This is a genomic window from Sphingomonas jinjuensis (assembly GCF_014197105.1).
In the GTDB taxonomy this organism is placed as follows: domain Bacteria; phylum Pseudomonadota; class Alphaproteobacteria; order Sphingomonadales; family Sphingomonadaceae; genus Sphingomonas; species Sphingomonas jinjuensis.
The window spans coordinates 170,163-227,337 of record NZ_JACIEV010000003.1; the positions used below are offsets into that span (position 1 = coordinate 170,163).

Annotated in this window: 47 protein-coding genes (1 of these 47 running past the window's edge); 23 read left to right on the forward strand and 24 right to left on the reverse strand. The window is 68.5% G+C overall.

All coding sequences use genetic code 11. The annotated features are described in order from the left end of the window. Positions 1-2: 2 nt before the first annotated feature. From GGQ80_RS06550 to GGQ80_RS06580, 7 genes are all read right to left on the reverse strand, one after another. Entirely contained in the window at positions 3-719 is a 717-nt protein-coding gene (locus GGQ80_RS06550; RefSeq protein ID WP_183983099.1) for a lysophospholipid acyltransferase family protein, read from the reverse strand. A 145-nt stretch (positions 720-864) separates the two neighbouring features. Next, positions 865-1,287 (reverse strand): Fur family transcriptional regulator, encoded by a 423-nt coding sequence (locus GGQ80_RS06555; protein WP_183983100.1) that lies wholly within the window; start codon positions 1,285-1,287, stop codon positions 865-867. A gap of 91 nt (positions 1,288-1,378) precedes the next feature. Further along, on the reverse strand, positions 1,379-1,855 hold the full coding sequence (locus GGQ80_RS06560; protein ID WP_183983101.1) for a GNAT family N-acetyltransferase: 477 nt from the start codon (positions 1,853-1,855) through the stop codon (positions 1,379-1,381). Then, entirely contained in the window at positions 1,855-2,490 is a 636-nt protein-coding gene (gene tsaB, locus GGQ80_RS06565; protein ID WP_183983102.1) for a tRNA (adenosine(37)-N6)-threonylcarbamoyltransferase complex dimerization subunit type 1 TsaB, read from the reverse strand. Before tsaB ends, GGQ80_RS06560 begins: the two co-directional genes overlap by 1 nt. Positions 2,491-2,547: 57 nt before the next feature. After that, positions 2,548-3,138, reverse strand: coding sequence for a malonic semialdehyde reductase (locus GGQ80_RS06570; RefSeq protein WP_183983103.1), 591 nt, complete (start codon positions 3,136-3,138; stop codon positions 2,548-2,550). An 81-nt stretch (positions 3,139-3,219) separates the two neighbouring features. Continuing rightward, positions 3,220-3,795: a NifU family protein gene (locus GGQ80_RS06575; protein WP_183983364.1), complete on the reverse strand. Its 576-nt coding sequence runs from the start codon at positions 3,793-3,795 to the stop codon at positions 3,220-3,222. Positions 3,796-3,978: 183 nt separating this feature from the next. Next, positions 3,979-4,842, reverse strand: coding sequence for an aspartyl/asparaginyl beta-hydroxylase domain-containing protein (locus GGQ80_RS06580; RefSeq protein WP_183983104.1), 864 nt, complete (start codon positions 4,840-4,842; stop codon positions 3,979-3,981). 192 nt (positions 4,843-5,034) lie between these two features. Between GGQ80_RS06580 and GGQ80_RS06585 the strand changes: the two genes are divergently transcribed. Next, on the forward strand, positions 5,035-7,938 hold the full coding sequence (locus tag GGQ80_RS06585; protein ID WP_183983105.1) for a M16 family metallopeptidase: 2,904 nt from the start codon (positions 5,035-5,037) through the stop codon (positions 7,936-7,938). Between the two features lie 219 nt (positions 7,939-8,157). On the opposite strand, the gene GGQ80_RS06590 is transcribed toward GGQ80_RS06585, so the two are convergent. From GGQ80_RS06590 to GGQ80_RS06600, 3 genes are read right to left on the reverse strand one after another with little or no spacing between them, the layout of a single operon-like run. Continuing rightward, complete coding sequence (locus tag GGQ80_RS06590) at positions 8,158-9,948, reverse strand: AMP-dependent synthetase/ligase (RefSeq protein ID WP_183983106.1); 1,791 nt, start codon at positions 9,946-9,948, stop codon at positions 8,158-8,160. 42 nt (positions 9,949-9,990) lie between these two features. Beyond that, positions 9,991-11,736 carry a gamma-glutamyltransferase gene (gene ggt / locus GGQ80_RS06595; protein WP_183983107.1) on the reverse strand — a complete coding sequence of 582 codons (1,746 nt, stop codon included), beginning with the start codon at positions 11,734-11,736 and terminating at the stop codon, positions 9,991-9,993. 46 nt (positions 11,737-11,782) lie between these two features. Further along, positions 11,783-12,820: a quinone-dependent dihydroorotate dehydrogenase gene (locus GGQ80_RS06600; RefSeq protein WP_183983108.1), complete on the reverse strand. Its 1,038-nt coding sequence runs from the start codon at positions 12,818-12,820 to the stop codon at positions 11,783-11,785. 228 nt (positions 12,821-13,048) lie between these two features. Between GGQ80_RS06600 and GGQ80_RS06605 the strand changes: the two genes are divergently transcribed. The 10 genes from GGQ80_RS06605 (at position 13,049) to GGQ80_RS06650 (ending at position 23,796) form a co-directional block, all read left to right on the forward strand. Beyond that, positions 13,049-13,900 (forward strand): helix-turn-helix transcriptional regulator, encoded by an 852-nt coding sequence (locus GGQ80_RS06605; protein WP_183983109.1) that lies wholly within the window; start codon positions 13,049-13,051, stop codon positions 13,898-13,900. Positions 13,901-13,987: 87 nt separating this feature from the next. Then, positions 13,988-14,464 (forward strand): SUF system Fe-S cluster assembly regulator, encoded by a 477-nt coding sequence (locus tag GGQ80_RS06610; protein WP_183983110.1) that lies wholly within the window; start codon positions 13,988-13,990, stop codon positions 14,462-14,464. Positions 14,465-14,466: 2 nt separating this feature from the next. Continuing rightward, positions 14,467-15,930: a Fe-S cluster assembly protein SufB gene (sufB, locus tag GGQ80_RS06615; protein ID WP_183983111.1), complete on the forward strand. Its 1,464-nt coding sequence runs from the start codon at positions 14,467-14,469 to the stop codon at positions 15,928-15,930. Positions 15,931-16,050: 120 nt separating this feature from the next. After that, entirely contained in the window at positions 16,051-16,794 is a 744-nt protein-coding gene (sufC, locus tag GGQ80_RS06620; RefSeq protein ID WP_183983366.1) for a Fe-S cluster assembly ATPase SufC, read from the forward strand. After that, positions 16,791-17,864 carry a SufD family Fe-S cluster assembly protein gene (locus GGQ80_RS06625; RefSeq protein WP_183983112.1) on the forward strand — a complete coding sequence of 358 codons (1,074 nt, stop codon included), beginning with the start codon at positions 16,791-16,793 and terminating at the stop codon, positions 17,862-17,864. The genes sufC and GGQ80_RS06625 overlap by 4 nt, the downstream gene beginning before the upstream one ends. Positions 17,865-17,979: 115 nt before the next feature. After that, entirely contained in the window at positions 17,980-19,194 is a 1,215-nt protein-coding gene (locus GGQ80_RS06630; protein ID WP_183983113.1) for a cysteine desulfurase, read from the forward strand. Continuing rightward, on the forward strand, positions 19,191-19,646 hold the full coding sequence (locus GGQ80_RS06635) for an SUF system Fe-S cluster assembly protein (protein WP_183983114.1): 456 nt from the start codon (positions 19,191-19,193) through the stop codon (positions 19,644-19,646). The genes GGQ80_RS06630 and GGQ80_RS06635 overlap by 4 nt, the downstream gene beginning before the upstream one ends. 117 nt (positions 19,647-19,763) lie before the next feature. Next, entirely contained in the window at positions 19,764-20,120 is a 357-nt protein-coding gene (locus GGQ80_RS06640) for a HesB/IscA family protein (protein WP_183983115.1), read from the forward strand. A 263-nt stretch (positions 20,121-20,383) separates the two neighbouring features. Next, entirely contained in the window at positions 20,384-22,405 is a 2,022-nt protein-coding gene (locus tag GGQ80_RS06645; protein WP_183983116.1) for a M13 family metallopeptidase, read from the forward strand. Further along, positions 22,405-23,796 (forward strand): amino acid permease, encoded by a 1,392-nt coding sequence (locus tag GGQ80_RS06650; protein ID WP_183983117.1) that lies wholly within the window; start codon positions 22,405-22,407, stop codon positions 23,794-23,796. The genes GGQ80_RS06645 and GGQ80_RS06650 overlap by 1 nt, the downstream gene beginning before the upstream one ends. Positions 23,797-23,920: 124 nt before the next feature. Here GGQ80_RS06650 and GGQ80_RS06655 read toward each other — a convergent pair whose 3' ends face one another. Genes GGQ80_RS06655 through acnA form a run of 3 tightly spaced genes read right to left on the reverse strand, consistent with a single transcriptional unit; the run spans position 23,921 to position 27,541 of the window. Further along, positions 23,921-24,337 (reverse strand): DUF2147 domain-containing protein, encoded by a 417-nt coding sequence (locus tag GGQ80_RS06655; RefSeq protein ID WP_183983118.1) that lies wholly within the window; start codon positions 24,335-24,337, stop codon positions 23,921-23,923. Between the two features lie 4 nt (positions 24,338-24,341). Beyond that, positions 24,342-24,857: an HIT family protein gene (locus GGQ80_RS06660; protein WP_183983119.1), complete on the reverse strand. Its 516-nt coding sequence runs from the start codon at positions 24,855-24,857 to the stop codon at positions 24,342-24,344. Next, complete coding sequence (gene acnA, locus GGQ80_RS06665; RefSeq protein ID WP_183983120.1) at positions 24,857-27,541, reverse strand: aconitate hydratase AcnA; 2,685 nt, start codon at positions 27,539-27,541, stop codon at positions 24,857-24,859. The genes GGQ80_RS06660 and acnA overlap by 1 nt, the downstream gene beginning before the upstream one ends. Positions 27,542-27,701: 160 nt before the next feature. Between acnA and GGQ80_RS18605 the strand changes: the two genes are divergently transcribed. After that, on the forward strand, positions 27,702-27,824 hold the full coding sequence (locus GGQ80_RS18605; protein ID WP_281375350.1) for a hypothetical protein: 123 nt from the start codon (positions 27,702-27,704) through the stop codon (positions 27,822-27,824). 629 nt (positions 27,825-28,453) lie between these two features. After that, positions 28,454-28,897, forward strand: a complete 444-nt coding sequence (locus GGQ80_RS06670; protein ID WP_183983121.1) for a hypothetical protein — start codon at positions 28,454-28,456, stop codon at positions 28,895-28,897. A gap of 4 nt (positions 28,898-28,901) precedes the next feature. On the opposite strand, the gene GGQ80_RS06675 is transcribed toward GGQ80_RS06670, so the two are convergent. After that, positions 28,902-29,084 (reverse strand): hypothetical protein, encoded by a 183-nt coding sequence (locus GGQ80_RS06675; RefSeq protein WP_183983122.1) that lies wholly within the window; start codon positions 29,082-29,084, stop codon positions 28,902-28,904. Positions 29,085-29,213: 129 nt separating this feature from the next. Here GGQ80_RS06675 and GGQ80_RS06680 point away from each other — a divergent pair, with 129 nt between their 5' ends. Continuing rightward, positions 29,214-32,408 carry a bifunctional cytochrome P450/NADPH--P450 reductase gene (locus GGQ80_RS06680; protein WP_183983123.1) on the forward strand — a complete coding sequence of 1,065 codons (3,195 nt, stop codon included), beginning with the start codon at positions 29,214-29,216 and terminating at the stop codon, positions 32,406-32,408. A gap of 71 nt (positions 32,409-32,479) precedes the next feature. Then, the gene (locus GGQ80_RS06685; protein ID WP_246346921.1) at positions 32,480-32,920 is read left to right on the forward strand and encodes a phasin family protein; all 441 of its coding nucleotides are present in this window, start codon (positions 32,480-32,482) and stop codon (positions 32,918-32,920) included. A gap of 139 nt (positions 32,921-33,059) precedes the next feature. Here GGQ80_RS06685 and treA read toward each other — a convergent pair whose 3' ends face one another. The 8 genes from treA to GGQ80_RS06725 form a co-directional block, all read right to left on the reverse strand. Next, on the reverse strand, positions 33,060-34,589 hold the full coding sequence (gene treA / locus GGQ80_RS06690) for an alpha,alpha-trehalase TreA (protein WP_183983124.1): 1,530 nt from the start codon (positions 34,587-34,589) through the stop codon (positions 33,060-33,062). Next, positions 34,586-36,496 carry a glycogen debranching protein GlgX gene (gene glgX / locus GGQ80_RS06695; protein WP_343050905.1) on the reverse strand — a complete coding sequence of 637 codons (1,911 nt, stop codon included), beginning with the start codon at positions 36,494-36,496 and terminating at the stop codon, positions 34,586-34,588. The genes treA and glgX overlap by 4 nt, the downstream gene beginning before the upstream one ends. Beyond that, the gene (locus GGQ80_RS06700; RefSeq protein ID WP_183983125.1) at positions 36,493-38,109 is read right to left on the reverse strand and encodes an alpha-D-glucose phosphate-specific phosphoglucomutase; all 1,617 of its coding nucleotides are present in this window, start codon (positions 38,107-38,109) and stop codon (positions 36,493-36,495) included. The genes glgX and GGQ80_RS06700 overlap by 4 nt, the downstream gene beginning before the upstream one ends. Beyond that, positions 38,106-39,542: a glycogen synthase GlgA gene (gene glgA / locus GGQ80_RS06705; RefSeq protein ID WP_183983126.1), complete on the reverse strand. Its 1,437-nt coding sequence runs from the start codon at positions 39,540-39,542 to the stop codon at positions 38,106-38,108. Before glgA ends, GGQ80_RS06700 begins: the two co-directional genes overlap by 4 nt. A 148-nt stretch (positions 39,543-39,690) precedes the next feature. Next, positions 39,691-40,947: a glucose-1-phosphate adenylyltransferase gene (glgC, locus tag GGQ80_RS06710; protein ID WP_183983127.1), complete on the reverse strand. Its 1,257-nt coding sequence runs from the start codon at positions 40,945-40,947 to the stop codon at positions 39,691-39,693. Positions 40,948-41,066: 119 nt separating this feature from the next. Then, positions 41,067-43,220: a 1,4-alpha-glucan branching protein GlgB gene (gene glgB / locus GGQ80_RS06715; protein WP_183983128.1), complete on the reverse strand. Its 2,154-nt coding sequence runs from the start codon at positions 43,218-43,220 to the stop codon at positions 41,067-41,069. Beyond that, on the reverse strand, positions 43,217-45,649 hold the full coding sequence (locus tag GGQ80_RS06720; protein WP_343050907.1) for a glycogen/starch/alpha-glucan phosphorylase: 2,433 nt from the start codon (positions 45,647-45,649) through the stop codon (positions 43,217-43,219). The genes glgB and GGQ80_RS06720 overlap by 4 nt, the downstream gene beginning before the upstream one ends. 86 nt (positions 45,650-45,735) lie before the next feature. Further along, the gene (locus GGQ80_RS06725) at positions 45,736-47,043 is read right to left on the reverse strand and encodes an Nramp family divalent metal transporter (protein WP_183983130.1); all 1,308 of its coding nucleotides are present in this window, start codon (positions 47,041-47,043) and stop codon (positions 45,736-45,738) included. Between the two features lie 155 nt (positions 47,044-47,198). Here GGQ80_RS06725 and map point away from each other — a divergent pair, with 155 nt between their 5' ends. Beyond that, positions 47,199-47,963 carry a type I methionyl aminopeptidase gene (gene map / locus GGQ80_RS06730; RefSeq protein ID WP_183983131.1) on the forward strand — a complete coding sequence of 255 codons (765 nt, stop codon included), beginning with the start codon at positions 47,199-47,201 and terminating at the stop codon, positions 47,961-47,963. Positions 47,964-48,148: 185 nt separating this feature from the next. Here the strand turns inward: map and GGQ80_RS06735 are convergent, their stop codons facing one another. Continuing rightward, positions 48,149-48,778 (reverse strand): DNA-3-methyladenine glycosylase family protein, encoded by a 630-nt coding sequence (locus GGQ80_RS06735; protein WP_183983132.1) that lies wholly within the window; start codon positions 48,776-48,778, stop codon positions 48,149-48,151. Positions 48,779-48,835: 57 nt separating this feature from the next. On the opposite strand from GGQ80_RS06735, the gene GGQ80_RS06740 reads away from it, so the two are divergent. The 3 genes from GGQ80_RS06740 (at position 48,836) to GGQ80_RS06750 (ending at position 51,932) form a co-directional block, all read left to right on the forward strand. Next, complete coding sequence (locus tag GGQ80_RS06740) at positions 48,836-49,153, forward strand: 2Fe-2S iron-sulfur cluster-binding protein (RefSeq protein WP_183983133.1); 318 nt, start codon at positions 48,836-48,838, stop codon at positions 49,151-49,153. Between the two features lie 7 nt (positions 49,154-49,160). Then, the gene (locus tag GGQ80_RS06745) at positions 49,161-50,681 is read left to right on the forward strand and encodes a fumarate hydratase (RefSeq protein ID WP_183983134.1); all 1,521 of its coding nucleotides are present in this window, start codon (positions 49,161-49,163) and stop codon (positions 50,679-50,681) included. Positions 50,682-50,798: 117 nt separating this feature from the next. Continuing rightward, on the forward strand, positions 50,799-51,932 hold the full coding sequence (locus GGQ80_RS06750) for a hypothetical protein (protein WP_183983135.1): 1,134 nt from the start codon (positions 50,799-50,801) through the stop codon (positions 51,930-51,932). Between the two features lie 9 nt (positions 51,933-51,941). Here the strand turns inward: GGQ80_RS06750 and GGQ80_RS06755 are convergent, their stop codons facing one another. Beyond that, positions 51,942-54,203 (reverse strand): coiled-coil domain-containing protein, encoded by a 2,262-nt coding sequence (locus GGQ80_RS06755; protein ID WP_183983136.1) that lies wholly within the window; start codon positions 54,201-54,203, stop codon positions 51,942-51,944. A gap of 125 nt (positions 54,204-54,328) precedes the next feature. Here GGQ80_RS06755 and GGQ80_RS06760 point away from each other — a divergent pair, with 125 nt between their 5' ends. The 4 genes from GGQ80_RS06760 to GGQ80_RS06775 form a co-directional block, all read left to right on the forward strand. Beyond that, positions 54,329-54,619, forward strand: coding sequence for an Hpt domain-containing protein (locus tag GGQ80_RS06760; protein ID WP_183983137.1), 291 nt, complete (start codon positions 54,329-54,331; stop codon positions 54,617-54,619). Positions 54,620-54,703: 84 nt separating this feature from the next. Continuing rightward, positions 54,704-55,885 (forward strand): hypothetical protein, encoded by a 1,182-nt coding sequence (locus GGQ80_RS06765; protein WP_183983138.1) that lies wholly within the window; start codon positions 54,704-54,706, stop codon positions 55,883-55,885. Positions 55,886-55,903: 18 nt separating this feature from the next. Beyond that, a complete protein-coding gene (locus GGQ80_RS06770; protein WP_246346922.1) occupies positions 55,904-57,022 on the forward strand; it encodes a DUF2336 domain-containing protein in 1,119 nt (372 codons plus the stop codon). Next, on the forward strand, positions 57,019-57,175 hold the start of the coding sequence (locus GGQ80_RS06775; RefSeq protein WP_183983140.1) for a sensor histidine kinase. 1,226 nt of this gene lie beyond the right edge of the window; 157 of the gene's 1,383 nt are visible here — the first part of the coding sequence; the start codon lies at positions 57,019-57,021; its stop codon lies off the right edge, out of view. The genes GGQ80_RS06770 and GGQ80_RS06775 overlap by 4 nt, the downstream gene beginning before the upstream one ends.

The window sequence follows — 57,175 nt, forward strand, 5'->3', positions numbered from 1 at the left end:
GGCTAATCTTCGCGACGAGCTTCGATCCGCGCCCGCGCCTCCGCCGCGATCGCCTTTCGGTCACCCTCGGGCGCGAACGGTTCGCGGAAGTCCAGCGTCGCGGTGAAGGTGCCGCGGCGGGCCAAGACGCGTAACGCGTGGCTTTGGCCGGGCTCGTCGCCGACCCAGGCGATCTCGTCGGTGGCGTCGCCATAGTCGATGCGGACGGGCTGAACCTTGATGCCGGGTGGGGGCGGGGAGAGGGCGGCGAGGAGCGTCGGCTTGAAGGGGAGGATGGTGTGGCCGTCTCCCGTCGTGCCTTCGGGGAAGATGGTGACGGCCCAGCCCTGGGCGAGCGCTGCGCGGAGGCGATCGATCTGGTCGGCGACGCCGAGGCGGTCGGCGCGGGCGACGAAGAGGGTGCGGTTCAGCGTGCAGAGCCAGCCGATGACGGGGACGCTTGCCAGTTCCTGCTTGGCGACGAAGACGGCGCCGGTGCGGCCGGCGAGCAGCAGGATGTCGATCCAGCTCAGATGGTTGGCAAGGAAAACGACGTCGCGGCGGAGCGGGATACCGAGCGTGCGGGTCCGCGCGCCGACGACGCGGCCGACATAGCCCAGGAACAGCCGAGGCCAGGGGGAGGGCAGGCAGAAGAGTCGCCATATCCCATGGATGATGAGGGCAATCGCCAGGCCGAGGATGATGGCGGTGAGGCGACCGATAATGCGGAGGCGGTTCATCGGCGGCCAGTCCGTCGCGCGAGATGCTGAAACGAGTTCAGCATGACGGATAATGGAACCGCAAAGCCGCGTCGTCGGTCGCTCGCTTCGCGCCGCCGGCGGGGCTTGATGCGTCTCGACGCCAGCAAAGCTGGCGACGTTCGCATCAATCCTTCCGCGCGAGGCTGACGCCGTACAATTCCATGCGATGGTCGACGAGGCGGAAGCCAAGCTTTTCGGCGATCTGCTTTTGCAGCTGCTCCAGCTCGGGGTCGACGAACTCGATGACCTTGCCGGTTTCGACGTCGATCAGGTGGTCGTGGTGCGCCTCGGGCGAGGGCTCGTAGCGGGCGCGGCCGTCGCCGAAATCGTGGCGGTCGAGGATGCCCGCCTCTTCGAACAGCCGAACGGTGCGATAGACGGTCGCAATCGAGATACCCGAGTCGATCGCCGAGGCACGCTCATAGACCTTTTCGACGTCGGGATGATCCTCGGCCTCTGACAACACGCGGGCGATCACCCGGCGCTGTTCGGTGATGCGCAGGCCCTTTTCCTGGCACAGGGCTTCGAGGTCGATCTTGCGAGGCATGGGCGGGATATAGGCCAGGGGGCTTGTTGCGAAAAGCGCTACCGACTCGCAATAGGACGAAAGCCGGGGCGATCCGCGCGAATGCGTTGCGTCACAGGGCTTTGAGGTCGCGCCGATAGCTGTGGGCGTCGTGAAGCTGGCCGGAGCGGCCACGGTAATAGCCGCGACGCTCGCCGACCTGAGTGAAGCCGTGGGCGGTGTAGAGGCGGATGGCTTCGTTGCCGGCGCGGACCTCGAGATGGATCGCGGCGACCCCGGCATCCTCCGCCGCGGCGACGACGCCGCGCATGAGGGCGGTGCCGATCCCCGAGCGGCGATAGCCGGGCGCGACGGCGAGAAGGAGCAGCTCGGCCTCGTCGAGGACGGTGCGGACGAGGGCAAAGCCGGCGGGCTGGTCGTCGACCTCGGCGATGGTCAGGCGGACGCCGGGCATGGAGAGGACGCCAAGGCATTGGCCGCGTGTCCATGCCTCGCCATAGCGCGGATCGAAAGCGGCAGTCATCAACTGGTCGACGGTGGCGATGTCGCGGGGGGTGCCCGGGCGCACGACGATCGAGCGGGTCGCCATCAGCGCTGGCCCGGCAGCTTGGCGTCGGGCGCACGGCCATAGAACGGGACCGGTGGCAGATCGCGATAGGCCAGGGGGAGCATCGGCGCCCGCGCGGCGCGCGGCAGCAGCGCCGGCCCCTGCCGGTCGGCGGGCAGGTCGCGAAGCGCCGCCACGCCGTTGCCGACGACGCCCAGCGTGCCCAGCCGCGCCATGGCGGCGTCGGGTGTCAGCGATACGACGTCGTCGAGCGCGGCGAAGTCGGGCTGGTTGGTGAAGCGCTGCACGAAGACCTCGCCATGCCCGCCCTCCAGCACGACCGCGAACGGCGATGCGTCGGGGGCATCGAGAAACCGGTCGATCGCGACGAGCGCGAGCGAGGAATAGCCGCGGACGCCGGCACCCCAACCCAGTGCGAGGCCCCGCGCGGCGGCGATGCCGACGCGGATGCCGGTGAAGCTGCCCGGGCCGACATCGACGAGGATGCGGGTCGCGCGGCCGCCATCGGGCAGGCCGGCGATCATCGGCACCAGCTTTTCGGCATGGCCGCGGCCGACGACATCGTGCGCGTCGCCGATCAGCGTGCCGTCGGCCGCGAAGAGCGCGACCGAGCAGGCGGCGGTGGCGGTGTCGATGACGAGGGTGCGGTCGCTCACGATCCTCTCAATGCCGCACCGGGCGGCGCGCGCAAGCCGGTTTCAGACGGGCCGGTTTCAGAGGATCGTGTTGAACTGATCGAACGGCGGGCGCGGGAGGCGCGGCTGAATGCTCGACGGATCGCCGTGGCCGACCGTCATGATCATGATCGAATGATAATCGGGCTGGTCGGCGAAGAAGGCGGCGTCGACGCCCTTGGCGTCGAACCCGGCCATCGGCCCGGTGTCGAAACCGAGGCTGCGCGCCGCCAGGATCAGATAGGCGGCCTGGAGATTGGCGTTCTGCTGCGCCGAGCGCTCGCGGCCGACGGGCTCGGCGAACCAGGGGCGCGCATCGACGTGCGGGAAGAAGGTCGGCAGGTGCTCGTGGAAATTCTTGTCATAGGCGATGATGACGGTCGCCGGCGCCTTGCGCACCTTCGCCGCGTTCGAGTCGCTGGCCAGCGCGGCGAGCTTCTCCTTCGCCTCGGGCGTGGTACACCAGATGAAGCGGCCCGGATGCTGGTTGGTCGCGGTCGGCCCCATCTTGGCCAGTTCGTAGATCGCGCGGATGTCCGCCTCGGTCACCGGGGCATCGGTGTAGCCGTTGAAGGTGCGCGCGGTACGGAAGAGCTGGTCGAGGGCGGTGTCGGGGAGGGCGTCAGGCATGGGGCATCCAGTCGCAAGAGTTGCGTCAGTGTCCCTCGACTTCGCTCGGGACGAACGGTGTGCGGAGGAAGAGGGCGCCGGTCAGACGGCGCGGACTTCGGTGACCTCGGGGACGTAGTAGCGCAGCAGCTGCTCGATACCGCTCTTGAGCGTCGCGCTCGACGACGGGCAGCCGGCGCAGGCGCCCTGCATCTTGAGGTACACCTTGCCCTTGTCGAAACCGCGATAGACGATGTCGCCGCCGTCGTTGGCGACCGCGGGGCGGACGCGGGTTTCGATCAGCTCCTTGATCTGGGCGACGATCTCGGCATCGGCGGGGTCGTCGGTGGTGACGCCCTCGTCCTCGGCGGGTACGCTGAAGCCGGCGCGGGCGGGCTTGAACAGCGGCATGCCGGCGCTGAAGTGATCGAGCAGGATCGCGAGCACGTCGGGCTTCAGGCTGGACCAGGCGACGCCCGGCGCCGCGGTGACCGACACGAAGTCGCGACCGAAGAACACGCCGGTGACGTCGCCGAGCGCATAGATCGCTTCGGCCAGCGGGCTCGCTTCGGCTTCCTCGGGCGTCGCGAAATCGCGGGTGCCGTTGTCCATGACGGTGCGACCCGGCAGGAACTTCAGCGTGGCCGGGTTCGGGGTGGTTTCGGTCTCGATCAGCATGACCGGCATGTGGCCCGGCGTAGGGCGGGGATCAAGCGGGTCGGGGGAAAGGGATTGTTTCCGGATTGGTAGGGAGGCGTTCCGATCCTCCCCCGCCAGGGAGAGGCACTAAGCGAGTGAGTTGCTTAACGCCCCTCCGTCAGCTTCGCTGCCACCTCCCCCTGGCGGGGGAGGATGGGCACGTCACACGTCCAACTGCTTCACCGCCTGGTTCCAGCTGTCGATGTTGTTGCGCGCCTCCTGGACGAAGGCGGAGCGCTTGACGAAGCCCATAAAGAAGTCGGCGAACCATTTGCCCGGCTGGCGCAGCGGGCGTTCGAACTGGATCAGCAGGACGACGCGCGTGCCCTGCGTGTCGTTCCATACCTCGTGCCGATAGGTGTCGTCGAACACCAGCGTCTCGCCCTCCGCCCAGCGGACGACGCGATCATGGACGCGCATGCGCACGTCGCCGTCGCGCGGCACGATCAGGCCGAGGTGGCAGGTGATCAGCCCCTTGGTGACGCCACGGTGATCGGGAATGTGGGTGCCGGGCGCCAGGATCGAGAAGAAGGCGCTGTTGAGGCCGGGAATGCGCTCGACCAGCGCCGCGGTCTGCGGGCAGCGATCGGCGTTGTCGTCGATGCGATAGCCATAGCCCCACAGGAAGAACGAGCGCCACTTGTTGACCTCCGCGATCGAGCGGTGGTCGGGCGAGATGGTGGCGAGGCTTGGGCTCGCCTCGCCGCGCAGCGCCACGGCGACCGCCTCGTCGCGGATCGTTTCCCAATGGTCGCGCAGCATCGCGGTCCAGGGAAAGTCGCGGACGTCGAGGACCGGGTCGTTCGATACCAGCGACGACGATCCGATCAGCTTGTCGAACAGACCGCGAAGCGCCTTGCCGATGGTGATGATCAGCGGGCGACCGCGCTCCGCCTCCATCGCCGCGCCGGGCTGTGGCGCGCCGGAAATGACGTTGAGGTCGGGCACAAGGACGACATCGGGATCGGTAGCGCCCGAATTCTGCCGCAATGCGGTAAGGGACTGTTGGGTAGCTGGCGCCATCATCTTGCTTCTCGTCGGTCTTTCGTTCGGTCGCTGCACTCCTGCAGCGCACAACGCGGCAGCGGACAAAGCGCCCCGTCGCCCCGGGCGCTAGCCAGACTATGGGTCGAAAAAATGGCGATGTGCGGCAGCGGCGCGGCCTGAAATTCCCGCGCATCGCTGGCGGTTGGGCGGCAGCGGCGCTACAGGGCCGGCATGGCGTTTTTCTCCCGCGCGCTCGCGCCCGTATTCGTCCTTGCCCTTGCGACCCCGCTGATCGGCCAGTCCACCGCGCCCCGGCGGGCAACGGCGGCGAAGCCGGCACGGCCCCAGGTGGCGGCGTCGGTCCAGCCGGGGATCAAGGTCGATACCACGCCCTGGCTGTACAAGGGCAGCGACCTGCCGCCCGATCCGGCCTGGTCGTTCGGCACGCTGCCCAACGGCCTGCGCTATGCGGTGCGGCGCAACGGCGTGCCGCCGGGGCAGGTATCGATCCGCGTGCGCATCGACAGCGGCTCGCTGGTCGAGACCGACGACCAGCGCGGCTATGCCCATTTCATGGAGCATCTGACGTTCCGCAGCTCGGAATATGTGCCGGACGGCCAGGCGAAGCTGGTGTGGCAGCGGCTGGGCGCGACCTTCGGATCCGATTCGAACGCGTCGACCACGCCGACGCAGACGTTGTACAAGCTCGACCTGCCGAGCGCGACAGCGGGCAGCGTCGACGAAAGCTTGAAGATCCTGTCGGGAATGATGGCGGCGCCGACCACCACCGATGCGGCGGTCGCGGCCGAGCGGCCGATCGTCCTGGCCGAGCGCCGCGAGCAGCCCGGCCCGCAGGTGCGGCTGTCGGACGAATTGAACAAGCTGTTCTTCGCCGGCCAGCCGCTGGCGGAACGCTCGCCGATCGGGACGCTGAAGTCGCTGGAGGCGGCGACGGGCGCGAGCATGACCGCGTTCCACGACAAATGGTATCGGCCGAGCCGCGCGGTCGTCATCATCTCGGGCGATCTCGATCCCGCGACGCTGTCGCAGCTGGTGGTGAAGAACTTCGCCGGCTGGCAGGGCAAGGGCGCCGATCCCGCCGAACCCGACTTCGGCAAGCCCGATCCGAGCAAGCCGAGCGCGGCGACGATGGTCGAACCGGGCCTGCCGCCGCTGGTCATGCTCGGCGTGATCCGGCCCTGGGAGTATAATGACGACACCCGCGCCTTCAATCAGAAGCGGATGGTCGACACGCTGGCCGGCCGGATCATCAGCCGGCGGCTGGAACGGCGCGCCCGGGCCGGGGGTAGCTTCGTGTCGGCGAGCGTCGATATCGACGACGTATCGCGATCGGCGAACATGACGCGGGTCACGATCCTGCCGGTCGGCGACCAGTGGGAAGCGGCGCTGAAGGACGTACGCGCGGTGATCCAGGATGCCGAGACGACGCCGCCGAGCCAGGCGGAGGTGGATCGCGAATATGCCGATTACGACGCCGCGCTGCGCAATTCGGTCGACACCGCGCGCGTCGAGGCGAGCGCCAAGCAGGCCGACGACATGGCCGGCGCGCTCGACATCCGCGAGACGGTGACCGCGCCGCAGAACCAGTATGAGATCCTGACCGACGCCAAGGCGAAGGGCATGTTCACGCCGGCGACGGTGCTGGCCTCGACCAAGAAAATCTTCGAGGGCGTGGCGACGCGCGCGATCGTCAACACGCGGACGATCGAGAAGAACACGGCGGCGCGGCTGGAGGCGGCGCTGAAGGCCGATGTCAGCGGACTGGCGGTGAAGCGCACCGCGCAGGCGTCGGTCGACATATCGAAGCTGCCGGCGTTCGGGCCGGCGGGCAAGGTGGTGTCGCGGGTGACGCTGCCCGACCTGCCGGTCGAGATCGTCACCTTCGCCAACGGCGTCCGGCTAATGCTGTTCGTCAATCCCGACGATACCGGCCGCGTCTATGTCCGCGCGCGCTTCGGCGGCGGCTACAACGACCTGCCGGCCAACAAGGCGAGTCCGGCCTGGGCGGCCGACCTTGCACTGATGGAAGGCGGGATCGGCGACCTGAGCCAGGACGACATCGATCAGCTGACCGCCGGGCGGCAGTTGAAGCTCGATTTCGGGATCGACGAGGACGCGTTCTCGATCGCGGCGTTGACGGGGCCGAAGGACTATGCCGACCAGCTGCGCCTGACCGCGGCGAAGATGGCGTTCCCGCGATGGGATGCCGCGCCGGTGCTGCGCGCGAAGTCGGCGGCGCTGACCGCCATTCCCGGCTATGAAGCATCTGCCGACGGGGTGCTGTCGCGTGACTTGGAAGGGCTGCTCCACGATGGCGACCCGCGCTGGGCGACGCCGACGGCGAAGACGATCAATCAGTTGACCCCCAAGAAGTTCAAGGACTTCTGGGCGCCGAGGCTGGCGTCGGGGCCGATCGAGGTCGACGTGTTCGGCGACGTCAAGGCCGACGAGGCGATCGCCGCGGTGGCTGCCACGTTCGGCGCGATGCCGCCGCGCGACGCCGCCAGTCCGACGCCGCCGCCGGTCCGCTTTCCGGCGCATGACGCCAAGCCGGTAATGCGCACGCACAAGGGCGAGGTGAACCAGGCGTCGGCGGTGATCGCCTGGCCGACGGGGGCCGGCCTCGCCGACATCGCCGAGGCGCGGCGGCTCGACGTGCTGTCGCAGATCTTCAGCGACCGGCTGTTCGAGAAGATGCGCCAGGCGGCGGGTGCCAGCTACAGCCCGGGCGTGTCGAGCAGCTGGCCCAAGGGAATGCCCGGCGGCGGGCGGCTGATGGCGATCAGCCAGGTGGCGCCGGAGAATGTCGACCTGTTCTTCCGCATGGCACGCGAAATCGCGGCAGACCTCGTCGCCAAGCCGGTCAGCGACGACGAGCTGGCGCGGGTGAAGGGGCCGCTGGCGCAGATGTATCAGCGTGCCTCGACCAGCAGCCTGTTCTGGCTGCGCGAGCTGTCGGGCGGTGCGTTCAATCCGGCACGGCTGGAAGCGACGCGGCGGATCGGGCGCGACTTCGGTGCGGTGACGCCGGCGGTGCTGCAGCAGACGGCGGCCAAGTATCTGGTGCCGGGCATGGACTGGACGATGGCGGTGGTGCCGGCGAAGGCGAAGTAGGGGCCTCGTCCGTCGTCATCCTGAACTTGTTTCAGGATCTTAAGCCGCGGGGGGCGTCGCGGTGAGATGCTGAAACGAGTTCAGCATGACGGGGAGTTGAGGGGAGTTCTCGCCCCTCCCCTTCAGGGGAGGGGTTGGGGTGGGGGAGGCACGCGATGGTCTCCGTGAGACACGCCCCACCCCCTAACCCTCCCCTGAAGGGGAGGGGCTTTGTCCGAATCAAGACTTGTACAGCGCGTCGAGCTTGTCGCCGTAGGCCTGCTTCAGCATATGGCGGCGGATCTTCAGACTGGGGGTCAGCTGCTCGTTCTCGATCGTGAAGGGCGCGTCGGCGATCACATAGCGACGGACGCGCTCGATCACCGACAGGTCCTTGTTCACCCGCTCGATCGCCGCGGACAGCGCGGCGCGATAGTCGGCATTCTCGGCGAGGTTCCTGAAATCGCAGCGATTGCCGTGCTTTGCGCACCATTCCTGCGTCCATTCGGGATCGGGAACGATCAGCGCGACCATATAGGGGCGGCGGTCGCCCGCGATCATCGCCTGGACGATCTCGGGCTGTAGCGTCAGCATCCCCTCGATCTTCTGGGGCGCGACATTGTCGCCCTTGTCGTTGATGATGAGGTCCTTCTTGCGATCGGTGATCTTGATCCGCCCCGCCGCGTCGATCTCGCCGATATCGCCGGTGTGGAGCCAGCCGTCCTTCAGCACGCGCTCGGTTTCAGCCTCGTTGCGCCAATAGCCGTGCATGACGAGTTCGCCGCGGACCAGGATCTCGCCGTCGGGCGCGATCCGCACCTCGGTGTTCTTGAGTGGCGGGCCGACACTGTCCATCCGCACGCCGACCTTGGGCCGGTTGCACGAGATGACCGGCGCCGCCTCGGTCTGGCCATAGCCCTGGAGGAAGGTGAGGCCGATGCTCTGGAAGAAGATGCCGATCTCGGGATTGAGCGGCGCGCCGCCCGAAACCATCGCCTTCAGCCGCCCGCCGAACTTGCGGTTGATCTTGGGCTTGAAGAGCAGGTCGACCGCGAGCTTCGTCGGGCGGTCGATCAGCCGCAGCGTTCGGCTGCTCTCGCGCGTGCCGACCGCGACGGCGCGGGTCAGCAGCTTCTGGCCGAGCCCGCCCTGCTTCTCGATCGCCTTGGTGATGCGGGTGCGCAGCACCTCGAACAGGCGGGGCACGACGAACATGATCGTCGGGCGCACCTCCTCGATGTTGCTCGCCAGCTTGTCGAGCGCCTCGGCGTAATAGATCTGGCCGCCCATCGCGATCGGAAAATGCTGGCCCCCGGTGTGTTCATAGGCATGGCTGAGGGGGAGGAACGACAGGAAGATTTCGTCGTCCCAGCCGAAATCCTCGGCGATGACGGTGCAGCAGCCGTCGCAGTTGTGCAGGATCGCGCCATGATGCTGCATCACCCCGCGCGGCGCGCCACCGGTGCCGCTGGTGTAGATGATGCAGGCGAGGTCCTGGCGCGCGAAGGTGGCGGCGTCGGCAACGACCTGCGGATCGGCCTGGTGGCTGGCGATCAGGTCGCGCCAGCCGTGGAAGGCGATGGCGTTCGACGGCGCGCGCATGTCGTCGATGCCGATGACGTGTTGCGGCTGGTTGGATCGCAGGACCGCTGGCATCAGCGTCTTGGCGAGCTTCGCGGTCGACACGATGATCGCGCAGGCGCCCGAATTCTCGATGATATGCTGGTGATCGCGTTCGGTATTGGTGGTGTAGGTCGGCACCGTGACGCAGCCAGCGGCCATGATCGCCAGATCGCTGATGCACCATTCGGGGCGGTTCTCGGCTACCAGCATCACGCGGTCGCCCGGCTTCAGCCCCAGTGCCCTTAGTCCGGTGGCGAGGCTCGCCACCTGGCGTGCCGCCTCGGCCCAGCTGGTCGACGTCCAGGCGCCGTCCCGCTTCGCCCACAGGAAGGGGGCGTCGCCCTTTTCGCGCGCGCGGGTGAAGAACATCGCGACGAGATTGGGGAAATGTTCGAGGGTACGGGGCATAACTCTCCTTGGATGGTGCGCTCTCGTGACGGAGCGCATCCGCTATTCGGGCAGGCGATCCTTGGTCAGGCCGACGCGGCGGATCGCGGCGACGCTGCCGTCTTCGGCCATCGCGACGCCTTCGCTGCGCGGATCGGCGGCACCGACCCAGCGACCGCCGACACGCTCGACGGCGTTGGCCTTGAGACCGAGTTGCTTCGATTCTACCCGCTCGCCGAGCGCGCGCAGCGCGGGCAGCATCGCATCGAGCTGCGTGCCCGTCTCGGCATAGGCGACCGGGCCGGGGGCGAAGACGAGGCCGAGGCCGATCGCGTCCTGCGCCGACAGCTTCCAGTCGACGACGCCGACGATCGCCTTCGCCACCTGAGCGATGATCGTCGGGCCACCCGCGGCGCCCACGACGAGGCGGACGCGGCCGGCGGGGTCGTAGACGATGGTCGGCGCCATCGACGAGCGCGGGCGCTTGCCCCCCTCGACCCGGTTGGCGACGAGATAGCCCTGCTTGTCGGGGACGATGTCGAAGTCGGTGAGCTGATTGTTGAGGATGATGCCGTCCATCGAAAGGCCCGAGCCGAAGACGCCTTCGACCGTGGTCGTCACCGACACGGCGTTGCCGCGCGCGTCGGCAACCGCGACGTCGGTCGTCCCGGCGGTCTCGCGCGCGGTGACGGGGATGCGCGGCGGGGCGCCGGCGGGGGTGCCGGCGGTGATGGTGCCAAGCGACCTGTCGGGCGAGATCAGTTCCGAGCGGCGGGCCAGGTACGCGGGATCGAGCAGCCCGGCGACCGGCACGCGGACGAAGTCGGGATCGCCGATGTAGAGGTCGCGATCGGCGAAGGCGAGACGCGTGCTCTCGGCGAACAGGTGCCACGACACCGGCGATGCGGCGCCGAGCCTGGCCATGTCGAAGCGCTCGAGCTGCTTCAGGATCATCAGCACGGTGATGCCGCCCGACGAGGGCGGGCCCATCGAGCAGATGCGATGAGCGCGGTAGGTGGCGCAGACCGGGTCGCGCGACTTGGCGTCGTAGCTGGCGAGATCGCCGGTCGTCATCTTCGACGGGTTGCGCGCCGCGGTATCGACGGTGGAGACGAGCTTCTGTGCCTGGGGGCCGACGTAGAAGCTGTCGGGACCCTGGATGGCGAGTCGCTGAAGCAGCGCCGCCTGCGCGGGGTTGCGGATCGTGCTGCCTACGGGAAGCGGCTGGCCGTTCGGGCCCGCGTAGAGGGCGCGGGTTGCGGGCGTGATGTCGCCGCCGAACCGCGCGAGGCTGTCGACGAAGCGTGGGGTGAGCTTCCAGCCGTCGGTCGCCAGGCGGATCGCGGGTTGGAACAACCGTGCCCAGGGCAGCTTGCCGCCCTGGCGATGCGCGAGCGCCATGCCGCGGATCGCGCCGGGGACGCCGACGCTTCGCCCGCCGGGGACGGCATCGGCATGGCTGAGCGGCTGGCCGTCGGCGGTGTAAAACCAGCGCGGATCGGCGGCGGCCGGCGCGGTTTCGCGCGCATCGACGGTCCACAGCTTGCCGCCCTGAGGCTGGCTGACCCAGAAGCTGCCGCCGCCGAGGCCCGAGCTTTGCGGTTCGACGACGCCCAGCGCGAGCATGGTGGCGATCGCGGCATCGGTGGCGCTGCCGCCCGCGCGCAGGATCTCGACGCCGGCGGCGGCAGCGCGCGGGTCGGCGGCGCTGACCATGCCGGCGGCCCTGGCCGGCGCGGGTCGACGCGCCTCGGCCGGAGCGGCGGTGATGGCGAGCGTGGTGAGGGCGAGGATGAGCGACGTCTTCATTGCCGCCGACGCTACCCGAGTTGCCCCCGATGGCAAGGCCGTAGCGTCAGGCGTCGGTGCCGATCACCGCGGCGAGATCGGTAATGCCGTCGCGGGCGAGCAGGGCGTCGAGGTCGGCGAGGATGCGACGGACGAGGCCAGGGCCCTCATAGACCAGCGCACTGTAGAGCTGGACGAGGCTGGCCCCCGCGCGCAGGCGGGCATAGGCCTCTGCCGCATCGCCGACGCCGCCTCCCGCGATCAGGGCGATGCCGCTGCCGGTCGCCTGGCGGAAGTCGCGCAGCCGCTGTGCCGCCAGCGGAGCGAGCGGGGCGCCCGATAGACCGCCGCCCTCGTCGGCCTGAGGCGACCGCAGGCCCGGGCGGGTGACGGTGGTGTTGCCGACGATCAACGCATCGATGCCATGCGTCAGCGCGGCGCGGGCGATCGAGTCGATCTGCGCCGGCTCCTGATCGGGTGCGACCTTCAGGAACAATGGCGTCGTCCCCCGCGCGGCGGCGGTGGCGGCAAGCAGGTCGTCGAGCGCGGCGCCATGTTGCAGGTCGCGAAGGCCGGGGGTGTTGGGCGAGCTGATGTTGATCGTCACATAGTCGGCGACCGGGGCGGCGGCGGCGACGCCATGGGTATAGTCGGCGATGCGATCGGCCGCGTCCTTGTTGGCGCCGACGTTGATGCCGACGAGCCCGCGACGCCTGGCGGCGGCGACGCGGGGCAGGGCGGCGTCGAGCCCGCCGTTGTTGAACCCCATGCGGTTAACCACCGCGCGATCCGCGACGAGGCGGAAGAGGCGCGGGCGGGGGTTTCCGGCTTGGGGCAGCGGGGTCAGCGTGCCGATCTCGACGTGCCCGAAGCCGAGCGCATGGAAGCCGTCGATCGCTCGGCCGTCCTTGTCGGCGCCGGCGGCGAGGCCGAGCGGGTTGGCGAAGTCGAGACCGGCGACGCGGGTGCGCAGGCGCGGCGACTCGACCCGGTCCGGCGCGAGCGGCAACCCGGCGCGCGCCCAGCCGGCGAGCATCGACAAGGTAAGACCATGTGCCCTTTCGGCATCGATGGTGAACAGGAGAGGACGCAAAGCAAAGGTCATGGTGGCGGCGCACTCGCACGCCGTTGCGCCGGGGTCAAAAAAACCTCCCGCTTCGGGACGGCGATGGCGGATTCGTCCAATACTTCAAGACTGCCCCATGCTTTGAGGATGTTGCGACCCAAGGAGCGAGCTTTCGGGCACGCTTCTCACTGAAAGGCCCGGCTGCTTGCGGCCGGGCCTCTTTTCTGTGTCGTTTCAGGATGCTAAGCCTGTCCGTGGGGGGATTACATGGCGGGTGTCGTTCTCGACTATCAGATACCGGCGTCGCGACTCGCTCCTTATATTTCGACCTTCTATCGGCTGCAGACCGACACCGGTCTGAACGAAGTCGAACGCGCCGACCGCGCGCAGTTGCGCCTGCGCCTATCCGCCGGAAGCGCCCATTATGTCTTTGCCGACGGCTCTCGGCAGGAGGCGACACCGCTTCATCTATTGGGGCCGACGAGCGGTGCTTTTACCGTATCGGCGGAAGGGCCGTTGCTGGTCTTCGGCATGGGGCTGATGCCAGCGGGATGGGAGGCGCTGATCGACGACGACGCTTCGTTGCTGCTCAACCGGGTCGCGGATGCCGGGGCGGTGCTGGGCGAGTCGCTGACGAACGCCGTCGCCCGGCTGCGATTCGACCAGGATATCGCGGCGATGGCTTCGATCATCGAGCCGGTGCTCGACGCGCTGCTGCGACCGACGCAGCACGGCACGCGCAGCTTCGTCGAGGCGGTCGACGCCTGGCTGGCCGATGCGCCGTCGCCGTCGCTCGACGCGCTGGCGGCCGCGACGGGGCTGTCGCGGCGGCAGGTCGAGCGGCGCTGCAACCAGTTGTACGGTGCGCCTCCCAAGCTGTTGGCGCGCAAATATCGTGCCCTGCGAGCGGCGGTCGCGCTGTCGAAGCAGCGCGGCGGCGAGATGCCCGTCATCGAGGGCTTTTACGACCAGAGCCACATGATCCGCGAGATCAAGCAGTTCACCGGCATGACCCCGCGTCAGGTGCGCACCGGTGGCGGCGGCTGGCTGACGCAGCTGTCGATCCAGCATCGAAGCGCGCTGGAGGGCACCGTCCCCCCGATCGTCAGTCGGACCTGATCGCCGGCGCCGACCGGTTGACGTCGGCGCCTCGAACGCCCATCTGCCAATCGGATCGATACGATCCGATTTGAGAATCGTTCGCAGATGCGCCTGTCTTCGCTTGCCGACTATGCCGTCGTGATGATGACCGCGGCTGCCCGCCATTGCGGCGGCGTGGCGCGGCTTAACGCGACGGTGCTCGCCGAAGAGACGGGCGTGCCGCTGCCGACTGCGCAGAAGCTGGTCAGCCGGCTGTCGAGTGCCGGGCTGATCGAAAGCACGCGCGGCACCGGCGGCGGCTTCCGGCTGGCGCGTCCACCGGCATCGATCTCGCTCGCCGACATCGTCGAGGCGGTGGAGGGGCCGATCGCGCTGACGGCGTGCGTCGAACATGGCGCGCAGGATTGCGGGATCGACCATCAATGCTCGGTCAAGCCGCATTGGGGCGTGGTCAACGCCGCAGTGCGGGGGGCGTTGGCGGGCATCTCGCTAGCCTCGCTGACGACGCAGCCCGCGTCTCGATCCGCTACCCTTTCTTCGTCTCGTAACCGGACCCCGGCCTTCGCCGGGGTGGAAAGTTGATCATGGCCACCAAGAACGCCGAGGCCCATGCGGCCGTCGCCAAGAAGTACGAGTGGGGCTTCGCCACCGATATCGAGCAGGACTTCGCGCCCAAGGGGCTGAGCGAGGACACGGTTCGCTATATCAGCGCCAAGAAGAACGAGCCCGAATGGATGCTCGACTGGCGGCTTAAGGCGTTCCGGCTGTGGCAGACGATGGAGGCGCCGGATTGGGCCAAGCTCAACATTCCGTCTATCGACTATCAGGACGCCTATTATTACGCCGAGCCCAAGGCGAAGGCGACGATCGCGAGCCTCGACGAACTCGATCCCGAGATCCTGCGCACCTACCAGAAGCTGGGCATCCCGATCGAGGAGCAGAAGGTGCTGGCGGGCGTCGAGGGCGCGCGCAAGGTGGCCGTGGATGCGGTGTTCGACAGCGTCTCGGTCGCGACGACGTTCCGGGCCGAGCTGGAGGCGGCGGGGGTGATCTTCCGCTCGATCAGCGAGGCGATCCGCGAATATCCCGATCTGGTCCGCAAGTGGCTGGGCAAGGTGGTGCCGCAGCACGACAACTACTTCGCGACGCTCAACTGTGCGGTCTTCAGCGACGGGACGTTCGTGTACATTCCCGAGGGCGTTCGCTGCCCGATGGAGCTGTCGACCTATTTCCGCATCAATGCCGAGAATACCGGGCAGTTCGAGCGGACGCTGATCGTCGCCGACAAGGGCGCCTATGTCAGCTATCTGGAGGGCTGCACCGCGCCGATGCGCGACGAGAACCAGCTTCACGCCGCGGTGGTGGAGTTGGTCGCGCTGGACGATGCGGAGATCAAATATTCGACCGTCCAGAACTGGTATCCCGGCGACGAGAATGGCGTCGGCGGCATCTACAACTTCGTGACCAAGCGGGCGCTTTGCCAGGGCAAGCGGTCGAAGGTGTCGTGGACCCAGGTCGAGACGGGCAGCGCGGTGACGTGGAAATATCCTTCGTGCGTGCTGAACGGTGAGGATTCGGTCGGCGAGTTCTATTCGGTCGCGGTGACCAACAACCGCCAGCAGGCGGATACCGGCACCAAGATGATCCACAACGGCAAGGGATCGCGATCGACGATCGTGTCGAAGGGGATCAGCGCCGGGCGCTCGGACAACACCTATCGGGGCCTCGTGAAGGTCGCGCCGGGTGCGGAAGGGGTGCGCAACTTCACCCAGTGCGACTCGCTGCTGCTGAGCGACCAGTGCGGCGCGCATACCGTGCCGTATATCGAGGTGCGCAATCCCAGCGCGCAGATCGAGCATGAGGCGACGACGTCGAAGATCAGCGAGGACCAGCTGTTCTACGCCATGTCGCGCGGGCTCGATCAGGAAGCGGCGGTGGCGCTGATCGTCAACGGCTTCGCGCGCGAGGTGCTGCAGCAGCTGCCGATGGAGTTCGCGGTCGAGGCGCAGAAGCTGCTGGGGATCAGCCTTGAAGGCTCGGTCGGCTGATGAACGAAGCCCCTCCCCTTCAGGGGAGGGGTTGGGGTGGGGGATGCGGGCGATGGTCTCGGTGAGACACGCCCCACCCCCGACCCCTCCTCTGAAAAGGAGGGGCTTAGAGGAAGAATGATGCTCAAGATTGACAACCTTCACGCCGAGATCGACGGCAAGGCGATCCTCAAGGGGCTTTCGCTCGAGGTAAACCCCGGCGAGATCCATGCGATCATGGGGCCGAACGGCGCGGGCAAGTCGACGCTCGGCTATGTGCTCGGCGGGCGTCCGGGCTACGAGGTGACTGCGGGTTCGGTGACGTTTGACGGGCAGGATCTGCTCGAGATGGCGGCGAACGAGCGTGCGGCCGCGGGGCTGTTCCTGGGCTTCCAGTATCCGGTCGAAATCCCCGGCGTGTCGAACGTCCAGTTCCTGCGCGAGGCGCTCAACGCGCAGCGCGCGACGCGCGACGAGAAGCCGCTGTCGGGTGGCGAATTCCTGAAGCTTGCCCGCGCCCAGGCCGCGGCGCTGGAGATGGATGCCGAGATGCTGAAGCGTCCCGTCAACGTCGGCTTCTCGGGCGGCGAGAAGAAGCGCAACGAGATGGTGCAGATGGGCGTCATCGATCCCAAGTTCGCGATCCTGGACGAGACCGACTCGGGCCTCGATATCGACGCGCTGCGGATCGTCGGCGACGGCATCAATCGGATCATGCGCAAGCCTGACAAGGCGGTGCTACTGATCACGCACTATCAGCGGCTGCTCGACTACGTGAAGCCCGACTTCGTCCATGTGCTGGCCGACGGCCGGATCACGCGCACCGGCGGCGCCGAGCTGGCGCACGAACTGGAGCGTGAGGGCTATACGCAGGTGGCGGCGTGAGCGTTCTCGACCTGCCGTCGAACCGCGCCGAGGCGTGGCGCTGGGCCGATCTGGGCGGCCTGGCCGCGGCGGCGGCGCTGGAACCGGTCGCGCGGGCGGATGCCGCGCCTTATTTTCTTGATTTGCCGGGCGCGCGGCTGCTGTTCGTCGACGGCGTGCTCGACGAGGGCGCGAGCGATCTCGGCTCGGTGACGCTCGCGCAGCTGGCAGCGGGGGACCATCCGCTCGGGCGCCGCGCGGGTGGGCTTGGCTGGTTGCTTCGGCTCGATGGGCAGGCGGTGACCGATCCGGTGCAGGTCGTCCATGTCGCGACGGGGCGGGAGAACCATCTCGCCGCCGAGATCGTGCTGGGTGAGGATGCGGCGGCGCAGGTCGTCGAGACCTATGTCGGTGCCGGCTGGTCGAACCGCGCGACGCGGGTCGAGCTGGCGCGATCGGCGCGGCTGATGCGCGCGGTGCGCTTCCTGCAGGGCGCCGGCTTCGTGTCGGTGCGGGACGAGGCAGCGGTCGGGCAGGGGGCGAGCCTGGTGACGACCTTCCTCGGCGCAGGGCATGCGGGATCGCGGATCGACGGGCAGATCGTGGTGGGTGAGGGCGGCTATGCCGAGGTCGGCGGCGCGCTGCTGACCGCGGGCGAGCAGAAGCAGGAATGCGCGGTGCGTGTCCGCCATGCCGAGCCCAATGGCCAGTCGCACCAGCTGTGGCGCGCGGTGGCGGCGGATCGATCGGTCGCGAGCCTGGCGGCGGCGGTCGAGGTGGCGCGGCATGCGCAGAAGACCGATGGCGAGCAGTCGCTTCGTGGCCTGCTGTTGCAGCGGACCGCGACGGTCAATCTGAAGCCCGAGCTGGAGATCTTCGCCGACGACGTGAAGTGCGCCCACGGTGCGACGGTCGGCGAGCTGGATGCGCGGGCGCTGTTCTACATGCAGAGCCGGGGCATTCCGAAGCCGCGTGCGCAGGCGATGCTGACGCGGGCGTTCGTCGCGGACTCGATCGAGCGGATCGGTAATGAGGCGGTGCGCGAAGCGTTTGCGGCGGATGCGGACGCGTGGCTGGAGGCGGTGTTGTGAGTGAGCCGACATGCCGTCATGCTCAACTTGTTGCAGCATCTCTTACCGCGAGCGTGCGCCTGGGGGAAAAGATCCTGAAACAAGTTCAGGATGACGTGGTTGTTGGGGCGGCGGCATGAGCACCGTCATCGCAGAGGCCCCCCTCGACGTCCTGGCCGATTTCCCCGCGATTCCCGCCGGCTGGGCCTATCTCGATACCGCCGCCACCTCGCAGAAGCCGCAGGCCGTGGTCGATGCGATCACGCGTGGCTATGGCGAGACCTATGCCACCGTCCACCGCGGGGTGTACCAGCGCTCGGCGGACATGACGCTTGCCTATGAGGCGGCGCGGCGGCGGGTCGCGGGGTTCATCGGTGCGGCGACGCCCGACGAGATCGTGTTCGTGCGCGGCGCGACCGAGGCGATCAACCTGGTCGCGGAATGCTGGGCCGCCCAGCAGCTGAAGCCGGGCGACCGGATCATGCTGTCGATGCTGGAGCATCACAGCAACATCGTGCCGTGGCAGATGGCGGCGGAGAAGTCGGGGGCGGCGATCGACGTCTGCCCGCTGACCAGCGACGGCCGGATCGATCTCGACGCGCTCGAAAGCCTGCTGACCGAGCGGCACAAGCTGGTCGCGCTGGCGCATGTGTCGAACGTGCTGGGATCGGTGCTCGACGCCAGCCGGGCGAGCGAGCTGGCGCATCGCGTCGGGGCCAAGATCCTGATCGACGGGTGCCAGGCGGTGCCGCGGCTGGCGGTCGACGTCGCCGCGATCGGTTGCGACTTCTACGTGTTCTCCGCGCACAAGCTGTACGGGCCGACGGGCATCGGCGTGTTGTGGGGGCGGGGCGACCTGCTCAGCCGGATGCCGCCGTACCAGGGCGGCGGCTCGATGATCGACAAGGTGTCGTTCGAACGCACCACCTATGCGCCGCCGCCGGGCCGGTTTGAGGCGGGAACGCCGCATATCGTTGGGGCGCTAGGGCTGCACGCGGCGATCGATTACGTCGAGGGGATCGGCCTCGACCGCATCCACGTGCATGAGGCGGCGCTGGTGCGCGATGCGCGCGAACGGCTGGGCGCGCTCAACAGCGTGCGGCTGCTGGGACCGGAGGATTCCGCCGGGATCGTCAGTTTCGTGGTCGAGGGGGTGCATCCGCACGACGTTGCCACCATCTTGGACGAAGGCCAGGTGGCGATCCGTGCGGGGCATCATTGCGCACAGCCGCTGATGGCGGCGCTGGGGGTCGAGGCCACGGCGCGGGCGAGTTTCGGCGTCTATAACGGCGCGGCGGATGTCGAGGCGCTGGTGAAGGGCATCGAGCGAGTAACGAGGATATTCGGATGAGCGGGTTCAAGGTGGAAGAGGTCGAGAGCGTCGCGACGCCGCCGCGCGCGCGCGTTGAGAGCGCCGGCGAGACGTCTGACCGCAAGCGCGACTATCTCGACGGGTTCCTGGCGCAGAAGCCGCGCGAGGAGTCGGCGAACGAGCCAGGCGGTGCGCTGTACGAAGCGGTGATCGACGCGCTCAAGGAAATCTACGACCCCGAGATCCCGGTGAACATCTACGAGCTGGGGCTGATCTATGGCGTCGAGGTGACCGACGACGGCCATGCCGCGGTGACGATGACGCTGACGACGCCGCATTGCCCGGTGGCGGAATCGATGCCGGCCGAGGTCGAGCTGCGGGTGTCGGCGGTACCGGGGATCGCGGTGGCGGACGTCAACCTGGTCTGGGATCCGCCCTGGGACCCGGCGAAGATGTCGGACGAGGCGCGGCTGGAACTTGGGATGCTGTAAATGTGAGCCCCTCCCCTTCAGGGGAGGGGTTGGGGTGGGGGACCCGGGCGATGTGCCGTGCGAGGCTCTGCCCCACCCCCATCCCCTCCCCTGAAGGGGAGGGGCGAGGAGAATATGATGACCGACGTGAAGACCCGCCAGCGCCCTGCCGCGCTTCACCTGACGCCGTCCGCCGAGGCGCGGATCGCCGACTTGATGTCGCGCGCGCCGGCCGACGCGCTGGGCGTGAAGCTGTCGACGCCGCGGCGGGGGTGCTCGGGGCTCGCCTATTCGGTCGATTACGTCACCGAGGCGAAGCCCTTCGACGAGAGGATCGAGACGGCCGGCGGCACGCTGTTCGTCGATGGTGGATCGATCCTGTACCTGATCGGATCGACGATGGACTGGGTCGAGGACGATTTCACCGCCGGGTTCGTATTCCAGAATCCCAACGCCAAGGGTGCGTGCGGATGTGGGGAGAGCTTCACGGTTTGAATCGCCTCAATTCCCCACACCGTTCGTGCTGAGGAGGCACTGAGCGAAGACGAAGTGCCGTCTCGAAGCACGGGTGGCTTGGCCTGTCCCCTTCGACTGCCTGCAAGGCAGGCGCTCAGGACAGGCTTCGAGACGAGCCTTCGCTTTCGCTCAGCCTCTCCTCTGGACGAACGGCAGTGAAACAGAACGACGGGGCGGCCATCTGGCGCCCCACTCCCCTCCCGTGTAACGCTGCGGCGAAACACAGGGAGAGACGTGTTTCCATGAAGCGAATCATTCTGCTCGGCCTGCTGATGGCAGGCACGGCGGTGGCGCAGACCAAGCCTGCGGGGGTCGAAACTCAGTGGATCGACCGGTCGACCAAGCCGGGTGACGATTTCGAGCAATATGCCAATGGCGCCTGGCGGGCGAAGACCGAGATCCCGGCGGATCGATCGTCGGTCGGTGCGTTCCTGACGCTGGGTCTGCTCGCCGAGAAGCGTAACGCGGAGATCGTGGCGTCGGCGGCGCAGGCGGGGCCGGACGGGCGCAAGATCGCGGATTATTATGCGGCGTACATGGACACGGCCGGGATCGAGCAGCGTGGTCTGGCGCCGCTCAAGGGCGAGCTTGCCGCGATCGATGCGCTGAAGGACAAGCGCGCGCTGTCGGCGATGCTGGGCGCGAACGTTCGCGCCGACCTGGACCCACTCAACGCCACCAATTTCTCGACGCCCAACATCGTCGGCCTGTTCGTCAGCCAGGCGTTCGACCGGCCGACTGAAACGGTGCCCTATGTGCTGCAGGGCGGGCTGGGGCTTGCCGATCGCGACTATTATCTCAGCGACAAGCCCGAGATGGCGGAGATCCGCCAGGCGTATCAGGCCTATATCGCCAAGGTGTTCACGCTTGCCGGGATGAGCGATCCCGCAGGCCGCGCCGCGCGGGTGATGGCGCTGGAGACGAAGATTGCGCGCGTCCACCTCGACATCGAGGCGAGCCAGGACGCGCACAAGGCGAACAACCCGTGGAAGCGCGCCGACTTCGCGGTCAAGGCGCCGGGCATCGACTGGGCGGCGTTCTGGCCGGCGGCGCGGTTGCCGCGGCAGCAGGACTTCATCGTCTGGCAGCCGACGGCGATCACCGGCATCTCGGCGCTGGTGGCGAGCGAGCCGCTGGCGAGCTGGCAGGACTGGCTGCGCTTTCATCGGATTTCTGATGTCGCGGCGGTACTGCCCAGGGCGTTCGACGATGCCAGTTTCGATTTCTATGGCAAGACGCTGACCGGCACGACGCAGTCGCGGCCGCGCGACAAGCGTGCGCTCGCCGCGACGAACGGCGCGCTCGGCGATGCGATCGGGCGGATCTACGTCCAGCGCTATTTCCCCGCCTCGTCGAAGGCGGACATCCAGGCGATGGTGAAGAACATCCTCGCCGCGTTCGACGCACGCGTCGCGGCGCTCGACTGGATGAAGCCGTCGACCAAGGCCGAGGCACGCCGCAAGATCGACGGCACGATCGTCGGCATCGGCTATCCCGAGCAATGGGCGGACTATGCGACGCTGGTGGTCAAGGCGGACGATCCGGTCGGCAACCTGCGCCGCGCGCAGATCGCGCGGACCGAGCGGCAGCTGGCGAAGATCGGCAAGCCGGTCGATCATCGCGAATGGTGGATGACGCCGCAGACGGTGAATGCGGTCAACCTGCCGCTGCAGAATGCGCTGAACTTCCCGGCGGCGATCCTGGAAGCGCCATTCTACGACCCGAAGCGCGATGCGGCGGCGAACTACGGCTCGATCGGTGCGATCATCGGGCATGAGATCAGCCACGGTTTCGACAATCTGGGCGCCGATTTCGATCACGAAGGCCGGCTGCGCAACTGGTGGACGCCCGAAGATCTGGCGCGGTTCGAAGCGCAGGGTGCGGCGCTGGCGGCGCAGTACGACGCCTATGAGCCGCTGCCCGGCCTCCACATCAAGGGTAAGCAGACGCTGGGCGAGAATATCGCCGACGTCGCCGGGCTGACTGCGGCGCTCGACGCCTATCACGCCTCGCTCGGCGGCAAGCCGGCGCCGGTGATCGACGGCATGACGGGCGACCAGCGGCTGTTCCTCGCCTTTGCGCAGAGCTGGGCGAGCAAGGTCCGTGACCGGGCGCTGCGGGCGCAGGTGGCGACCGATGCGCATGCGCCGGCCCGCTATCGCGCGCAGACGGTGCGCAACCTCGACGGCTGGTATGCGGCGTTCGGGGTGAAGCCGGGCGATGCGCTCTACCTGGCCCCCGACAAGCGTGTGAAGGTGTGGTGATGGATCTTCTTCGACGCAAGACTTCTACCGAACAGCCCGAGGGGCAGCAGCTGGCGCGAACGCTGACGTGGGTCCATCTGACCGCGCTGGGCGTCGGCGCGATCGTCGGCACCGGCATCCTGACGCTGATCGGCGTCGGCGCCGATCGCGCCGGGCCGGCGGTAATGCTGTCGTTCGTCGTCGCGGGCGCGATCTGTGCCTGCGCGGCGCTCTGCTATGCGGAGATGGCGACGCTGATCCCGGCGTCGGGGTCGGCCTATACCTATAGCTATGCGGTGCTGGGCGAGATCATCGCCTGGGTCGTCGGCTGGTCGCTGATCCTGGAATATTCGCTGGTGGTGTCGACCGTGGCGGTCGGCTGGTCAGGCTATGCGGTCGGTTTCCTGAAGGGGCTTGGCATCGTGGTGCCGCCGGCGCTGGCGAACGGGCCGTCGCTGGGCGGGGTCGTCAACTTGCCGGCGGTCGGAATCATCGCCGTCGTCGCCGGCCTGCTGATGCTGGGCACGCGCGAGAGTGCGCGGATCAATCTGGTGCTGGTCATCGTGAAGATGGTGACGCTGGCGCTGTTCGTTTTGATTGCCCTGCCGCATTTCGATTCGGCGAACCTGCACCCGTTCGCACCGTTCGGCTATGGCGGAACACCGGGGCCGGGCGGCGTGAAGTACGGCGTGATGGGCGCGGCGGCGATCATCTTCTTCGCCTTCTACGGCTTCGACGCGATCTCGACCGCGGCGGAGGAGGCGAAGGACCCGAAGCGCGACCTGGCGATCGGAATCGTCGGATCGATGGTGTTGTGCACCATCATCTACATGCTCGTGGCGGCGGCGGCGGTGGGGGCGGTGTCGTTCAGCCGCTTCGGCAACAGCCCCGAGCCGCTGGCGCTGATCCTGCGCGAGCTGGGTAGTCCCGGCGTCGCCACCGTGATCGCGGCGGCGGCGGCGATCGCGCTGCCGACGGTGCTGCTGGCTATGCTCTATGGCCAGACCCGCATCTTCCTCGTCATGGCGCGCGACGGCTTCCTGCCCCAGCGGCTGGCGGCGGTGTCGGCACGGGGCACGCCGGTGCGGATCACCGGCGTGACCGCGGTGTTCGTCGCGATCATCGCCGGCGTCATGCCGCTCGACGTGATCGCGAGCCTAGCCAACGCGGGCACGCTGGTGGCGTTCGTCGCGGTGGCGGCGTGCGTCCTGGTGTCGCGGCGGCGTGATCCGCATGTGGAGCGCCCGTTCCGGGTGCCGCTGGCGAATGTGGTGGCGCCGCTGGCGATCATCGGGTGCTGCTATCTGTTCAACAGCCTGCAGCGGGTGACGCACGAATATTTCCTGCTGTGGAACGTAGCGGGACTGGTGCTGTACTTCGCCTATGCCCGGCGGCGGGCAGTGCTGGGGTAAATGTGCTCTAGCCCCTCCCCTTCAGGGGAGGGGTTGGGGGTGGGGTGTGTCTCCCCGAGACGAGCGCAGGCTGAAAGGCCCCACCCCAACCCCTCCCCTGAAAGGGAGGGGCTTTGGATGCGCTTTACCGCGCCGCGGCCCACTCCTGGGTGCGGCAGAACGGGCCGATGCAGCCGCGGACCTTGAGCGTCTCACCGTCGCGGATGAGCTCCGACCGATAGGTCTTGCCACTTTGCGGGTCGTAGATGCGGCCGCGCCAGCGATCGTCGTCGGGGGTGAAGCCGGTCAGGAAGACCATGCCGACGATCGGCCGGGTGCGCAGCGCCGCGTTGGGATTGAGCACGTCGGTGGTCGGCTTGCTGGGGTCGACCTTCAGGATGCGGACGATGCGGCCGCAGATCTGTTGGCCGCAGGGGCCGACCTCGACCAGCGCCTTGCCCTCTTCGGTGATCCAGCGCCCGCTGACGGGGGTCGGGGAGGCGGCGGCGTCGGCCGCGACGGCGGGCAGGAAGAGGGCGGCGGCAAGCAGGGCGGTACGCATTACATCAATCCTTAGGCCAGGCGGCACGCAAGCGTGCGGCCATCGCATCGAGTTCCGCCCGTGTGTTGTGCTCTGCGTCCGGGCGCAAGACCTTGTCGGGTCCGACGAAGGGGATCACGTGGAAATGCGGGTGGAACACCGCCTGGGCGGCGTCGCTGCCGTTATTCTGGCGGACCTGGAAGCCGGTCGCGCCCAGCGCCGCCATCTGGGCGCGCCCCGCCTTCTGCACGGCGATCATGCAGGCGGTGAGTTCGGCGGGCGTCAGGTCGAGCAGGGTGCGAGCGCCGAGCCGCCTGGGAATGACGATGACATGGCCCGGTTTCGCCATCGTCAGCGGCATTAGGACGAGGACGGTCGCGTCCTCGTAGACCATCGACGCCGGCGCTTCGCCGCGGATGATCCGGGCGAAGGGATTTTGCGGGTCGTAGACGCCGGTCAGACCGCGCGCGGGGCTCGCCGGCTGCTGCGCCGCCGCGACGGGCGCCGCGAGCAGCAGGGCGAGCCCCGTGACGGATCGCATTACGCCGCCAGCTTGCGCAGGACGTAGGGCAGGATGCCGCCGTTGAGGAAGTAATCCAGCTCGTTGACGGTATCGATCCGGCAGCGGGTCTTGAACGTCTCGGTGCTGCCGTCGGCGCGGGTCAGCGTGACTTCCACCTCCTGGCGCGGGCGCAGGCCGGCGACATTGTGGATCGTGTAGGTCTCGTCGCCGGTCAGGTTGAGCGACTTGCGATCGATTCCCTCGGCGAACTGGAGCGGCAGCACGCCCATGCCGACGAGGTTCGAGCGGTGGATGCGCTCGAAGCTCTCGGCGATGACGGCGCGGACGCCGAGCAGGTTGGTACCCTTCGCCGCCCAGTCGCGCGACGAGCCGGTGCCATATTCCTTGCCCGCGACGACGACGAGCGGAGTGCCGTCGGCCTTGTGACGCATCGCGGCGTCATAGATCGCCATCACCTCGCCCTCGTAGCGGGTCATGCCGCCCTCGACGCCCGGGACCATCTCGTTCTTGATGCGGATGTTGGCGAAGGTGCCGCGCATCATGACCTCGTGGTTGCCGCGGCGCGCGCCATAGCTGTTGAAGTCGGCGCGGCTGACCTGATGCTCCTGCAGGTAGCGGCCGGCGGGGCTGTCCGCCTTGATGCTGCCCGCGGGGCTGATGTGGTCGGTGGTGATCGAGTCGCCCAGGATCGCGAGCGGCTTCGCCTCGATGATGTCGGTGACCGGCTTCGGCGTCATCGACAGGCCCTCGAAATACGGCGGGTTGGCGACGTAGGTCGAGCCGGCGCGCCACTGGTAGGTGCCCGAACCGGTGACGTCGATGCCCGACCATTTGGCGTCGCCCTGATAGACGTTGCCGTAGCGGGTGCGGAACATGTGGTCGTCGATGTTGGCGTCCATCACCGAGCGGACCTCGTCGTTCGAGGGCCAGATGTCCTTGAGGTAGACGTCCTGGCCGTCCGAACCCTGGCCGATCGGCGTCTCGTTCATGTCGGTCGTCACCGTGCCCTTCAGCGCATAGGCGACGACGAGCGGCGGCGAGGCGAGGAAGTTGGCGCGCACGTCGGGCGACACGCGGCCTTCGAAGTTGCGGTTGCCCGACAGGACCGAGGCGGCGACGAGGTCGTTCTCGTTGATCGCCTGGCTGATCGGACCGGGCAGCGGGCCCGAGTTGCCGATGCAGGTGGTGCAGCCGTAGCCGACGAGGTTGAAGCCCATCGCGTCGAGGTCGGCGGTCAGGCCGGCCTTGTCGAGATAGTCGGTCACGACCTGCGAGCCGGGGGCGAGCGAGGTCTTCACCCAGGGCTTGGGCTTCAGGCCCTTCTCGCGCGCCTTGCGGGCGACGAGGCCCGCGGCGACGAGCACCGACGGGTTGGAGGTGTTGGTGCAGCTGGTGATCGCCGCGATCACGACGTCGCCGTCGCCGATGTCATGGCCGCGCTCGGCGACCTCGACGCGCTGGGCGCGATCCTTGTGGTAGAGCTTGGCGAGGTCGCCGTTGAACACCTCGTCCACCTTGCCGAGCGACACCTTGTCCTGCGGGCGCTTGGGGCCAGCGAGCGAGGGGACGACGGTCGACATGTCGAGTTCGAGCGTGTCGGTGAAGACGGGATCGGGGCTGTCGGCGTGGCGCCAGAAGCCGTTTTCCTTGGCATAGGCCTCGACCAGCGCGATCGATTCCTCCGAACGCGCGGTGAGGCGCATGTAATCCATCGTGCGCTCGTCGATCGGGAAGAAGCCGCAGGTCGCGCCATATTCGGGCGCCATGTTGGCGATGGTCGCGCGATCGGCGAGCGTCATCGCGGCGAGGCCCGGGCCGTAGAATTCGACGAAGCGGCCGACGACGCCCTTGGCGCGCAGCATCTGGGTGACCGTCAGGACGAGATCGGTGGCGGTGATGCCTTCCTGCAGCTCGCCGGTCAGCTTGAAGCCGACGACCTCGGGAATCAGCATCGACACGGGCTGGCCGAGCATCGCCGCCTCGGCCTCGATCCCGCCGACGCCCCAGCCCAGCACGCCCAGGCCGTTGATCATCGTGGTGTGGCTGTCGGTGCCGACGAGCGTGTCGGGATAGGCGACCGGCTTGCCGTCGCCATGCTCGCCGCTGGCGTTCGAGGCCCAGACGGCCTGGCCGATATATTCCAGGTTCACCTGGTGGCAGATGCCGGTGCCCGGCGGCACGACCTGGAAATTGTCGAGCGCCTTCGACCCCCACTTCAGGAACTCGTAGCGTTCCATGTTGCGCTGGTACTCGAGGTCGACGTTCTCCTCGAACGCCTTGGGCGTGCCGAATTCGTCGACCATCACCGAGTGGTCGATGACGAGGTGGACGGGAACCTGCGGATTGATCTTCTCGGGATTGGCGCCGAGGCTGGTCATCGCGTCGCGCATCGCGGCGAGGTCGACGACGCAGGGAACGCCGGTGAAGTCCTGCATCAGCACGCGCGCGGGGCGATACTGGATCTCACGCTCGCTACGCCGCTCCTGCTGCCAGTCGACGATCGCCTTCACATCGTCGGGGGTGACGGTGACGCCGTCCTCGAAGCGGAGCATGTTCTCGAGCAGCACCTTCATCGAGAAGGGCAGGCGGCTGATGTCGCCGAATTGCTCGGCCGCCTTGGCCAGGCTGAAATAGGTATATTCCTTGCCGCCCACCGAAAGCGTGGAGCGGGTCTTCAGCGTGTCCTGGCCGATCGCGGTCATGAGGCGTGTGGTCCTTGCCTGTTGACGCCCGGCGCACGCGGGGAGGCGGCAGGTGCCGCGCGGGCGCGCCAGGCAGAGTGGTCGCGAGCGGCCTTAGCAAGAGGTAGGCGCAGGGGAAAGGGCATCGCGGCCGCAATCGCGCACGACGAGCGCTCCCGCTTTGTTCCATCGGCTGATGCCCCTGCCCGATGCCGCCGAAGCGGACCGGATCGCGCTGGCCCAACGCCATGCCGGGCGCCACTGTCGCGGCGCGGTCGATGATGACATCTGTCACCAGCTCTAGGGCGAAACCCGAGCCACGTCAGTGACTTGGCGCTGACCCGACAAAATAGGGGGTGATTCAGCACGGCTAGCGGACGGCGGCGTCGCCCCGGCAGGGATGACGGCGCTGGCAGGTGCTTTCGCGCCTGTGTCCCGGGCGCAGCGGCGGCGGCTTGACGCTGCACGCCGCCTGCCCGGGGCGGACAGCCGTCAGCGTCATTGCGGCGAGGGAGGGATCGTTGCGGTCGAGGGTGTCGAGCCGGGTTTTCAACGCGCGGTGCGGGGTATCGCACCGCCGCGTGCGGCGGGATCAGAACAGGGGCGCAGGCGCCGGCACGGCGCCGCCCCGCCGGGTCGCCTGAAAAGGCGGCGAGGGCGGCGTCGTCTCGCCACATAGGGGTATCGCGTGCTGCTGACCGTCGTTTTCGGCTCCATGAGGAAGGCGGGCGGTGGTTGCGCGTTGTGGCGGGGCGGCGCTCCCGAGCATCGGACGACAAGACTGGCGACGCCGCGGCGGCGCCGGATGGCGAACGGATTGATAACTTATCCCACGATAACATCATGGGCGACGGCTACGGCGTGCGGGGGCATGGCTGACCGTCGCTTCGAACGCGATCGAACGGGATCGCCGTTGCATCCGGACTTTCGATCATGACCGCCGACATACAACTTCTGCGCTGGCCCGATCGCGACCGAGCCGACTTCGCGCGGCTGGCCGACGCCCTCGGCCGGGTCCGTGCGATCGCGGCGACGCGGGGCGAGTTCACGCTCCCGGCGGGGCCGGCGAAGGTCAGCGATCACGAGCGTGCGCAGCTGCTGCGCCGCCATCGCGCGACACGGCGCGCGGCGGCGGGCGCCAACGCCGACCTGTTCGCCGATCCGGCGTGGGATATGCTGCTGGCGCTCTATGTCGCGGCGGGTGAGGGGCGGACGCTGACGCGCAGCGAGGCGGTGGCGGAAGCGGGCGTGACGGCGGCGGCGGGGGAGCGCTGGATCGACGTGCTGGTCGGCCGCGGCCTGATCGAGGACGGTAGCCGGCCGACGCTGACCGAAGCGGCGGCGGCGCTGGTCGCGGCGAGCCTGAGCGACTTCTGACCAGTCAGCGCGGCGTTGCGATGGAAAGCCGCATCATCTCAATGCCCTGGCAAATATGATTGCCGGCGACCGGTTCGCCGAGATCGTCGGCCAGGCGCACCAGTTCCTCGCCCAGCGCGATGGCGCGATGGAGCAGCTCGCGGCGGATATCCTCGGCCGACAGGGGGGCGTCGCTGTGCGGAGCCATGGCGGTGCGCTTAGCAAAGCCGCCCGGCTTGGCAATCGGGCGGATCGCCCTTCTGATCCGTTATGGTACAAGGTAGCGCGGCCAGGCACTTCCATGGCACGCTGCGTGTAAACGAGGCGAGGGATCGGAATGACGAGCGTGCCGAAGACGGTGAGCGTGCCACTCGCGGCGGGGGCCCTGCCGGTGATCGGCCATCTCCACCAGATCGCGCGCACCGGGCTGGTCGGGCAGCTGCTCGAGGTATCGCGGCGGTCGCCCGAGGGGATCTTCAAGCTGCGCTTCGGCAGCCGCGTGTCGCTGTTCGTGACCGATCCCGATCTGGTCGCCGAGCTGTGCGACGAGACGCGGTTCCGCAAGATGCCGGGGCCGGGGCTGCGGGTGGTGCGCAAGTTCGCCGGCGACGGGCTGTTCACCGCGTTCGGCGACGAACCCAACTGGGGCAAGGCGCACCGCATCCTGCTGCCCGCGTTCAGCCAGCGCGCGATGCGCGGCTATTTCGAGATGATCGTCGAGGTGTGCGACCAGCTGGTCGCCAAATGGTCGCGCAAGAGCGGCACCGACGTGCTGGTCGCCGACGACATGACCCGGCTGACGCTCGATTCGATCGCGATCGCCGGTTTCGGCCACCGCTTCGACAGTTTCGAGCGCGAGGAACTCGACAGCTTCCTCCAGGCGCTCGGCCGCGCGCTGGGCGAGGCGCTGTCGACGATCACCCGGCTGCCCGTGCAGAACCGCTTCGCGACCAAGGCGAAGGCGCAGTATGAGGCGGACATCGCCGAGATGAACGCGCTGGTCGACGGCATCATCGCCGACCGCCGGGTGAACCCGACCGACGGGCGCGACCTGCTCAACCTGATGCTGACCGCCGCCGATCCCGAGACGGGCGAGCGGCTCGACGACGTCAACATCCGCTATCAGGTGCTGACCTTCCTGATCGCGGGGCATGAGACGACCAGCGGGATGCTGACCTTCGCCTTCGCTTATCTGCTGCGCAATCCCGCGGTGCTGGCGCAAGCTTACGCCGAGGTCGATCGCGTCCTGCCCGGCGACACCCGCCCCGACTTCGCGCATGTCGCGCGGCTCGAGGTGTGCGAACGGGTGCTGAAGGAAGCGCTGCGGCTGTGGCCGACCGCGCCCGCGTTCAGCCTGGCACCGTTCGAGGACGAGGTGATCGGCGGCCGGTGGCTGATGAAGAAGGACCGGCCGATCAACGTCTTCACGCCGGGTCTTCATCGCAGCTCGAAGGCATGGGACGACCCCGAGGAGTTCGACATCGACCGCTGGCTGCCCGATGCTGAAGCCGCGCGGTATCCCCATGCCTACAAGCCGTTCGGCAACGGCGAGCGCGCCTGCATCGGGCGGCAGTTCGCGATGGTCGAGGCGAAGATCGCGCTGGCGATGATGCTACGCGCCTTTGCCATCAGCGATCCCCATGCCTATCGGCTGCGGATCAAGGAGACGCTGTCGATCAAGCCCGACGAATTCTACATGCGCGTCCGCCTGCGCCAGCCGCACGAGCGGCTTTTGGTGAGCGAGGCGCCGGTGGTCGAGGACGCGGTAACGGTCGGACCGGTGGCCGGGGCGGGGCAGCGGTTCTCGGTGCTGTACGGCTCGTCGCTCGGCACGGCGCGTGACATCGCCGAGGAGATCGCCGAGCGAGCGCGGCTCGACGGGTTCGACGTCGCGGTACGATCGATGGACGAAAGCCTGCGTGCCGGCAGCATGCCCGAGGACCGGGTGATCGTGATCGTCACCGCGACCTACAATGGCCGCGCCCCCGACAGCGCGGTGGCCGTGGAGCAGGCGCTCGACGATGGCGCGTTCGAGGGCGTCGACTGGAGCGGCGCGCGGTTTGCGGTGCTGGGCATCGGCAATTCGCAATGGCCCAACTTCCAGGCGTTTCCGCGCCGCGTCGATGCCGCGATCGAGGCGACCGGCGCGACGCGGCTGATGCCGCGTGCCGAGGCCGATGGTCAGGGCGACTTCGACGGCGCTGTCGCCGGATTCGTCCGCGACCTCTGGCGCGCGCTCGGTAGCGAGTCGGCGCCGAGCGAGACGGCGTCGTCGCTGGCGGTGACGATGATCGATACGGGCGAGGCGCGGCAGCGGGTGCTGCCCGATCACGCCCAGCCACTCGAGATCGTCGCCAATGACGAGCTGGTCAGGCCCGCCGACGGACTGTGGGACTTCACCGTCGAGCCGCCCCGGCCGTCGACGCGGCTGATCCGGGTGCGGCTGCCGGCGGGGCAGCAGTATCATACCGGCGACCATATCGCGGTCTATGCGCGCAACCGGCCCGAACAGGTCGAGCGCGCGCTGGCGCGGCTCGGGATCGACGGCGCGGCACAGGTGCGGCTCGACGGACAGGGCGGGCGATTCCGGCACCTGCCGCTCGGCCAGACGATGACGGTCGCGCAGCTGCTGGGCGATTTCGTCGAGCTGTCCGACCCAGCGCCGCGGCGGGCGCTAACGGTGCTGGCGACGTCCACCGCTTGCCCGCACACGCGCGGGCGGCTCGAGGCGCTGGAGGCGGACTATGACGCCGCCGTCGCCGACAAGCGGCTGACGCTGCTCGACCTGCTCGATGCGCATCCGGCGGTCGAGCCGACGCTCGAGCAATTGCTCGACCTGTCGGCGGCGATTGCGCCGCGCTTCTATTCGATCGCCTCGTCGCCGCTCGTCAGCCCCGACGTTGCCGACCTGATCGTCGGCACGATGGCGGCGCCGGCGTGGTCGGGGCTCGGCGAGCACCGTGGCTTCGCTTCGAGCCACATGCAGGGACTTGGCGCGGGCGACCGGGTCTTCGGCTATGTCCGCCGGCCCAACCCGCCCTTCGCCCCGCCCGCCGATCCGAGCGTGCCGATGGTGCTGATCGGCCCCGGCACCGGTTTTGCGCCGCTGCGCGGCTTCCTGCAGGAACGCAGCGCGCAGCGGGCGGCGGGCGAGGCGGTGGGACGCAGCCTGTTGTTCTTCGGCTGTCGCCACCCCGACCACGATTGGTTCTGCCGCGACAAGATGGAGCGGTGGCAGGCGGACGGCGTCGTCGAGCTGTTCACCGCCTTTTCCGCGGTGCCGAGCCACCCGTGGCGCTTCGTCCAGGACGCGCTGTGGGCCGAGCAGACGCGGGTCTGGGCGGCGATCGCAGCGGGGGCCAGCGTCTATCTGTGCGGCGACGGCCGTTTCATGGCGCCGGCCGTTCGCGACACGCTGATCCGAATCGAGATGCAGCAGCGCGGCAACGAGCATGCGCAAGGGTCGGCGTGGCTCGAGGACATGATGTCGACCGGCCGCTTCCACCAGGACGTGTTCGGTTTCGGCAAGTGATCGCGTGACTTGCGCTGCACCGGACGCGGGTGCAGCATCGATCAAGGTGGGGCGCCCCAGAGGAGCAAGATATGGCTGATGAGATCAAGGCTGGTGCCGACAAGGCCGCAGGCGCGGCGAAGGCGGCGACCGATCGTGCCGCGACGGCTGCGAAGAATACCGCCGACAAGATGCGCGCGGGTGCCGAGCAGGCGCGCGAGACGTTTCAGGACAAGGTCGTCGACCCCGCCAAGCGCGCCGGCGAGAAGATGAAGGCGTCCGGCCAGAAGATGGCCGAGGGCGGCTCGACGATCGGCGTGAAGATGATCGACCAGGCCGAGACGAATGCGCAGGAAGCCTTTGCCGCCATGCGCCGGGCCGCGCAGGCGAAGGATCTGTCCGAGGTGATGAAGATCCAGGGCGACTATCTGCGCGACCAGGGCCAGCGATCGATGACGCAGGCGCGCGAGATCGGCGAGCTGATCATGCAGTTCGGCCGCGATGCGGTGGCGCCGCTGAAGGGCGGGAAGTAGGTCCAGGCTATCGGCTGGGCGACGCGCACAGCCATCCCCCGTCATGCTGAACTTGTTTCAGCATCTCTTGGAGAGGATGGGCTCCCTCTCCCGAGACGCTGAAACGAGTTCAGCATGACGGCGAGTGGTCGGCGTGTCCCTACCGCCCCTCCGCCAGCAGCGCGCGCGTGACGCCGTTGGTCCAGCCGAAGCCGTCCTGATTGGGATATTCGCCGCCGCCGCCGGGTCGGCGCTCGGCGACGTCGTATTTCTCGAGCAGTTTGCCGGTTTCGGCATAGGCGCGGGTGACCGAACCGAGCCAGCCGGCCTTGATCCGGTCGGCGGCCATCGTCTCACCGTAGCGACGCAGGCCCGTGATCGCGATCCATTGGAGCGGCGCCCAGCCGTTGGGGTTGTCCCACTGCTGGCCGGTCTTGAGCAAGGTGGTGCGCAGGCCGCCCTCGCCGATCAGCGGCGACAACGCGGCGGCGGTGGCACGGGCCTGATCGCGGGTCGCGATGCCGGCAAACAGCGGGAAGGCCATGGCGGCGGTGCGCTGGTCGGAGACGCGGGCCGTGTCGAGATCGTAATCGGCCCAATAACCCGCCGGGTTCCACAGGTGGCGGATGATCGCGGTGGCGCGAGCGCTTGCCAGGGCCGCGTATCGGGTGGTGCAGGCGCTGTCGGCAAGGCGGCGGCAGTTCTCGGCAATCGAATTCTCAAGGCCGTAGAGCAGGCTGTTGAGATCGACCGGGACCAGCCGCGTGGTGCGGATCGTCGCCAGGCTCTTGCCGTCGCCCAGCCAGCGCGACGAGAAGTCCCAGCCGCTTTCCGCCGCGGCGCGCAGGTCGCGGTAGAGCTGGGCGCGATCGCGGCCGGGCGTCGCGTCGGCCAACTCGACATCCTCGCGATAGCTTTCGTCGCGCGGGTCGGCGCGGTCGTCATAGTAACGGTTAAGCAGCGCGCCGTCGGCGAGGCGGACGACGCGGCGATATTGCTGGCCAGGCTTCAGCGTATCGGCGCCGGCCATCCAGAAATCATGCTCGGCGCGAAGCTGGCGCGTGCGGGCGGCGAGCGTGCGTTCGTCCTTCGACATGCCGGCGATCAGGTAAAAGAACGGCGGCTGCGAGCGACTGAGGTAATAGCTGCGGGTGCCGTTGGGGATATGGCCGTAGCGATCGATCAGGCTGCCGAAGTTGACCACCATGTCCTCGACCAGATCCTGCCGCCCGGCGATCGGCAGGCCGAGCATCGAGAACCAGCTGTCCCAATAGTACATCTCGCGGAACCGGCCGCCGGGAACGACGAATCGGCGCGGCAGCGTCAGGGCGGAGGAGCCGGCGGGGACGGTTGGCAGGGTGCGGGTCAGCTGCGGCCACAGCGCATCGATATGCTGGGCGAGCGGGAGCTGCCGGGCGGGCGGCGGGGCGGCGGGCGTGACCGGGAGCTGGAAATTCGCCTCGACGAACGCCTTGAGCTTCGCCTTGTCGTCGGCGCAGGCGCAGGCCTGGTAGGCGGCGAGGATGGCGGCATCGGGGCGGCGGGGCTGGGCGTCAGCGAAGGTCTTCGAGTCGGGATAGAGCCGGGCCATCTCGACGTCGTGATAGAAGCGGCCGAAGCGCTGCGCCGGCGACAGCGGGGTGGCGGCGACGAGCAAAGTCGCGGCGGCGGCGAGGATCGGGCGGATCATGGCGTGCTCTCCAGCAGCGTGGCGCGGGACAGGGTAACGCGGCGCTCGCGTCGGTCGATGCGCAGGGTGATGGTCTCGCCGTCGCGGCGCCAGCGCAATGCGAAGCCTTCGGCGTGGCTCCAGTCGCCGGGGTGCATGACGCGGTCGTCGAGGGTGCGCCATTCGGCATCCGCGGGGAGCGCCGGATCGGTCAGGCCGGCGTCGCGGCGGAAGGCGGCGAGGGCGACGACGAAATCCTCGAGCGCGGTGTCGCGGTGCTGCCAGTCGACCCAGCCGATCGCGTTGTCCTGCGCATAGGCGTTGTTGTTGCCTTGCTGGCTGCGTCCGAATTCGTCGCCGGCGGTGAGCATAATCGTGCCGCGCGAGGCGAACAGCGTTGCCAGAAGGGCGCGACGATCGGCATCGCGGGCGGCGAGGATGCGGGGATCGTCGGTCGGCCCCTCGACGCCGTTGTTCCAGCCGTGGTTGTCGCCGTGGCCGTCGCGGTTTTCCTCGCCATTGGCGTGGTTGTGGCGCTGTTCGTAGGCGACGGTGTCGGCGAGGGTGAAGCCGTCGTGCGCGGCGAGGAAGTTGACGCTGCGGGTGCCGGCGGGGAACCAGTCGGCGGAGCCGGCGAGGCGGGTGGCGAGGCTGCCCGCGCTGCCGTCGCCGCGCCAGAAGCGACGGACGTCATCGCGATAGCGGTCGTTCCATTCGAGCCAGTCGGCGGGGAAATGCCCAAGTTGATAGCCGCCCGGGCCGATGTCCCAGGGCTCGGCGATCATCACGCGGGTCGACAGCACAGGGTCGGCGGCGATCTCGGCGAAGATCGGGGCCTGGGGATCGAAGCCGGGACCGCGGGCAAGGACGGTGGCAAGGTCGAAGCGGAAACCGTCGACACCGGCCCGCGCGAAGTGGCGCAGCGTGTCGAGCGCCAGGCGGCGGACGACGGGGTTGGCGAAGTCCAGCGTATTGCCCGTGCCCGTGTCGTTGATCAGCGTGCCGTCGGCGATGCGGGCGTAATAGCCGGCGTCGTCGAGGCCGCGCATCGATAGCGTGGGACCGTGGAGGTCGCTCTCGCCCGTGTGGTTGAGGACGAGATCGAGAATGACGCCGATCCCGGCCTCGCGGAGCGCGGCGATGGTCCGGCGCAGCTCCTCGGGGCCGCCGGGGCACAGCCGAGGGTCAAGCGCCATCGGCACGACGGGATTGTAGCCCCAGGCGTTGGTGAGCCCGAGCGCGGGCAGGTGGTGCTCGTCGATCCAGGCGACGATCGGCATCAGCTCGACCGCCGCGACACCGATCTTTTGCAGGTGAGCGATGACGCCGGGGTGGGCGAGCGCGGCAATGGTGCCGCGCGTCGCCTCCGGCACGTCGGGATGAAGCATGGTGAAGCCGCGGACGTTGAGTTCGTAGATCAGGCCGCCGGGGGTGAAGAGGGGCGGGGCCGGCTCCGTGGCGTCGGCGGGCGGTTGGACGATCGCGCGCGGCAGGAGCGCCGACGTGTCGGCGCCGGGCTGGCCCAGCACCGGGTCGTAGGCGAAGGGGCGGTCGAGCTCGATCGCATAGGGATCGACGAGCAGCTTCGCAGGGTCGTTCGCCGTTCGATAGGCGTAGCGGGTGCCGGACGGGGCGGTGGTGGCGGCATGCCAGACGGTGCCGGTGCGCTGCATCGGGATCTGGCGTTCGGTATTGCCTTCGAACAGGCAAAGGGTGACGCCGTCCGCTGTCGAATGGACCGCGAAGTGGGTCGCATCGCCCTCGACATGCGCGCCAAGTAAGTCCTCCCCGGCACGGGGAGGGGGACCAGCCGCAGGCTGGTGGAGGGGCGCTTCGGCGGGCGATGGTGTTTGGGGCTGGCCCCCCTCCACCACGCCGCTATGCGGCGCGGTCCCCCTCCCCGTGCCGGGGAGGATTTGAGTCGTCACGTCACGACGTCCGGTTGGGTGCGACCGGTATGGCGCTTGATGCCGGCGATGTCCTCCGCCGCGTCGACGATGCTCTGGAGCATGGCCGTCGTGTCGCCGTCGATGTCGCTGGGTTCGTAGCGCTCGAGATAGACGCGCAAGGTTGCTCCGCTGGTGCCGGTGCCCGACAGGCGGAAGACGACGCGGCTGCCGCCCTCGAACAGCACGCGCACGCCCTGGTTGCGGCTGACCGAGCCATCGGTGGGATCGGTATAGGCGAAGTCGTCGGCGCCCTCGACGACGAGGTCGCCGAACCGCTGGCCGGGCAGGTCGGCGAGCTTGCCGCGCAGTTCGGCCATCAGCGCATCGGCGCGCTCCGTCTCGACGCCTTCATAGTCGTGCCGGGCGTAATAGTTGCGGCCGTAGGTGGCGTAATGCTCGCGGACGATCGCGTCGACCGATTGGCCGCAGACCGCGAGTATGTTGAGCCACAGCAGCACCGCCCACAGCCCGTCCTTCTCGCGGACGTGATCGGAGCCGGTGCCGGCGCTTTCCTCGCCGCAGATCGTCGCCATGCCGGCATCGAGCAGGTTGCCGAAGAATTTCCAGCCGGTCGGCGTCTCGAACGCCGGGATGCCGAGCTTCGCGGCGACGCGGTCGGCGGCGGCGCTGGTCGGCATCGATCGGGCGATGCCCTTCAGGCCACCCGCATAGCCGGGCGCCAGATGCGCGTTGGCGGCGAGGATGGCGAGGCTGTCCGACGGCGTCACGAAGCGGCCGCGGCCGATGATGAGGTTGCGGTCGCCGTCGCCGTCCGACGCCGCGCCGAAGTCGGGCGCGTTCGGGCCCATCATGTGGTCGTACAGCTCGCGCGCATGGACGAGGTTGGGATCGGGGTGATGGCCGCCGAAATCGGGCAGCGGCTTGCCGTTGCGCACCGTGCCGGGCGCGAAGCCCAGGCGACGTTCGAGGATCTCGGTCGCATAGGGGCCGGTAACCGCGCTCATCGCGTCGAAGGCGACGGTCAGCCCGGCGGCGCGGATCGCGGCGAAGTCGAACAATTGCTCCATCAGCGCGGCGTAATCGGCAACGGGATCGACGATCTCGACGACCATGCCGCCGACCCGCACCTCGCCGTCTTGGTCGAGGTCGATGTCGGGACCGTCGACGGCCTGCCAGCGACCGATCGTGGTAGTGCGCTGATAGATCGCCTCGGTCACGCCCTCGGGCGCGGGGCCGCCATTGGCGATGTTGTATTTGATGCCGAAGTCCTCGTCGGGGCCGCCGGGATTGTGGCTCGCCGACAGGACAAGGCCGCCGCTCGCGCCGCGCAGGCGGATCAGGTTGCTGGCGGCAGGGGTCGACAGGATGCCGCCGCGCCCGACGATCACGCGGGCATAGCCGGCGGCGGCGGCCATGCGGATCGCCTGCTGGATCACCTCGCGATTGAGGAAGCGACCGTCGCCGCCGATGACGAGGCTCGCGCCCTCCTTGCCCTCGACGACGTCGAAGACCGACTGGATGAAGTTTTCCGCATAATTGGGTTGCTGGAAGACCTTCACCTTCTTGCGCAGGCCCGAGGTGCCGGGCTTCTGGCCGTCATACGGCGTCGTCGGATGCGTCGTCACGGTCATAGGGCGCTGGTCACCTTGGCATAGAGTTGGGCGTAGCGGCGGCCGCTGTCGCCCCAGGAGAAGTCGGCGCGCATGGCGTTCTTCTGCAGCTGCGTCCAGACGGACGGGCTGGCATAAGCGGCAATCGCTCGAGCGATGGCGTGATTCAGCGCTTCGACGCCGACGTCGGTGTGGACGAAGCCGGTGCCGACGCCCGCCGCCAGCGCCGCCTGGTTGGCGTCGATCACCGTATCGGCGAGGCCGCCGGTGCGCGCGACCACGGGGATGCAGCCATAGGCGAGGCCGTAGAGCTGGGTGAGGCCGCAAGGTTCGAAGCGCGAAGGGATGAGGATCGCGTCGGCGCCGCCCTGGAGCAGGTGTGACAAGGGCTCGTCATAGCCGATGACGACGCCGATCCGCCCCGGATGGCGCTCGGCGGCGGCGCGGAAGGCGTCCTCGAGATGCGCGTCGCCCGAACCGAGCAGGGCGAGGCGACCGCCCGCGGCGACGAGGCCGTCGAGGCATTGGGCGAGGACGTCAATGCCCTTTTGCCAGGTCAGGCGGCTGACGACGCAGAATAGCGGGCCGTCGTCGCGATCGAGCGCGAAGGCGCGTTCGAGGCTACGCTTGTTGGTGCGGCGCTTCGCCAGCGTGCGCGCTGTATAGCGCGCGGGCAGGGCGGCGTCGGTTGCCGGGTTCCAGACCGCCGGATCGATGCCGTTGACGATGCCGCTGACGCGCGTGGCGCGCGCCTGGATCAGTCCTTCCAGCCCCATGCCGAAGCGGCTTTCGCGAATCTCGGCGGCGTAGGTCGGGCTAACGGTGGTGATCGCGTCCGCTGCTTCCAGCCCGGCCTTCAGGAAGCCGACTCCGCCGTAATATTCGACGCCGTCCACCGCCCAGGCCTCGTCGGGCAGGTCGAGGTCGGGGAAGATGGTGGCGGGGAATTGGCCCTGGAAGGCGATGTTGTGGATGGTGACGACGCTGCGCGGGCGATCGGGGCCGGTCGGCGCGTAGCGCACATAGGCCGCCGCCATCGCCGCCTGCCAGTCGTGGGCATGGACGAGATCGAAGCGGCGCTTGGGCAGGATGCCGGTCGCGATGTCGGCGGCGGCACGGCCGAGCGCGGCGAAGCGGCGCCAGTCGTCGTCATGGCCGTAGAGGCCACCGGGGCGGGCGAAGAGGGCTGGCGCATCGAGGACGAGAAAGGGATGGCCGCCGACCGACAGGCCGAGCAGCCGCGCGGGCGTGCCGAGCAGGTCGGCCCACTTGTGCAGCATCTGCGCCCCCTTCGTCGCGGCGGCGAGCGCGGGATAGGCCGGAATGAGGGTGGTGACGGCGACGCCATGCGGGGCGAGCGCCGCCGGCAGCGCGCCGACGACGTCGGCGAGCCCGCCGGTCTTGACGAGGGGGTAGGCTTCGGAAGCGACGGAGAGGGCTTGCAGCAAGCTCATTCCTCCCCGGCACGGGGTGGGGGACCAGCCGCAGGCTGGTGGAGGGGCAGCCAAGCAGCGCTGGCCCTCGTGACTGCCCCTCCACCACTCGGCTGACGCCGAGCGGTCCCCCTCCCCGTGCCGGGGAGGTTTGGGAGACCCATCCCCCTCACAGCCGATCGATCATCGGCTGGGTTATCAGGCACACCCCCTTGTCCGTCCGGCGGAAACGGGTGGCGTCGAGCGTCGGATCGTCGCCGACGACCAGGCCATCGGGGATCACCACGCCGCGGTCGATGACCACGCGGCGCAGGCGGGCGCCGCGGCCGATGTGGCAGAAGGGCAGGACCACCGCCTCGTCGAGCATCGCGAAGCTGTGGGTGCGCACGCCCGTCGACAACAGGCTGCGGTGGATCGACGATCCCGACACGATCGTGTCGCCGGCGACGAGGCTGGCGACCGCCGAACCGCGACGGCCGTCGACGTCGTGGACGAACTTGGCCGGCGGCGTGATCTCCGAATAGGTCCACAGCGGCCAGCTGCGGTCGTAGAGGTCCAGCTCGGGAACGACGTCGGTCAGGTCGATGTTCGCTTCCCAATAGGCGTCGATCGTGCCGACGTCGCGCCAGTAGGAGCCCGCCTCGGTCGCCGAACGGACGCAGCTCGACGAGAAGCGGTGCGCCTGCGCTTTGCCGTGCTCGACGAGATAGGGGATCAGGTCCTTGCCGAAATCGCGATCGGAGCCGGGGGTCGCGGCGTCGCGCTTCAGCTGTTCGATCAGGAACTTCGTGTTGAAGACATAGATGCCGAGGCTCGCCAGCGCGACGTCGGGGTTGCCGGGGATGGCAGGCGGATCGGCGGGCTTCTCGACGAAATCGATGATCCGGTCGGTCTCGTCGACGTGCATCACGCCGAAGCCGACCGCCTCCATCCGCGGCACTTCCATGCAGGCGACGGTCACGTCCGCACCGCTGTCGCAGTGCTGCTGGAGCATGATCTCATAGTCCATCTTGTAGATATGGTCGCCGGCCAGGATGACCATGAACTCGACGCCGTAACTCTCGATGATATCGATGTTCTGGTACACGGCGTCGGCCGTGCCCTCGTACCATTGCGTTTCCGAGACGCGCTGCGACGCGGGGAGGATGTCGAAGCTTTCGTTGCGCTCGGGGCGCAGGAAGTTCCAGCCGCGCTGGAGGTGGCGGATCAGCGAGTGCGCCTTGTATTGCGTCGCTACGCCGATGCGGCGGATGCCCGAGTTGAGCGCGTTCGACAGCGCGAAGTCGATGATCCGGCTCTTGCCGCCGAAATAGACCGCAGGCTTCGCGCGGGTATCGGTGAGTTCGTGGAGCCGGCTGCCGCGACCGCCCGCCAGCACATAGGCCATGGCATCGCGTGCGAGTGGTTGTCCCTTCCGATGATCCATTGCCTCTCCCCGGTAAAACGTCACCCTGAACGTGTTTCAGGGTCTCTTTCTTTTGAGTGTTGTAAGCGAGACTGGAGATGCTGAAACGAGTTCAGCATGACGGGGGTGCGGGGCTGCCGTCATCCCTCATATTCCAGCATGATCGTCGCCAGCGGCGGTAGCGTGACGAGCGCAGCGCCGTCCTTCGCCACGAGCCCGCCGAGATTGCCGAGGTTCGATCCCCAATAGGCGGCGGCGTCGCTGTTGAAGATTTCCGCCCAGCGCCCGTCGTGGGGCAGGGGGATCCGGAACGGCGCGCGCGCGATCGGGGTCATGTTGGCGATCACGGCGACCGGCTTCGCGCCCGGCGCCTTGCGCAGCCAGGCGAAGACGGAAGCATCGGCATCGTCGGCGATCAGCCATTCGAAGCCCTCGCCCTCGCAATCGCGGGCATGGAGCGCAGGCTTGGCGGCGTAGAGGCGGTTCAAGTCACGCACCAGATTGCGGACGCCCTCGTGCGCGGCGGACCCGCGCAGGTCCCAGTCGAGGGCGCGGCCCTCGTCCCATTCGCGGCGCTGGGCGAATTCCTGGCCCATGAACAGCAGCTTCTTGCCCGGATAGCCCCACATGAAGCCGTAATAGGCGCGAAGGTTGGCGAACTGCTGCCAGTCGTCGCCGGCCATCTTGGTCAGCAGCGAGCCCTTGCCGTGGACGACCTCGTCATGGCTGATCGGCAGGACGAAGTTCTCGCTGAAGGCGTAGACCAGGCCGAAGGTGATCTCGTTGTGGTGATAGCGGCGATAGACCGGCTCGCGCGCCATGTACTGAAGCGTGTCGTGCATCCAGCCCATGTTCCACTTGAAGCCGAAGCCCAGCCCGCCCTCGTGCGCCGGCTGCGACACGCCGGGCCAGCTGGTCGATTCCTCGGCGATGGTCATGATGCCGGGGTGGTGGCCGTAGACCGCCTTGTTCATCGACCGCAGGAACTCGACCGCCTCCCAATTCTCGCGCCCGCCCTGGTCGTTGGGGATCCATTCGCCCTCTTCGCGCGAATAGTCGCGATAAAGCATCGAGGCGACGGCATCGACGCGCAGGCCATCGACATGGTAGCGATCGGCCCAGAACAGCGCGTTGTTGACGAGGAACGACGACACCTCGCGCCGCCCGAAATTATAGATCGCGGTGTTCCAGTCGGGGTGATAGCCGAGGCGCGGATCTTCATGCTCGTAGAGCGCGGTGCCGTCGAAGCGGACGAGGCCGTGGGCGTCGATCGGGAAGTGGGCGGGCACCCAGTCGATCAGCACGCCGATGCCGGCGCGATGGGCGCCGTCGACGAAGCGGGCGAAACCTTCGTGATCGCCGAAGCGCGACGTCGGGGCATACAGGCCGGTCGTCTGGTAACCCCATGACGGATCATAGGGATATTCGCTGACCGGCATGAATTCAATATGGGTGAAGCCCATGTCGACGACATAGGGGATCAGCCGGTCGGCCAACTGGTCCCACGACAGATACCAGCCGTTGGCGTCGCGATCCCACGATCCGGCATGGACCTCGTAGATCGAGATGGGCACGCGGCGGGGATCGACGCTGGCCCAGTGCGCGCGGTGGTCGTCGTCGCCCCAGACATGCGCCATTGGTGCGGTCGTGCGCGAGGCGGTCGCGGGGCGCAGTTCGGAGGCGAAGGCATAAGGGTCGGCCTTTTGCGGCAATACGACGCCGTCGGGGCCGACGATCTCGAACTTGTAGCCGCGGCCCTCGGCGATGTCGGGCAGGAAGATTTCCCACACCCCAACGTCGGCGCGGCGGCGCATGACGTGGCGGCGGCCGTCCCAGTCGTTGAAGTCGCCGACGACCGACACGCGCCGGGCATTGGGCGCCCAGACCGCGAAGTGCATACCGCTTGCGCCCTCATGCCCGATCAGGTGCGCGCCCATCTTGTCGTAGAGGCGGTGGTGGGTGCCCTCCGCCATGAGGAAGTCGTCGGTGGGGCCGAGCACGGGGCCGAAGCTGTAGGGGTCGGTGAGCCACCATTCGGCGCCGCCGCCGTTCGCCTTGTACTTCACCTGTTGCGGCGGACCGGCGACCGGACCTTCGAACAGCCCCTCGTCGTCGATCCGGGTCAGCGTGCCGAGGCTGGTGCCGGCGAGGTCGTGCGCCTCGGCAGTGTCGGCGCCCGGCAGCCAGACGCGGGCGAAGCTGCCGTCAGGGCCGGCGTGGACGCCGAGCAGCGAGAAGGGATCGTCGTGGCGCCCCTCTAGGAGAGCGGCAAGGGCGCCACGCGGCGGCTTCACATCACGCCCCAGATATCGCGGGCGTATTCACGAATGGTGCGGTCGGACGAGAACCAGCCGACCTGCGCGACGTTGCGGATCGCCGCCGCCTGCCACGCAGGCTGATCGCGCCAGCGGTCGTCGACGCGGCGCTGGCAAGCGGCATAGCCGTCGAAATCGGCGGCGACGAGGAACCAGTCATGGTCGTACAGCCCGCCCATCAGATCTTTGTAACGCCCCGGATCGTCGGGGGAAAACACCCCCGATGCAATAGCGTTCACCGCCTGCGACAGTTCCGCCGATCCGTCGATCGTGGCGCGGCGGTCCCATCCGGCGGCGCGGTGCTGCTCGACCTCGTCAGCGGTCAGGCCGAAGATGAAGATATTGTCGTCGCCGACGCGGTCCTTGATCTCGATATTGGCGCCGTCGAGCGTGCCGATCGTCAGCGCGCCGTTGATCGCGAACTTCATGTTGCCGGTGCCCGACGCCTCCATGCCCGCGGTCGAAATCTGTTCGGACAGGTTGGCGGCGGGGATGATCTTCTCCGCCAGGCTGACGTTGTAGTTGGGGACGAACACGACCTTCAGCAGGTCGCCGATCGCCGGGTCCGCGTTGACCCGCTTGGCGACGTCGTTCGCCAGTTTGATGATCAGCTTGGCATTGTGATAGCTCGACGCCGCCTTGCCGGCGAACAGCTTCACGCGCGGCACCCAGTCGCGTTCGGGATGGCTGCGGATCTGGTCGTAGAGCGCGACCGTCTCGATGATGTTGAGCAGCTGGCGCTTATATTCGTGGATGCGCTTGATCTGGACGTCGAACATCGCGTCGGGATCGAGGCGCAGGCGCATCGTGTCCTTCAGATATTGGGCCAGCGCGACCTTGTTCTCGCGCTTCACCGCGGCGAAGCGGTCGCGGAAGGCGGCATCCTCGGCATGCGGGGCCAGCGCGGTCAGCGCCTCGGCATCGTCCAGGAAGGCGTCGCCGATCGTCTCGCGCAGCAGCGACGTCAGCCCCGGATTGCATTGCTGCAGCCAGCGGCGCGGGGTGATCCCGTTGGTCTTGTTGTTGATCCGGTCGGGAAAGACGCGGTGGAGGTCGGCGAAGACGGTCGACTTCATCAGTTCGGTATGGAGCGCGGCGACGCCATTCACAGAATGGCTGCCGGCGAAGGCGAGGTTCGCCATCCGCACGCGCCGCTCGCCGCCCTCGTCGATCAAACTGATCGCGGAGATGGCGTGGTCGTCGACGCCCTGCGCCCGCGCGCCGCGCAGCAGCTTCGCGTTGATCGCATAGACCAGCTGCATGTGCCGCGGCAGCAAGCGTTCGAACAAGGGCAGCGGCCAGCTTTCCAGCGCCTCGGGCAACAACGTGTGGTTGGTGTAGCCGAAGGTCGCTCGGGTGACGTCCCACGCCTCGTCGAACGTCAGATCGTGATGGTCGACCAGCAAGCGCATCAGTTCGGCGACTGATACCGCGGGATGCGTGTCGTTGAGCTGGATCGCGGCCTTTTCGGGCAGCGTGCGGATGTCGCCGAAATACTGGACGTGGCGGCGGACGATGTCCTGGATCGACGCGGACGAGAAGAAATACTCCTGCCGCAGCCGAAGCTCCTGGCCGGCGGGGGTGGAATCGTTGGGATAGAGCACGCGGGTCAGCGTCTCGGCGCGGAGCTGGCCTGCGAGCGCGCCCTGGAAATCGCCCGCGTTGAAGCGGTCGAGGCGGATCGGATCGAACGCACGCGCGGTCCACAGCCGCAGCGTGTTGACGCGCTTTCCCCGCCAGCCAACCACCGGCGTGTCGACCGCGACGGCCTCCACCGCCTCGGCCGGCGACCAATGCGAGGTGCCTTCCTCGGTCGCCGTCACCTCGCCCCCGAAGCCGACGAAATAGGCGCTCTCGCGGCGCTCGAATTCCCAGGGGTTGCCGTGGGCCAGCCAGTTTTCGGGCAGTTCCAGCTGGAAGCCGTCGTCGATCCGCTGGCGGAACATGCCGTTCACGTAGCGGATGCCATAGCCGTAGGCGGGCAGATCGAGGCTCGCCAGGCTTTCCATGAAGCAGGCGGCGAGGCGGCCGAGGCCACCGTTGCCGAGCGCGGCGTCGGGCTCGATCTCCTCGATCTCGGCCAGGTCGACGCCCAGGCTGGCGAGCGCCTCGCGCACCGCGTCGTTCGCGCCGAGGTTGCTGATCGCATCGCGCAGCAGGCGGCCGATCAGGAATTCGAGGCTGAGGTAATAGACCCGCTTGGCGCCCGCCTGATGCGCGGCTTTGGTCGAGGCCATCCACCGGTCGATGATCTCGTCGCGAACCGTCAGGATCGTCGCGGCGAGCCAGTCGTGCGGGCGCGCCGCCTTTTCGTCCTTGCCGATGCGATGGGCCAGCGTGTCGACGATGCGGGCGGCGAGGGGGATGGAGCCTTGGTCGGCGGCGGGTTCGGCGAGAAGCTGGCTCACGAGCGGTTCGAAACTCCAGGAGGTGACTGACGGTACGCTGGCGAAACGATGTCTGTCACGCGCCATCGTCGGCGCGCGTCGTAGGATCAAAGCATGCCGTAGAGAAGCGTCGCGTTGAGCGCGATGATGATCGCGGCGATCGCCCAGGCGGTCGTGCGTAGCCACAAGGGCGTGACGAAGGCCCCCATCACGTCGCGGCGCCCGGTGAAGCCGACCAGCGGCACGACCGCGAAGGGCAGCTGGAGGCTGAGGATCACCTGGCTCAGGACGAGCAAGCGGGTCGCCCCGCTGTCGCCGCTGGCGCCGACGACGAACACCGCCGGGATGATCGCCAGCAGGCGGGTGACGAGGCGGCGCAGCCACAGCGGCAGGCGGATGTGGAGGAAGCCCTCCATCACGATCTGGCCGGCGAGCGTGCCGGTGACGGTCGAGTTCTGGCCCGAGGCGAGCAGCGCGACCGCGAAGACGACGCTCGCCGCGCCGACGCCCATCATCGGCGCGAGCAGTTGGTGGGCGTCGCCGATCTCGGCGACGTCGGTACGTCCGGCGGTGTGGAAGACTGCGGCGGCGAGGATCAGGATCGCGGCATTGATGAAGAAGGCGAGCGCGAGCGCGATGGTGCTGTCGACCGTCGCGAGGCCGATCGCCTCTCGCCTGCCGGCATCGTCGACGACGAAGGCGCGGGTCTGGACGATCGAGGAATGCAGGTAGAGATTGTGCGGCATCACCGTCGCACCCAGGATGCCGATCGCAAGGTAGAGCTTGCCGGGATCGGTGACGATACCCGGCGTCGGGATGAGCCCCTGCGCGATCGCACCGAAATCGGGCGCGGCGTGGAACAGCTCATAGGCGAAGCAGCCGGCGATGATCGCCAGCAGCCCGACGATGAACGCCTCCAGCTTGCGAAAGCCGAAGCGCTGCAGCGCGAGGATCAGGAAGGCGTCGAGCGCAGTGACGCAGACGCCGTAGACCAGCGGCAGGTCGAACAGGAGCTGCAATGCGATCGCGGTGCCCAGCACCTCGGCAAGGTCGCAGGCGATGATCGCGATTTCGGCGAGCGCCCACAGGACGATGGCGACAGGCCGCCGATAATGCTGGCGGCAGGCTTGGGCGAGGTCGAGCCCGGCGGCGATGCCGAGCCGGGCGGCGAGTGCCTGGAGGACGATCGCCATCAGGTTCGACAAGAGGATGACCGACAGCAGCGTATAGCCGAACGCCGAGCCACCGGCGATGTCGGTCGCCCAGTTGCCCGGGTCCATATAACCGACCGCGACGAGGAAGCCCGGGCCCATGAACGCGCCCAGCTTGCGCAGCCATCCGGCGCCCTGCGGCACCTGGACGCTGCGATGGCTCTCGCCGAGCGAGCGGCCGATCGGGGTTTCCAGTGCTGGCATCACCCCATGCTCTGGCGGAGCGGGGCGGACGCGGCAAGGTGCTTTGCGGGCTGTCGGCCGGCGGAAATGTCGATATTGCCGCGCGAAAGCGGTGGCCGGGCGTCGGCGCGGCGCGAGGATGCGAAGGTGATGCAGCAATGCCGGAAGGCCGGGTAATGGTGAAGACGGCCGACGAGCGGGCGCTGATGCGCGAATCGGGGCGGCTGCTCGCGTCGGTGTTCACGATGCTCGACGGCGTGGCGATGGCGGGGATGTCGACGCTGGCGATCAACGATCTGGTCGAGCGGTTCATCACCGTCGATTGCGCCGCGCGGCCGGCGAGCAAAGGGCAATATGGCTTCGCCTATGTGCTCAACTCGTCGATCAACGAGGTTGTCTGCCATGGCGTGCCCGACGCCGAGGTGATCGTCCGCGACGGCAATATCGTCAATCTCGACATCACGCTGGAGAAGAACGGCTTCATCGCCGATTCCAGCAAGACCTATCTGGTCGGCGAGGTCGCCCCGGCGGCGCGGCGGCTGGTGCAGGTGACCGAGACGGCGATGTGGAAGGGGATCGGCGCGGTCCGGCCGGGCGCGCGGCTCGGCGACATCGGCTTCGCGATCGAGCGCCACGCCAAGAAGCACGGCTATTCGGTCGTCCGCGAATATTGCGGCCATGGCATCGGGCGCGAGATGCACGAGGCGCCCGACGTAATGCACTATGGCCGGGCCGGCACCGGGCCGGAATTACGCGAGGGCATGACCTTCACGATCGAACCGATGATCAACCAGGGCACGCGCAGGATCGTCGAGAGCGACGACGGCTGGACGATCAGGACGGCGGACGGGAAGCTGTCGGCACAGTGCGAACACACCGTCGCGGTGACCGCGACCGGCGTCGAGGTGCTGACGCTGCGACCGGGCGAGCGGGCGGCATAGATCCGCCTGGGCGGGGGATGGAGAAGGGGCTGTCCTACAACGCTGGTTGCTGTCATCACCAGCCGATGCCCGCACGGCCGGCCTTCCCAAGCCTTACTCTGTCGACGTTCGGGAACCGGCCAGCTCGCGCACGCACGAGAGGGTGCGACTTTTGTGACGTTCGGGTATTCTGCCACCCGACGTCATCACACCGGCGCGGCGTCGGCACCGGCGCCGTAATGGTGCCAGGTAAAGATCGCGAGCGCGCCGCGATGCGGGCTGTAGCCTGCGGCGAGCTCGCGAGTCAGCTTCTCGCTCGGCCGCGTGGCGTGGCCGAGGATCCGGCCCATCTCGATCTGCACCGCCAGGTCGCCCGCCGGCCAGATATCGGCGCGACCCTCGGCGAACAGGAGATAGACCTCGGCCGACCAGCGACCGATCCCCTTGACGCGGGTGAGCGCGGCGATCGCTTCCTCGTCGTCGGCGGGCAAATTGTCGAGGTCGAGCCGGCCGCTGGCGATCTCGTCGACCAGGCTGCGCGCATAGCCGGCCTTCTGGCGCGAGAAGCCGGCCGATCGCAGCGTCTCGTCGCTGGCGTCGCGGATCGTGGCGGGGTCGGTCGGGTCGCCCGCGACCTCGGCCAGCTTGCGCCACACCGCATCGGCCGCCTTGACGCTGACCTGCTGGCCCAGGATCGTCCGCAGCAGCGTCGCATAGCCGCGTTCGCGGATGCGGGGCGGGGGATAGCCGATGCGGTCGAGCGCGGCGGCAATCGCGGGCTCGGCTGCGGCAAGCGCATCGAGCGACGCTTTCAGCTGTTGTTCGCTCAGCCCCATGGTTGATCGCCGCGACGCGGCACGGCATGGGCGCCTGAAACATTGGAAGGATTGGTCATGCCCAAGCTTATCGTCGAGACCCGCGAGGGGGAAGAACGCGAGATCGAGGGCGAGGCTGGCCTGTCGGTGATGGAAGTGATCCGCGATGCGGGGATCGACGAGGTGCTGGCGCTGTGCGGTGGCTGCTGCAGCTGTGCGACCTGCCACGTCCATGTCGATCCCGCCTTCGCCAATGCGCTGCCCAAGATGAGCCCCGACGAGGACGACCTGCTCGATTCGGCAAGCGACCGCGATGCGACCAGCCGGCTGTCGTGCCAGCTGCCCTTCACCGACGCGCTCGACGGCCTGCGCGTCCGCATCGCCGCGGAGGATTGAGTCGACCATGACGATCGTGATCCGTGAAGCCGACCTGATCGAGAGCGTCGCCGACGCGCTACAGTTCATCAGCTACTATCACCCGATGGATTACATCCGCGCGCTGGGCGAGGCCTATGAAGCCGAGCAGAGCCCGGCGGCGAAGGATGCCATCGCCCAGATCCTGACCAACAGCCGGATGTGCGCCGAGGGGCATCGGCCGATCTGCCAGGACACGGGCATCGTCACGGTCTTCGTCAAATGGGGCCAGGACTGCCGGCTGGAGAGCGATCTCAGCCTGCAGGAGGTGGTCGACGAGGGCGTGCGCCGGGCTTACCTCCACCCCGACAACAAGCTGCGCGCGTCGATCCTGGCCGATCCGGCCTTCACCCGCCGCAACACCCGCGACAACACGCCGAGCGTGCTTCACGTCGAGATGGTGCCGGGCAGCACGGTGTCGGTCGACGTCGCGGCCAAGGGCGGCGGGTCGGAGAACAAGTCCAAGTTCAAGATGATGAACCCCAGCGACTCGATCGTCGACTGGGTGCTCGAGATGCTGCCGCAGATGGGCGCGGGCTGGTGCCCGCCCGGCATGCTCGGCATCGGCATCGGCGGCACCGCCGAAAAGGCGATGCTGCTCGCCAAGGAAAGCCTGATGGGCGCGATCGACATGGGCCAGCTGAAGGCGCGCGGGCCCCGGAACGACGTCGAGGCGCTGCGCATCGAACTGTTCGACAAGGTCAACGCGCTGGGGATCGGCGCGCAGGGGCTGGGCGGGCTGTCGACAATCCTCGACGTCAAGATCCTCGATTGGCCGACCCATGCGGCATCCAAGCCGGTGGCGATGATCCCCAATTGCGCGGCGACTCGCCACGCCCACTTCACGCTCGACGGCAGCGGGCCGGCGTATCTGGAGGCGCCCAAGCTCGACGAGTGGCCCAAGGTCGATTGGCAGCCCGACAGCGCGGCGAAGCGTGTCGATCTCGACACGCTGACGCCCGAGGTGGTGCAGGGCTGGAAGCATGGCGACCGGCTGCTGCTGAACGGCAAGATGCTGACGGGCCGCGACGCCGCGCACAAGCGCATCGCCGACATGCTGGCCAAGGGCGAGGAACTGCCGGTCAGCTTCCGCGGCCGCGTGATCTACTACGTCGGCCCGGTCGACCCGGTCGGCGAGGAAGTGGTCGGGCCGGCGGGTCCGACGACGGCGACGCGGATGGACAAGTTCACCCGCATGATGCTCGACCAGGGCCTGCTCGCGATGGTCGGCAAGGCCGAGCGCGGCCCGGCGGCAACCGAGGCGATCCGCGAGGCGAAGAGCGCCTATCTGATGGCGGTCGGCGGCGCTGCCTATTTGGTTGCGCGGGCGATCAAGGGATCGAAGGTCGTCGGCTTCGAAGATCTGGGCATGGAAGCGATCTACGAATTCGAGGTGAAGGACTTCCCGGTCACCGTCGCGGTCGATGCCGAAGGGCAGAACGTCCACCAATTGGCGCCGCTGGTCTGGCGCGAGAAAATCGCGCGGGAGGGGTTGCTGGCGCCGGCGTGATTTGACGGTTCGGCGGGCGGCAATTCGCGAGGATATTGCTCTCGCCGATCAAGCGTTACTTGACATCGGTTGGAATACACCGAACGTTGCTGGTGTCGTGATCGCGAGAGTTCTGTGATGCTGGCGTTGCTGTTGCTGCTGCAGGCGATTTCTCCCGACGTCATCGTCACCGGCAAGCGACTGGAAGAGGCGCAGAGCCTTTGCGCCAGGGGGGCCTGCGACCCGTTGCGCGATGCCCAGGCGAGCATCGCACTGGCGGAGGCGCGCTTTCGCAGCGGCGGGTATCGCGAGGCCAAGGATATCCTATGGGCGGCGATCTTGCGTAACCGCCGCCATGCTGCGACCGATCCGAAGCCGGTGGCCGCGATCTACGAGGCCTATGCCACCGTCGCGCTCCACGACGGTGACCTCAAGGCCTATCGAATAGGTGTTGCCGGTCGTGTGCGGACGTTGCGTGATCATCTGCCGGGCGACGATACGTCGGTCATCGCGGCGTCGAGCGCGCTCGGTGACATGTGGATCAATCTCGAGAACTTCCGCCAGGCCGACGCTGCCTTCGACGCGGTCGAACGCGATGCGTCGCGAGCGGGGCTGGCACGCACGGCGATGATCGCTGGCATGAAGCGCGTCTGGCTGGCGGCAGCGATGGGCAATGGCGCGACCGCCCGCTTGATGCTTGCGCAGCTATACCGCCGGCCGATCGCCCGGGAGCAGGCCATGCGGACCGCGCTCGACGTGTTGGCGCTGCGCATTGCGACGCGTCAGGCCAGCGAGCAGGACATCGACCGGCTGGTGCAGCAGGTAAAGCGGACGCAAGGCGAGCCATCGGCGCTGATCTACGCACCGCGATGGGAGGAGCGGGTGAGCAGAACCGCTACCCGCAACGCCTCGGTCGCCTTTCGGGAGCGCGACATCTTCCAACCCGTCGCTGCGGAGGTCGAAAACCTCAGCTGGATCGACGTCGGCTTCTGGATACGGCCAGACGGCACCACCGGCGACATCGCGATGCTGCGCTCGACCTACAAACCGTGGTGGACCGGCATTGCGCTGCGACAGATCGCCGGTCGTCGCTACACGGCCTTGGCGAACGCCGATGGCGCCGATCAGGGGTTGGGCATTTACCGGATCGAGCGCATCACCAAGCGCACGCGATATGTTAAGCCTGTGAACAGCCTCATCGAGCGGCATGTCGCCGCCGACGGCTACGAGGTGCTGGACCTGACCGGCCCGCCGAGCGGCAAGGCCGGCTGACCACGAACGTTACCGCAGCCGATCGATCGCCTGCGCCAGCGCCACGTACAGCTTGCCCATATCCGACGACAGCAAGGTCACGCCCAGCGGCGAGCCGTCGCGTTGCGCGAGGATCGTGCGCAGCAGGCCTTCGAAGTCGTGGATGTAGCGGTTGACCATCTCGCGGAACGGCCCTTCCTCGTCGTAGAGGCGAGCGATCTCGCGAGCCTCGACCGGCTCGAGGATGCGAACGGCGCGGCGGGTGAAGACGCCGCGGTCGCCCTTCAGATAGGCCGCCCAGGCGCTGTCCGAGACTTCGGGCGAGAAGCTCTTGGCGATGTCGATCGAGGCGGAGTTGAGCGCCTCGATCAGCAGCGAGGCGCGGCGGGCGAAATTGTCCTGCACCGCTTCCTCGCGCTCGGCGCGGGCGTCCTCGATACGGCTCTCGACGAGCGCTGACTGCTCGACGATCGCCTGGACCTGGATCGCCAGCTTCTCGGTGGCGCGGGTTGCGGCGTCGGCGGCGGCGTCGGCGGCATCGCCGATTGCGCGGATCTGGCGCTCGACGGTGTCGCTGGTGGCGCGGCGCATCGCCTCGGCACTGGCATTGCCGAGCTGGTCCGCGGCCTCGGGAATGACACTGGTCAGCGTCTCGCGGGCCTTGTCGGCGGCGACCGAGGCGGTCTCGCGGACACGCAGCAGTGCCTCGACGAGGCGCGGCGCGGCCTCTTCGGCGAACAGGTGCGTCCGCCCGATCGTCTCATCGACCATCGAACCGAGCGCATCGGCCTTTTCGCGGCCGTCGGTCAGCGTCTGGAGCAGCGTCGACGACAGATGGTCGAGCGTGCGGCGCTGTTCGGATATGACGCCGGCGATCGCCTCGATCGCGTCATGCGTGCTTTCCGCGGCGGTGACGAGCGCGAGTAGCTCCGGACGCGCCTGGACGACGACCGCCTTGCTCGCCGCGATCTTCTCGTCGAGCCGGCCGAGCGCTTCGGGCAGCGTCTCGTCGATCTCCCGCGCGGCGGCGTCGAGCGCGATCAGCAGCGACTCGGTCGTCGCAATGGTGCGCGAGGCCATGTCGTCGCCGGCCTGGAGCGATACCGTCATCGCATCGGCCGAGCCGCCGAGCGCGCTGATCGAGGCGGCAAGCAGCTGCGAGCGTTCGACGCCCTGGCTATGAAGCGCGTTCAGTCGCTGCTCGACGCGGGCAATGCCCGATTCGAGGGCGGCGACCAGATCGTCGCCATCGCGCCGCTGCGTGTCGAGCCGGGCGGAGAGGCGATCGATCACGCTTTCGACCGCCGCGATGCGCTCGGCCAGCGCCTCAGCACTGTCGCGCGCGGCGCTATCCAGTGCGGCCTGATTGGCGCCGACCATGGCGAGCATCGCGTCGCCCTGAGCGGCGATACCCTTGCGCGCCTCGTCGACGGCGTCGGCGGTGCGGCCGAGCAGGGCGTCGACGGCGGTCGACATTTCGCCGGTGACCGCTTCCAGCCGGGCGCCGGCGGTCTCGCTAGTCGCCTCCATCCGCTGGATATGCGCGGCGAGACGCTGGGCGGCACCGCCGGCGACGGTGTCGGCCTCGCGGCCCCGCTCGACCAGCGCATTGAGGCGCGCGTCGAGCGCGGCGGCGTGCTCGCTGGCGGCGAGGCCGGTTTCGTCGAGCAGCTTGCCGATATGCATCGTCTCGGCCTGCGCGCGGGGCAGCGACGCCAGCAGGACGCCGAGCGACGATTGGGTGTCGGCGGTGACCGACGACAGGCTGCGCGCATGCGCCTCCGCCTGGCCGATCTCCAGCGCGAGGCCGCGGCCGACGGCGGCGAGCCGTTCGCCGGCGGTGTCGCCGAGCGCGGCGAGTTCGGCGGCCTGCTCGGCGAGTGAGCGGCGGTTGGCCTCGAGCACGCGCGACATCGCTGACACGGTACGCTCCAGCACCGCCGCCTCGGCCCGCATGGCGCGGGCGGTGGCGCCGAAGCGGCGTGCCTCGGCACGGCTGGTACGCATCGCGAGCAGCCAGACGATCCCTACCAGCGCCGGGACGACGGCGAGCGCAGCGACGAACTGGGCGATCTCGACCGGCGCCAGGCCTGGTAGCCAGCGCCAGGACAGAGCGAGCATGCCGGCAATCCAGGCGACGCAGACGACCGCGGCGAGCGTCGGCGCGATCCAGAGCCGGCCGCCGGCCTGATCCAGCGACTCCTCCAGTTCGAAGATGTCGTCGACCGGCCCGATCTCAGCGGCGTCGGGGCCGGGAGCGGCGATGGGCTCCCCGCGAATGTCGACGATCATGCTGTCCCCCATAACTCAACCCTACGCGTAACACGTTCTCCGGCGGCGTGGAACGCGTGGCGGAACGCCCGCGCGACGGATCGAGGTAACCATTGCTTAATCATGCGATCGGTAGAGCCGGTGGCATGGCATATGATCCCGGGGCAATAGATTCGGCGCTTGCGGCCGCCGTCGGCGACGAGCCCGGCCTGATCGCCGAGCTGCGCGTGGCGTTCGTCGAGAGCGCCGAGCGCACCGCGCTCTCGCTGGAGCGTGCCGCGACGCCCGAGGACTGGCGGAATGCCGCCGCCCGCCTGAAGGGGCTGGCGGCGAGCTTCGGTGCGGTTCGCCTGATGGCGCTGGCCACCGAAGCGTCGGATCGCGCGGGGGATGCCGAGCTGTTGACGAAGATCAAGCGCGCCATCGCTCGCCTGTAAGGCAGCGGTCGTTTCGGCAAACGCGCGTCGCTTTGCCGCCGGTTGCGGGTTGCATCCCCGCCGTGGTCCCGTAACAGCCCTGCCATGCTCGCCGGGCTCCTCATCGCCGTTCACGAGGCCGACGATCGGCCGGGCATGCTCACCGCCACGCTGCCGTTCGGCGGCACGACGCTGATCGAGTATCAGGCGCGGCTGCTGATCGGTGCCGGCGTCGCGCAGATCGTCGTGCTGGTGTCGCGACTGACGCCGGAACTGCTCGGCGCGCTGGGACGGATCGGGCGTCGCGGCGTCGCCGTCGATGCCGTGCGGACCGCGCCCGAGGCGGCACAGAAATTCCACCCCCTCGCGCGCATCGTCATGCTCGCTGATGGGCTGACCACCACCGACGACGTCATGGAGGTCATCGCGCGCGACGGTCGAGACGCACTGCTCGTCGTGCCCGACGACGCGATGCGGCCGGGATACGAGCGCGTCGGCGGCGGTATGGCTTGGGCCGGCGCGGCACGACTCGATGCGCGGCGTTTCGGCGAGGCGGCGGAGATGCCGCGCGACTATGACCTTCAGGCGACGCTGCTGATGCTCGCGTCGCAGGCGGGCGCGATCCATGTGCTGCTGCCGAGCGATGCCGAGCGCCACGGCCATGCGATTGGGCATAGCGGCGCGGCGCTGGAAGCGCGCGGGCGCACCGTGCTGGCGGCGATGGTGTCGACGCGGCGCGGCTGGTTCGATCGGCTGGTCGTCGCCCCGATCGCGCGGGCGCTGGTGCCGGTGCTGGTGCCGCGCGCGGTGCCGCCGGTCGCGATCGCCGGGGGCGGGGCGGTCGTCGGTGTCGTCGGCTTGGCGACGTTGGCGTTCGACCATCCTCTCATCGGGTTGATCCTGGCGCTGGGCGCGACGGTGGCGCTGTCACTGGCGGCGGTGTTCGCTGAACTGCGCGACGAGGGCGAATCGGCGCGGCCGTTCCGCCATGCCGCGGCGATCCTGCCCGGGTTGGCGGCGCTGGTGTATGGCCATGCCGCGGCGCGGGTCAGCAGCGAGGGCGGGCCGCTGCTCGCCGCGGTGGCGCTGATCGTCATCGCGGTGCTCGGCGAGCGGGCGATCGGCAAGGTGCCGCGGCGTCGCTGGTGGGGAAGCCCACCCGCCTATCTGCTGCCGTTGCTGCTCGGTGCCGCGGCCGCGATGCCCATCGCGGGACTGGTGCTGGCGGGCGGCTATGCTACCGCAACCGCCTCGGCCGCAATCGAGCGGCTGCGGCGACAAGCTTAATCTCGTCGTAACCGAGACTTGGCTATCGCTATGGTGATGACCGACGTGTCGACTTCAGAAGAGCGGGCGCAGCTGACGGCGCGGCTTGCCGCGGCACGCGCGGCGCGAGGCCGTGCCGACGCCCGCCTGACCGGTGCGATCGACGATTTTTTCATTCCCCGCGACGCGCGACTCGACGATCGGTTGCGGTCCGCGGTGAGCCGACTGCTCGCCGGACTGGTCGGGGCGATCGAGACCGAGCTTCGCCGCCACGCCTCTCGCGTTCTGCAGGGCAAGGGAGAGCATCAGCGGGCCGATATGCTGCTGGGCGGCCACGCGGAGGTCGAGACGCGGCTGTCGCGTGCCGGTCTGCTGCGCGACCGGCGGTTGATGGACGAACTGATCGCGCGGGCCCGCGGCGACCTGATGGCGCAGGGGTTGGGGGCGACGGCGACCACGGGCGATCGCGCGAGCCTGCTGGTGCGATTGGCCGACGATGCCGATGGCGTGGTCGCCTCGGCCGCCGGCGCGCTGCTGGTGGCGGAGACGCGGCGGCGCAGCGGCAACGAGACGGGACAGCCACTGGGCAGCGATCTGCCGGCGGAGCTTCACCATCAGCTGGTCTGGTGGGTGGCCGCGACGATCCGCGAGACGATTACCGCGCGCAGCGGCGACGATGCGCAGATCGACCGGGCGATCGTCGAGGCGGCGCAGCGCAACCTTGCAGCGCATGACGAGAGCGCGCGGCCCGAGGCGGTCGCTGGCCGACTCGCGTTCGCGCTCGATCCGCGGCCCCACGAGCTTGCGCCTCTACTGGTCGAGGCGCTGGGCGACCGGCAGCTGACGCTGTTCGTGGCGCTGCTGGGACGTGCGCTCGACATCGATTTCGATGCGGTACGCGCGATCGTGCTCGAGCCCGAAGGCGACCGGCTGTGGTTGGCGCTGCGAGCCGCGAACCTCGATCGCACGACGATTGCAACGGTGGCGCTGGCGCTGGCGGAGGCCGATCCCCGCCGCGATCTGGAAGCCTTCGCCGACGAGCTCGACGCCATCATGGCGGTGCCGCCCGAGGCGGCTCGCTCGGCGCTGGCGCCGTTGACGCTCCACCACGACCTGCGCCTCGCGATCGACGCCCTGGCGCGCGAGGCGCGGCGATGAATGCGATCCCGATGATCGACGACGTCATCAGCTATGCGACGATCGATCGCGAGGGTCGGCTGGTCACCGCCGATCCGGTCTTCTCGACGCTCAACGATCATGCCGGTGGCGGTATCGGCCAGCCGATCGCGGTGCCGGCGCTGGCGACGATCG

What these genes read in the sequence shown, in the direction of transcription:
- GGQ80_RS06550 (WP_183983099.1), bottom strand. Translation starts at nt 719, where the DNA reads ATGAACCGCCTCCGCATTATCGGTCGCCTCACCGCCATCATCCTCGGC.
- GGQ80_RS06555 (WP_183983100.1), bottom strand. Translation starts at nt 1,287, where the DNA reads ATGCCTCGCAAGATCGACCTCGAAGCCCTGTGCCAGGAAAAGGGCCTG.
- GGQ80_RS06560 (WP_183983101.1), bottom strand. Translation starts at nt 1,855, where the DNA reads ATGGCGACCCGCTCGATCGTCGTGCGCCCGGGCACCCCCCGCGACATC.
- GGQ80_RS06570 (WP_183983103.1), bottom strand. Translation starts at nt 3,138, where the DNA reads ATGCCTGACGCCCTCCCCGACACCGCCCTCGACCAGCTCTTCCGTACC.
- GGQ80_RS06575 (WP_183983364.1), bottom strand. Translation starts at nt 3,795, where the DNA reads ATGCTGATCGAGACCGAAACCACCCCGAACCCGGCCACGCTGAAGTTC.
- GGQ80_RS06580 (WP_183983104.1), bottom strand. Translation starts at nt 4,842, where the DNA reads ATGATGGCGCCAGCTACCCAACAGTCCCTTACCGCATTGCGGCAGAAT.
- GGQ80_RS06585 (WP_183983105.1), top strand. Translation starts at nt 5,035, where the DNA reads ATGGCGTTTTTCTCCCGCGCGCTCGCGCCCGTATTCGTCCTTGCCCTT.
- GGQ80_RS06590 (WP_183983106.1), bottom strand. Translation starts at nt 9,948, where the DNA reads ATGCCCCGTACCCTCGAACATTTCCCCAATCTCGTCGCGATGTTCTTC.
- ggt (WP_183983107.1), bottom strand. Translation starts at nt 11,736, where the DNA reads ATGAAGACGTCGCTCATCCTCGCCCTCACCACGCTCGCCATCACCGCC.
- GGQ80_RS06600 (WP_183983108.1), bottom strand. Translation starts at nt 12,820, where the DNA reads ATGACCTTTGCTTTGCGTCCTCTCCTGTTCACCATCGATGCCGAAAGG.
- GGQ80_RS06605 (WP_183983109.1), top strand. Translation starts at nt 13,049, where the DNA reads ATGGCGGGTGTCGTTCTCGACTATCAGATACCGGCGTCGCGACTCGCT.
- GGQ80_RS06610 (WP_183983110.1), top strand. Translation starts at nt 13,988, where the DNA reads ATGCGCCTGTCTTCGCTTGCCGACTATGCCGTCGTGATGATGACCGCG.
- sufB (WP_183983111.1), top strand. Translation starts at nt 14,467, where the DNA reads ATGGCCACCAAGAACGCCGAGGCCCATGCGGCCGTCGCCAAGAAGTAC.
- sufC (WP_183983366.1), top strand. Translation starts at nt 16,051, where the DNA reads ATGCTCAAGATTGACAACCTTCACGCCGAGATCGACGGCAAGGCGATC.
- GGQ80_RS06630 (WP_183983113.1), top strand. Translation starts at nt 17,980, where the DNA reads ATGAGCACCGTCATCGCAGAGGCCCCCCTCGACGTCCTGGCCGATTTC.
- GGQ80_RS06635 (WP_183983114.1), top strand. Translation starts at nt 19,191, where the DNA reads ATGAGCGGGTTCAAGGTGGAAGAGGTCGAGAGCGTCGCGACGCCGCCG.
- GGQ80_RS06640 (WP_183983115.1), top strand. Translation starts at nt 19,764, where the DNA reads ATGACCGACGTGAAGACCCGCCAGCGCCCTGCCGCGCTTCACCTGACG.
- GGQ80_RS06645 (WP_183983116.1), top strand. Translation starts at nt 20,384, where the DNA reads ATGAAGCGAATCATTCTGCTCGGCCTGCTGATGGCAGGCACGGCGGTG.
- GGQ80_RS06650 (WP_183983117.1), top strand. Translation starts at nt 22,405, where the DNA reads ATGGATCTTCTTCGACGCAAGACTTCTACCGAACAGCCCGAGGGGCAG.
- GGQ80_RS06655 (WP_183983118.1), bottom strand. Translation starts at nt 24,337, where the DNA reads ATGCGTACCGCCCTGCTTGCCGCCGCCCTCTTCCTGCCCGCCGTCGCG.
- GGQ80_RS06660 (WP_183983119.1), bottom strand. Translation starts at nt 24,857, where the DNA reads ATGCGATCCGTCACGGGGCTCGCCCTGCTGCTCGCGGCGCCCGTCGCG.
- acnA (WP_183983120.1), bottom strand. Translation starts at nt 27,541, where the DNA reads ATGACCGCGATCGGCCAGGACACGCTGAAGACCCGCTCCACGCTTTCG.
- GGQ80_RS06670 (WP_183983121.1), top strand. Translation starts at nt 28,454, where the DNA reads ATGACCGCCGACATACAACTTCTGCGCTGGCCCGATCGCGACCGAGCC.
- GGQ80_RS06675 (WP_183983122.1), bottom strand. Translation starts at nt 29,084, where the DNA reads ATGGCTCCGCACAGCGACGCCCCCCTGTCGGCCGAGGATATCCGCCGC.
- GGQ80_RS06680 (WP_183983123.1), top strand. Translation starts at nt 29,214, where the DNA reads ATGACGAGCGTGCCGAAGACGGTGAGCGTGCCACTCGCGGCGGGGGCC.
- GGQ80_RS06685 (WP_246346921.1), top strand. Translation starts at nt 32,480, where the DNA reads ATGGCTGATGAGATCAAGGCTGGTGCCGACAAGGCCGCAGGCGCGGCG.
- treA (WP_183983124.1), bottom strand. Translation starts at nt 34,589, where the DNA reads ATGATCCGCCCGATCCTCGCCGCCGCCGCGACTTTGCTCGTCGCCGCC.
- GGQ80_RS06700 (WP_183983125.1), bottom strand. Translation starts at nt 38,109, where the DNA reads ATGACCGTGACGACGCATCCGACGACGCCGTATGACGGCCAGAAGCCC.
- glgA (WP_183983126.1), bottom strand. Translation starts at nt 39,542, where the DNA reads ATGAGCTTGCTGCAAGCCCTCTCCGTCGCTTCCGAAGCCTACCCCCTC.
- glgC (WP_183983127.1), bottom strand. Translation starts at nt 40,947, where the DNA reads ATGGATCATCGGAAGGGACAACCACTCGCACGCGATGCCATGGCCTAT.
- GGQ80_RS06725 (WP_183983130.1), bottom strand. Translation starts at nt 47,043, where the DNA reads ATGCCAGCACTGGAAACCCCGATCGGCCGCTCGCTCGGCGAGAGCCAT.
- map (WP_183983131.1), top strand. Translation starts at nt 47,199, where the DNA reads ATGGTGAAGACGGCCGACGAGCGGGCGCTGATGCGCGAATCGGGGCGG.
- GGQ80_RS06735 (WP_183983132.1), bottom strand. Translation starts at nt 48,778, where the DNA reads ATGGGGCTGAGCGAACAACAGCTGAAAGCGTCGCTCGATGCGCTTGCC.
- GGQ80_RS06740 (WP_183983133.1), top strand. Translation starts at nt 48,836, where the DNA reads ATGCCCAAGCTTATCGTCGAGACCCGCGAGGGGGAAGAACGCGAGATC.
- GGQ80_RS06745 (WP_183983134.1), top strand. Translation starts at nt 49,161, where the DNA reads ATGACGATCGTGATCCGTGAAGCCGACCTGATCGAGAGCGTCGCCGAC.
- GGQ80_RS06750 (WP_183983135.1), top strand. Translation starts at nt 50,799, where the DNA reads ATGCTGGCGTTGCTGTTGCTGCTGCAGGCGATTTCTCCCGACGTCATC.
- GGQ80_RS06755 (WP_183983136.1), bottom strand. Translation starts at nt 54,203, where the DNA reads ATGATCGTCGACATTCGCGGGGAGCCCATCGCCGCTCCCGGCCCCGAC.
- GGQ80_RS06760 (WP_183983137.1), top strand. Translation starts at nt 54,329, where the DNA reads ATGGCATATGATCCCGGGGCAATAGATTCGGCGCTTGCGGCCGCCGTC.
- GGQ80_RS06765 (WP_183983138.1), top strand. Translation starts at nt 54,704, where the DNA reads ATGCTCGCCGGGCTCCTCATCGCCGTTCACGAGGCCGACGATCGGCCG.